The 53,405-nt window shown below is 73.2% G+C and carries 42 protein-coding genes and 3 pseudogenes (1 of these 45 only partly in view); 18 read left to right on the top strand and 27 right to left on the bottom strand.

Annotation, left to right across the window (positions count from 1 at the left end; translation table 11 throughout):
* Positions 1 to 669, bottom strand: a pseudogene (locus ABZX30_RS13065) (FUSC family protein); the annotation flags it as partial.
* A gap of 174 nt (positions 670 to 843) precedes the next feature.
* Here ABZX30_RS13065 and ABZX30_RS13060 point away from each other — a divergent pair.
* The 5 genes from ABZX30_RS13060 (at position 844) to ABZX30_RS13040 (ending at position 4,371) form a co-directional block, all read left to right on the top strand.
* The gene (locus ABZX30_RS13060) at positions 844 to 1,389 is read left to right on the top strand and encodes a DUF5134 domain-containing protein (RefSeq protein WP_355932535.1); all 546 of its coding nucleotides are present in this window, start codon (positions 844 to 846) and stop codon (positions 1,387 to 1,389) included.
* A gap of 117 nt (positions 1,390 to 1,506) precedes the next feature.
* Positions 1,507 to 2,442, top strand: a complete 936-nt coding sequence (locus tag ABZX30_RS13055; protein WP_355932533.1) for a M56 family metallopeptidase — start codon at positions 1,507 to 1,509, stop codon at positions 2,440 to 2,442.
* Positions 2,443 to 2,494: 52 nt separating this feature from the next.
* Positions 2,495 to 3,184, top strand: coding sequence for a phosphatase PAP2 family protein (locus ABZX30_RS13050; RefSeq protein WP_355932531.1), 690 nt, complete (start codon positions 2,495 to 2,497; stop codon positions 3,182 to 3,184).
* A gap of 108 nt (positions 3,185 to 3,292) precedes the next feature.
* Positions 3,293 to 3,628 (top strand): twin-arginine translocation signal domain-containing protein, encoded by a 336-nt coding sequence (locus ABZX30_RS13045; protein WP_355932528.1) that lies wholly within the window; start codon positions 3,293 to 3,295, stop codon positions 3,626 to 3,628.
* A gap of 53 nt (positions 3,629 to 3,681) precedes the next feature.
* Positions 3,682 to 4,371, top strand: a complete 690-nt coding sequence (locus ABZX30_RS13040) for an HAD-IA family hydrolase (RefSeq protein WP_355932525.1) — start codon at positions 3,682 to 3,684, stop codon at positions 4,369 to 4,371.
* A 21-nt stretch (positions 4,372 to 4,392) separates the two neighbouring features.
* Here the strand turns inward: ABZX30_RS13040 and ABZX30_RS13035 are convergent, their stop codons facing one another.
* Positions 4,393 to 4,641 (bottom strand): DUF2630 family protein, encoded by a 249-nt coding sequence (locus tag ABZX30_RS13035; RefSeq protein WP_355932541.1) that lies wholly within the window; start codon positions 4,639 to 4,641, stop codon positions 4,393 to 4,395.
* 259 nt (positions 4,642 to 4,900) lie between these two features.
* On the opposite strand from ABZX30_RS13035, the gene ABZX30_RS13030 reads away from it, so the two are divergent.
* Together ABZX30_RS13030 and ABZX30_RS13025 are read left to right on the top strand one after the other, a co-directional pair.
* The gene (locus ABZX30_RS13030) at positions 4,901 to 5,581 is read left to right on the top strand and encodes a helix-turn-helix domain-containing protein (protein ID WP_355932523.1); all 681 of its coding nucleotides are present in this window, start codon (positions 4,901 to 4,903) and stop codon (positions 5,579 to 5,581) included.
* Between the two features lie 105 nt (positions 5,582 to 5,686).
* Complete coding sequence (locus tag ABZX30_RS13025; RefSeq protein WP_355932520.1) at positions 5,687 to 7,033, top strand: FAD-dependent oxidoreductase; 1,347 nt, start codon at positions 5,687 to 5,689, stop codon at positions 7,031 to 7,033.
* A 232-nt stretch (positions 7,034 to 7,265) separates the two neighbouring features.
* Here ABZX30_RS13025 and ABZX30_RS13020 read toward each other — a convergent pair whose 3' ends face one another.
* Complete coding sequence (locus ABZX30_RS13020; protein WP_355932517.1) at positions 7,266 to 8,570, bottom strand: PHB depolymerase family esterase; 1,305 nt, start codon at positions 8,568 to 8,570, stop codon at positions 7,266 to 7,268.
* Between the two features lie 409 nt (positions 8,571 to 8,979).
* On the opposite strand from ABZX30_RS13020, the gene ABZX30_RS13015 reads away from it, so the two are divergent.
* Both ABZX30_RS13015 and ABZX30_RS13010 read left to right on the top strand, forming a co-directional pair.
* Positions 8,980 to 9,936, top strand: coding sequence for a pectate lyase (locus ABZX30_RS13015; protein ID WP_355932515.1), 957 nt, complete (start codon positions 8,980 to 8,982; stop codon positions 9,934 to 9,936).
* A gap of 34 nt (positions 9,937 to 9,970) precedes the next feature.
* Entirely contained in the window at positions 9,971 to 10,777 is an 807-nt protein-coding gene (locus ABZX30_RS13010; protein WP_355932512.1) for a pectate lyase, read from the top strand.
* 83 nt (positions 10,778 to 10,860) lie between these two features.
* Here the strand turns inward: ABZX30_RS13010 and ABZX30_RS13005 are convergent.
* Positions 10,861 to 11,037 (bottom strand): annotated as a pseudogene (locus ABZX30_RS13005) (PaaX family transcriptional regulator C-terminal domain-containing protein); the annotation flags it as partial.
* A 486-nt stretch (positions 11,038 to 11,523) separates the two neighbouring features.
* On the opposite strand from ABZX30_RS13005, the gene ABZX30_RS13000 reads away from it, so the two are divergent.
* Positions 11,524 to 13,503 (top strand): HEAT repeat domain-containing protein, encoded by a 1,980-nt coding sequence (locus ABZX30_RS13000; RefSeq protein WP_355932509.1) that lies wholly within the window; start codon positions 11,524 to 11,526, stop codon positions 13,501 to 13,503.
* Positions 13,504 to 13,558: 55 nt separating this feature from the next.
* On the opposite strand, the gene ABZX30_RS12995 is transcribed toward ABZX30_RS13000, so the two are convergent.
* The gene (locus ABZX30_RS12995; RefSeq protein ID WP_355932506.1) at positions 13,559 to 14,134 is read right to left on the bottom strand and encodes a hypothetical protein; all 576 of its coding nucleotides are present in this window, start codon (positions 14,132 to 14,134) and stop codon (positions 13,559 to 13,561) included.
* Between the two features lie 284 nt (positions 14,135 to 14,418).
* Here ABZX30_RS12995 and ABZX30_RS12990 point away from each other — a divergent pair, with 284 nt between their 5' ends.
* The 4 genes from ABZX30_RS12990 (at position 14,419) to ABZX30_RS12975 (ending at position 18,340) form a co-directional block, all read left to right on the top strand.
* A complete protein-coding gene (locus ABZX30_RS12990; protein ID WP_355932504.1) occupies positions 14,419 to 15,504 on the top strand; it encodes a sialidase family protein in 1,086 nt (361 codons plus the stop codon).
* A gap of 95 nt (positions 15,505 to 15,599) precedes the next feature.
* Positions 15,600 to 16,277: a uracil-DNA glycosylase gene (locus ABZX30_RS12985; RefSeq protein ID WP_355932501.1), complete on the top strand. Its 678-nt coding sequence runs from the start codon at positions 15,600 to 15,602 to the stop codon at positions 16,275 to 16,277.
* Positions 16,274 to 17,263 carry a BadF/BadG/BcrA/BcrD ATPase family protein gene (locus tag ABZX30_RS12980; protein WP_355932499.1) on the top strand — a complete coding sequence of 330 codons (990 nt, stop codon included), beginning with the start codon at positions 16,274 to 16,276 and terminating at the stop codon, positions 17,261 to 17,263. The genes ABZX30_RS12985 and ABZX30_RS12980 overlap by 4 nt, the downstream gene beginning before the upstream one ends.
* Before the next feature lie 153 nt (positions 17,264 to 17,416).
* Positions 17,417 to 18,340, top strand: a complete 924-nt coding sequence (locus ABZX30_RS12975) for a hypothetical protein (RefSeq protein WP_355932498.1) — start codon at positions 17,417 to 17,419, stop codon at positions 18,338 to 18,340.
* Between the two features lie 93 nt (positions 18,341 to 18,433).
* Here ABZX30_RS12975 and ABZX30_RS12970 read toward each other — a convergent pair whose 3' ends face one another.
* Positions 18,434 to 19,468, bottom strand: a complete 1,035-nt coding sequence (locus ABZX30_RS12970; protein WP_355932495.1) for a lactonase family protein — start codon at positions 19,466 to 19,468, stop codon at positions 18,434 to 18,436.
* Positions 19,469 to 19,708: 240 nt separating this feature from the next.
* On the opposite strand from ABZX30_RS12970, the pseudogene ABZX30_RS12965 reads away from it, so the two are divergent.
* Positions 19,709 to 19,972, top strand: a pseudogene (locus ABZX30_RS12965) (Lrp/AsnC ligand binding domain-containing protein); the annotation flags it as partial.
* 95 nt (positions 19,973 to 20,067) lie between these two features.
* The gene (locus ABZX30_RS12960) at positions 20,068 to 21,489 is read left to right on the top strand and encodes an MFS transporter (RefSeq protein ID WP_355932493.1); all 1,422 of its coding nucleotides are present in this window, start codon (positions 20,068 to 20,070) and stop codon (positions 21,487 to 21,489) included.
* Positions 21,490 to 21,545: 56 nt separating this feature from the next.
* On the opposite strand, the gene ABZX30_RS12955 is transcribed toward ABZX30_RS12960, so the two are convergent.
* Positions 21,546 to 22,328, bottom strand: a complete 783-nt coding sequence (locus ABZX30_RS12955) for a LysR family substrate-binding domain-containing protein (protein WP_355932492.1) — start codon at positions 22,326 to 22,328, stop codon at positions 21,546 to 21,548.
* A gap of 59 nt (positions 22,329 to 22,387) precedes the next feature.
* Here ABZX30_RS12955 and ABZX30_RS12950 point away from each other — a divergent pair, with 59 nt between their 5' ends.
* Complete coding sequence (locus tag ABZX30_RS12950) at positions 22,388 to 22,783, top strand: DUF5997 family protein (RefSeq protein ID WP_355932489.1); 396 nt, start codon at positions 22,388 to 22,390, stop codon at positions 22,781 to 22,783.
* Positions 22,784 to 22,824: 41 nt separating this feature from the next.
* Here the strand turns inward: ABZX30_RS12950 and ABZX30_RS12945 are convergent, their stop codons facing one another.
* From ABZX30_RS12945 to ABZX30_RS12850, 20 genes are all read right to left on the bottom strand, one after another.
* On the bottom strand, positions 22,825 to 23,697 hold the full coding sequence (locus ABZX30_RS12945; RefSeq protein ID WP_355932486.1) for a peptidoglycan-binding protein: 873 nt from the start codon (positions 23,695 to 23,697) through the stop codon (positions 22,825 to 22,827).
* A complete protein-coding gene (locus ABZX30_RS12940; RefSeq protein WP_355932484.1) occupies positions 23,697 to 25,244 on the bottom strand; it encodes a DUF6519 domain-containing protein in 1,548 nt (515 codons plus the stop codon). The genes ABZX30_RS12945 and ABZX30_RS12940 overlap by 1 nt, the downstream gene beginning before the upstream one ends.
* Before the next feature lie 65 nt (positions 25,245 to 25,309).
* A complete protein-coding gene (locus ABZX30_RS12935) occupies positions 25,310 to 27,478 on the bottom strand; it encodes a hypothetical protein (protein ID WP_355932481.1) in 2,169 nt (722 codons plus the stop codon).
* Positions 27,478 to 31,245 (bottom strand): putative baseplate assembly protein, encoded by a 3,768-nt coding sequence (locus ABZX30_RS12930; protein ID WP_355932478.1) that lies wholly within the window; start codon positions 31,243 to 31,245, stop codon positions 27,478 to 27,480. Before ABZX30_RS12930 ends, ABZX30_RS12935 begins: the two co-directional genes overlap by 1 nt.
* Positions 31,242 to 34,346 (bottom strand): putative baseplate assembly protein, encoded by a 3,105-nt coding sequence (locus tag ABZX30_RS12925; RefSeq protein WP_355932476.1) that lies wholly within the window; start codon positions 34,344 to 34,346, stop codon positions 31,242 to 31,244. The genes ABZX30_RS12930 and ABZX30_RS12925 overlap by 4 nt, the downstream gene beginning before the upstream one ends.
* The gene (locus ABZX30_RS12920; protein WP_355932473.1) at positions 34,343 to 34,726 is read right to left on the bottom strand and encodes a GPW/gp25 family protein; all 384 of its coding nucleotides are present in this window, start codon (positions 34,724 to 34,726) and stop codon (positions 34,343 to 34,345) included. The genes ABZX30_RS12925 and ABZX30_RS12920 overlap by 4 nt, the downstream gene beginning before the upstream one ends.
* The gene (locus tag ABZX30_RS12915) at positions 34,723 to 35,058 is read right to left on the bottom strand and encodes a hypothetical protein (protein ID WP_355932470.1); all 336 of its coding nucleotides are present in this window, start codon (positions 35,056 to 35,058) and stop codon (positions 34,723 to 34,725) included. Before ABZX30_RS12915 ends, ABZX30_RS12920 begins: the two co-directional genes overlap by 4 nt.
* Before the next feature lie 56 nt (positions 35,059 to 35,114).
* Positions 35,115 to 35,651 (bottom strand): phage baseplate assembly protein V, encoded by a 537-nt coding sequence (locus ABZX30_RS12910; RefSeq protein ID WP_355932468.1) that lies wholly within the window; start codon positions 35,649 to 35,651, stop codon positions 35,115 to 35,117.
* A gap of 39 nt (positions 35,652 to 35,690) precedes the next feature.
* Positions 35,691 to 36,830: a hypothetical protein gene (locus tag ABZX30_RS12905; RefSeq protein ID WP_355932465.1), complete on the bottom strand. Its 1,140-nt coding sequence runs from the start codon at positions 36,828 to 36,830 to the stop codon at positions 35,691 to 35,693.
* Positions 36,823 to 37,188 (bottom strand): hypothetical protein, encoded by a 366-nt coding sequence (locus ABZX30_RS12900; protein ID WP_355932462.1) that lies wholly within the window; start codon positions 37,186 to 37,188, stop codon positions 36,823 to 36,825. Before ABZX30_RS12900 ends, ABZX30_RS12905 begins: the two co-directional genes overlap by 8 nt.
* Before the next feature lie 10 nt (positions 37,189 to 37,198).
* Entirely contained in the window at positions 37,199 to 37,885 is a 687-nt protein-coding gene (locus ABZX30_RS12895) for a hypothetical protein (RefSeq protein ID WP_355932460.1), read from the bottom strand.
* Entirely contained in the window at positions 37,882 to 38,478 is a 597-nt protein-coding gene (locus ABZX30_RS12890) for a hypothetical protein (RefSeq protein ID WP_355932458.1), read from the bottom strand. The genes ABZX30_RS12895 and ABZX30_RS12890 overlap by 4 nt, the downstream gene beginning before the upstream one ends.
* A gap of 48 nt (positions 38,479 to 38,526) precedes the next feature.
* Positions 38,527 to 45,075: a DUF4157 domain-containing protein gene (locus tag ABZX30_RS12885; RefSeq protein ID WP_355932456.1), complete on the bottom strand. Its 6,549-nt coding sequence runs from the start codon at positions 45,073 to 45,075 to the stop codon at positions 38,527 to 38,529.
* Positions 45,072 to 45,395: a hypothetical protein gene (locus ABZX30_RS12880; RefSeq protein ID WP_355932453.1), complete on the bottom strand. Its 324-nt coding sequence runs from the start codon at positions 45,393 to 45,395 to the stop codon at positions 45,072 to 45,074. The genes ABZX30_RS12885 and ABZX30_RS12880 overlap by 4 nt, the downstream gene beginning before the upstream one ends.
* Complete coding sequence (locus ABZX30_RS12875) at positions 45,386 to 47,371, bottom strand: ATP-binding protein (RefSeq protein WP_355932450.1); 1,986 nt, start codon at positions 47,369 to 47,371, stop codon at positions 45,386 to 45,388. The genes ABZX30_RS12880 and ABZX30_RS12875 overlap by 10 nt, the downstream gene beginning before the upstream one ends.
* A 42-nt stretch (positions 47,372 to 47,413) precedes the next feature.
* Positions 47,414 to 48,427 (bottom strand): DUF4255 domain-containing protein, encoded by a 1,014-nt coding sequence (locus ABZX30_RS12870; RefSeq protein ID WP_355932447.1) that lies wholly within the window; start codon positions 48,425 to 48,427, stop codon positions 47,414 to 47,416.
* Positions 48,428 to 48,494: 67 nt separating this feature from the next.
* The gene (locus ABZX30_RS12865) at positions 48,495 to 49,250 is read right to left on the bottom strand and encodes a hypothetical protein (RefSeq protein ID WP_355932446.1); all 756 of its coding nucleotides are present in this window, start codon (positions 49,248 to 49,250) and stop codon (positions 48,495 to 48,497) included.
* Complete coding sequence (locus ABZX30_RS12860) at positions 49,243 to 49,977, bottom strand: hypothetical protein (protein ID WP_355932444.1); 735 nt, start codon at positions 49,975 to 49,977, stop codon at positions 49,243 to 49,245. The genes ABZX30_RS12865 and ABZX30_RS12860 overlap by 8 nt, the downstream gene beginning before the upstream one ends.
* Before the next feature lie 35 nt (positions 49,978 to 50,012).
* Complete coding sequence (locus tag ABZX30_RS12855) at positions 50,013 to 50,537, bottom strand: phage tail protein (RefSeq protein WP_004003113.1); 525 nt, start codon at positions 50,535 to 50,537, stop codon at positions 50,013 to 50,015.
* 33 nt (positions 50,538 to 50,570) lie between these two features.
* A complete protein-coding gene (locus ABZX30_RS12850; protein WP_355932442.1) occupies positions 50,571 to 52,436 on the bottom strand; it encodes a phage tail sheath subtilisin-like domain-containing protein in 1,866 nt (621 codons plus the stop codon).
* Positions 52,437 to 53,040: 604 nt separating this feature from the next.
* Here ABZX30_RS12850 and ABZX30_RS12845 point away from each other — a divergent pair.
* Positions 53,041 to 53,405, top strand: partial view of a DUF4132 domain-containing protein gene (locus tag ABZX30_RS12845; protein ID WP_355932439.1) — the 5' portion only. It continues 490 nt past the right edge of the window; only the first 365 of its 855 coding nucleotides appear in the window; it begins with the start codon at positions 53,041 to 53,043; its stop codon lies off the right edge, out of view.

Below are 53,405 nucleotides of genomic sequence, written 5' to 3'. Positions count from 1 at the left end.
GGTGGAGAGCAGCGACTGCCAGGCGGCGTGCACGGCGGCGGCAGCGGTGGCACGGGCGCGGGCGTGGCCGTCACCGGTGCCGCGGGTGGCGGCGTACGCGGCGGCGGCGTTCAGGGCCCGGGCGGTGGCGCGGCGTTCGGGGCCGTGCGGGCGCAGCAGGCCGGGCGCCATGCCGACCAGCCAGGCCCAGGCGCCGGCTCCCCCGGCCAGGGCCAGGTGGCCCGGGACCTGGCCGGGGGTCTGCGGCGCGAACAGCGACGCGGAGCTGATGAAGGTCAGCACCACGTTCCCGGGCGGGCCGACCCGGGTGGCGTCGCACACCGCCTTCTGCGCGGCGGCCAGGAGGGCGCCGACGGCGACCAGGACGACGGCGTCGGCGGTGAGCGAAGCCGTGAGCAGGGCGACGGCGAGCCCGGCGACCATGCCGAGCACCACCCACGCCAGGGTGCGGGCCCGGGCGGCGTACGGGCGGTGGTGGCCGTAGAGCGCGCACAGCGACCCGGCCATCGTGTACATCGCGAGGTCCAGACGGCCGAGCGCGAGCAGGGTCAGGTTGGGCGGGGCGACCGCGGCGACCACGCTCAGCGCGGGCTTGAACCAGATGTCGGACGGCCGGCCGAGGCGCAGAACGCCGACGAGGGGGAGACGGTGAGGGGTCGCACTGCTCATACCGACAAATTTAGCATATATTTTACTCGTAAACCATATGGCCGGAGAACCCTCGCGGGATCTCTCACCTGCGGTGCACCGCCGAATGCTCCCGTGCACCCCCGTGCGCTCGCGTGCGCGCCGCACGGACCGGGCATCGCATCCCTCGACCCACCGTGGAGCGGGGAGGTGCGCGTGCACGGACCGACTTCGCCCGGCTGGCTGCTGGTCGCGCTGTGTGCCGGGACCGGGGCCTACTGCCTGCTGCGGATGCGCAGCGGCGTCGAGGAGCAGCGGCGCGCCGCGGGCGGCGAGGCGCTCATGGGCTTCGGCATGGCGGCGATGGCCGTGCCCGGCGCGGTGTTCAGCCCACCGCCGTGGATCTGGCCGCTCTACGCGGCCGTGTTCGGCGCGGCGGCGCTGCGCGCCCTGTGGGCCGCGCGCGCCGACCCGCACCATCTGCACCACCTGGTGGGCAGCGCGGCCATGGTCTACATGGCGGTCGTGATGGCCGCCTCCCCCGGATCGCACCACGCCCACGGCGGCGCCGGTGTCCCCCCGCTGACGGCCGTGCTGCTCCTGTACTTCGCCGGGTACGTGCTTCTCTCCGGCGCCCGGCTGGTCCCCGCCGCCGTCGCGGCCGGTCCGGGCGCCGTCCGGTGGGGTGACCGGCCGGAGCTGGCGCGGGCGTGCCGGCTGTCGATGGGGATCGGCATGGTGGCCATGCTGCTGGCGCTCTGAGGTGCCGGCCGGTGAGGCGGGGCGGTACCCGGCACGCGCCGGGCGCAAGCGTTGACTGCGTCACTTTGCCACCGCGGACCGTACCCCGCGGCAGTCCCCGCTCATAGGGTGCTGCCCATGATGGTCCCCGCGGCACTGCTGCTGCTCGGCGCCCTGACCGCCGTCGCCGCTCCCCGGCTGCTCGCCCGGGCGGACTGGCCGGACCGTGAACCGGTGGTGGCCCTGTGGGCCTGGCAGTGCGTCGTCGCGGCCGTCCTGCTGTGCTGCGCGCTGTCGATGACCCTGAGCGCGGCGGCCGCCTGGCAGGCGGTGCGCGGGCACGTGTTCGGCCCGGCACCGCGGGCGGTCGTGGACGCGTACGCCCTGGGCGCGGCCGGGCCCTGGGCGGCGACGACCGCGGTGGCGCTGGCCTGCGGCGGGCTGTGGAGCGCGGCGATGCTTGTCCTCGAGGTGGCCCGGGCCCGCTCGCGACGGCGCCGGCGCCGGGCCGAACTGTTGGTGCGGGCGCCCCTGTTGCCCGGGGAGGACTCCGCGGGCGGCCGTCTGGTCGTGCTGGAGGGCGAGCGGCCGGACGCCTGGTGGCTGCCCGGCGCCACGCCTCGACTCGTCATCACCACCGCCGCGTTGAGCCGTCTGAAGGGACGGCGACTGGACGCGGTCCTCGCCCATGAGCAGGGACACGCGCAGGCGCGCCACGACTGGTTGCTGCACTGCTCGGCCGCGCTGGCCGGTGGCTTTCCGCAGGTGCCGGTGTTCGCCGCGTTCCGCGACGAGATGCACCGGCTGGTCGAACTGGCCGCCGACGACATGGCCTCCCGCCGCTTCGGCCGGCTGACGACCGCCCTGGCGCTGGTGGAGCTCAACGAGGACCGCGGCGTCTTCGGCCCCGGCCCCGCCCCGCACGCCCACGTCCCCCAGCGCGTGCACCGGCTGCTCACTCCCCCGGACCGCCTCACGGCGATGCGCCGTCTGAGGCTGACCGCCGCGGCGGCGGTGGTGCCGGTGGTCCCGGTGCTGGTGGCGCTGGTGCCGGGGCTGCGGGCCCTCGGCTAGGGTCCGGGCCCGGGACTGGCCTCCCGCCCCGCGCCTCGGCGAGGATCGCAGCATGCGCCACCTGCCCGTCGACTCGTCACCCCGCCCGAAGCAGTACCGCGCGGCAGCCGTCGCCGCCGCGCTCCTCGCGCTGTGTTCCGCACTGCTACTGACGCTGGTCGCGACCGGATGGCACCCGCTGATCACCGTGGACGGGGACGTCTCCCGCACGACCCACCGCTGGGCGGTCGAGGAGCACGGCCTGACGCACGCCTTCCGCGTCCTCACCGACTGGGTCTGGGACCCGCTGACGATGCGACTGCTGTGCGCGGCGGTCGCGGTGTGGCTGGTGTGGCGCCGGTCGGCGTGGGGGACGGCCGTGTGGCTGGCGGTGACCTGCGCGGTGGCCGCGGTCGTGCAGCAGACGCTGAAGGCGGCCGTCGACCGACCCCGCCCGGTCTGGCGGGACCCGGTCGACTCCGCGCACTACGCGGCCTTTCCGTCGGGGCACGTCATGACCGCCACCGTGGTCTGCGGCCTCCTGCTGTGGCTGCTCCGCCGCTGGGGAGCCGGACGCGCCCTGCGGGGTACGGCCCTGGCGGTGGCCGCCGTGTCGGTGCCGGGCGTCGGCCTGACCAGGGTGTGGCTGGGCGTGCACTGGCCGTCCGACGTGCTCGGGGGATGGCTGCTCGGGGGTCTGGTGGTCGCGGTGGCGGTCGTGGCGTACGAGTCGCCGTGGGGCGCCCGGGCGCGACCTCACTGACGGACGGTCCCGTTCAGCCTCGCCTCGACATCGAACATGCTTACGCTCAGGCGGCGCCCTCGACAGACGCCCGCAGCGCCACCGGAGGCAGGGGGGATCGTGTCCAGCGTGTCGAGACGATCACTGCTCGGATATTCGGGGACCGCCGCGGCGAGCGCGGCGGTCGGCGGCGCGGCGTCCGCACCGCCGGCCCAGGCTCAGGTGGCGCGGACGGAGACGGCGTCGACGGACTTCTCCCCGGGGACGCTCTTCTCCGGCGAGTCCACCATCGGCGACGTCGACGCGTACCTGACCATCAAGTTCAGGGTCCAGGTGACCGACGCCCCCGCGTCCCACTCCATCGACCCGCTGGAGATCGCCGGCCTGCTCAACGACTTCATCACCGAGCGTGGCCGGCCCGCCGTCACGTTCTCCGGCACCCCGCCGCCCGCCCCGCTGAACTGACCCGTGCCGGCGGCGGCCCCGCGCCGGACGGCACGCCCGGTACAGTCCAGCGCATGGCTGCCGTCCTCTTCGACTTCTCCGGGACCCTGTTCCGCGTCGAGTCCACCGAGTCCTGGCTGCGTGCCGTGCTCGCCGAGTCGGCGCTGGAGCTGTCCGAGGGGGAACTGACCGCGGCCGCACGCGCGCTGGAGGCCGCCGGGGCGCTGCCCGGCGGGGCGGCGCCGGCCGAGCTGCCCGCGGAGCTGGCGGAGGTGTGGGCGGTCCGGGACCAGAGCGCCGCGCTGCACCGGGCCGCGTACACCGGTCTGTCCCGCCGGGTTCCGCTGCCCGATCCGGGGCTGCACGAGGCACTGTACGACCGGCACATGTCCCCGCGGGCGTGGTCGCCGTACCCCGACGCCGCCGAGGTGCTCAGCACCCTGAGCGAGCGCGGGATCGGGGTCGGCGTGGTCAGCAACATCGGCTGGGACCTGCGCCCGGTCTTCCGCGAGCACGGGCTCGACACGTACGTGGACGCGTACGTGCTGTCGTACGAACACGGCGTCCAGAAGCCGGATCCCCGGCTGTTCGCCACGGCCTGCGCGGCGCTCGGTGTCGAGCCCCGGGACGCGCTGATGGTCGGCGACAGCCGGTCGGCGGACGGTGGCGCGGCGGCGCTGGGGTGCCGGGTGCACTTCGTGGACCACCTGCCGGTGTCCGAGCGGCCGGAGGCGCTGCTGCCGGTGCTGGACCTGGTGGGCTGAGCCCGGCGGAGGCCCTCGGGTTCAGCCCAGGTATCCCTCGACCTGCGACTCGGAGCGGACCCGGACGTCGTCGGGGTTCTCCCCGAACTCGGCCTTGGCACGGCGCCGGCGCAGCAGGTCGCAGCACTGGTCGCGCTCGCGTTCCAGGCCGGCGAGCCGTTGTTGTCCGGTGGCGTCGTCGATCTCTCCGGCCGCGAGCGCCGCCCGCAGCCTGTGCTCGTCCTCGACCATCTCCGTGATCCTGGCCAGAATCTGCCGGTCCCGTTCCAGGTTCCCCGCGCTCCTCCGCTCGGCTCCGTGTCCCACTGGTAGAACACGACGATCCTCGTGGGACGGAAGAGGCGAACAGGCGAAGGAGCACGCGGCCGCGCGTGCCGGGACGGCCGCGGTGACTGCCGGAGCCGTCCGTCTGAGACGATCCCCCGTGTCGCCCCAGACGGACGGCAGCACCGAGCAGGCACCGGACGAAGCGGTGCCTGATGCGTCGATTATAGTTGGCTGGCAGCCAGTCAACTACAGGAGTTCCAGCATGTCCCCGCGCAGCGCCTCGGTCAATGAAGAGTTGCGGCGGCGTTCCCGGGAGCGGCTCCTGCAGGCCGCGGTGGAGCTGGTCGGCGAGCACGGGTACGAGGCCACGACCCTGGGGGACATCGCGGACCGGGCCGGCTCGGCGCGTGGTCTGGTGTCGTACTACTTCCCGGGCAAACGCCAGCTCGTACAGTCCGCCGTGCACCGGCTGATGCACCGCACGCTGGAGGAGGCGCTGGAGCGCGAGCCGCGCACCGACGACGGGCGGGAGCGGCTGGCGCGGGCCATCGACGCGATCCTGGGCCTGGCCCGGGACCGGCCCGTGCTCATGCGCCAGCACATGGCCGGGCTCCTTGAGGGCGAGGGTTTCGTCCAGTGCCCGGAGCAGCGCCGCCTGTCCGAGCTGCTCGGCGACACGGTCGCCCGGTACGGCTCGCGAGACGTCCGGGCCGACTATCCGCTGCTGCGCGCGGTGCTGATGGGGGCGGTGTACGCGGCGCTGGTACCGGGCGCGCCGATGCCGGTCCCGGAGCTGCGGGCGGAGCTGTTCCAGCGCTACGGCCTCGACTGGGAGCTGGGCGTCCCGCCCGGGGCGGGAGCGGCGGAGGGCCAGTGCGAGAAGGACTTGTCGCGGTTCTTCGCCGCCGAGGAGCGGCCGGAGGACCGGCGGCGCACCCGGTAGGGCCGTGGAGCCGGTCGGCGGAGTGAGGCCACCGGTCACCGGTCACCGGCACATCACCCCACCGGCCCCTGTCAGCGAAAGCCGCCGCGGTGCGATCCTGGAACCATGCGTGTCGCCGTCGTCGGCTCGGGGCCGAGCGGGTGTTACACCGCCCAGAGCCTGGTCCAGCTGGATTCCGGGGTGTTCGTCGACGTACTGGACCGACTGCCGTGTCCGTACGGTCTGGTGCGTTACGGCGTGGCCCCGGACCACGAGAAGATCAAATCGCTGCAGGGCAGTCTGCGCGCGGTGCTGGAGCACGAGCGGGTGCGGTTCCTCGGGGGCGTGCGGGTCGGCGGCCCCGGCGGGCTGCCGGTGGAGCGGCTGAGGGAGCTGTACCACGCGGTCGTCTACTGCGTGGGCGCCGCGAGCGACCGTCACCTCGGTGTTCCGGGCGAGGATCTGCCGGGCAGCTGGTCGGCGACCGAGTTCGTGTCCTGGTACAGCGCGCATCCCGACGCGGTCGAGGCCGGTTTCCTGGCCGGTGCGCGGTCGGCCGTGGTCATCGGCGTCGGCAATGTCGCCGTGGACGTCACCCGGATGCTGGCCCGCGGCGCGGCGGAGCTGAGCTCGACGGACATGCCGCAGGCGGCGCTCACCACGCTGGCGGCGAGCGGGGTGCGGGAGGTCCGGATGGTGGGCCGGCGCGGCCCCTCCCAGGCCCGTTTCACCACCAAGGAGCTGCGCGAACTGGGTGGCCTGCCCGACACCGAGGTCACCGTGGACCCGGACGAACTGGCACTCGACCCGGCGTACGCCGACCCGTCCGGGCTGCCCGCGCCGCAGCGGCGCAACGTGGAGGTGCTGCGCGACTGGGCGGCACGGCCGCCCGTGGACGCCTCGCACCGCATCCGGCTGCACTTCTATCTGCGCCCCGTCGAACTGCTCGCCGACGGCGGGCGGGTGGGCGCGGTGCGCTTCGAACGGACCGTGCCGGACGGGCAGGGCGGCGTCACGGGCACCGGCCGGTTCGAGGACGTGGAGGCGCAGTTGGTGCTGCGCTCGGTCGGCTATCGCGGAGTGCCGCTGGAGGGGCTGCCGTTCGACGCGGCAAGCGGCACGGTACCCAACGTCGAGGGCCGGGTGGTGCGCGGCTCCGCGGTGTCGGCGGGCGAGTACGTGGCCGGCTGGATCAAGCGCGGCCCGACCGGCGTCATCGGCACCAACCGCCCGTGCGCCAAGCAGACGGCGGTCTCCCTGCTCGCGGACGCCCCCGCTCTCGCCCGCGGGTCCGTCCCGGACGACCCCGTCGCGGCGCTGCGGGCCGCCGGGATCGAGCCGGTGCCGTGGGCGGGGTGGCAGGCGATCGAGCGGGCCGAGGCGGAGCTCGGGGCCTCGCTCGGGCGGAGCGTGGTCAAACTGGCCGACTGGGACGCCCTGCTGGCGGCGGCGCGCCGGACGGCGGCCTCCTAGGGCCTGTCTGGCCCGCGAAGCGACGTGGAGGTCCTGGCACCGGGAGCCACCGCAGCGCGGCGGTCCTGGGCGGTGAGCGCCGACGCCGTCACAACGAGGGCGAGTACGAGGACGCAGGCGCTGATCAGGCCGGCGAGCGGGATCCGTCCGGGCGGCTTCACGTGGCCCTTCCCGACCGGGGGGCTGGGGGCGGATACGCGCCGCGCTCCCGGGCGGCGCGCACCCGGGTTCGTCAACCGGCCGTGCAGGCGGTTCCGTTGAGGGTGAAGGTGGCGGGGGCGGCGCTGTCGCCGGTGTGTGTGGCCTGATAGCCGACGCTGACGGTCGCGTTCGGCGCGATGGTGCCGTTGTAGGAGACGTTGGTGGCCGTCACCGCGCCTGAGGACGGGCTGTAGTCGGCGTTCCAGCCGTTGGTGATGGTCTGGCCGGAGGGCAGGGTGAAGCCGAGTTTCCAGCCGTTGACCGCGCTCGTCCCGGTGTTGGTGATGGTGACGGAGGCGGTCAGGCCGGTGCTCCACGCGTCGGTGGCGGCCGTCACCTTGCAGGCCCCGGCGGGCGGTGGGGGCACGGTGCCGCCGCTGTCGAGGCCGAAGAAGTGGAGCGCGCGGGCCGCCATGCCGTAGGTGTAGAGGTTGTGGCCGACGCCCTGGAGGCTGATGGCCTCGACGGGGGCCTGGTCACCGGTGGAGCCGTAGCGGGTGCGGGTCCAGCCGGACTGGGGCGAGTCGGTGGCGGCCGGGGTCTGGCTCACGCCGAGGACGTCGGTCCACTCCTTGATCTCCTCCCCGAAGTTGGGGTAGCGCAGGACGTCGTCCTCGGTGCCGTGCCACAACTGCATCCGTGGCCGGGGACCGCTGTAGCCGGGGTAGGCGCCGCGGACGATGTCGCCCCACTCCTCAGGGGTGTGGGTGAGAGCACCGGAGGAACAGGTGCTGTTCCACTCGGATCCGTCGGTGGTGGCGAAGCAGCCGAAGGGCACCCCGGAGAACGCGGCGCCCGCGGCGAACACGTCCGGGTAGTCGCCGAGCAGGACGTTCGTCATCATCGCGCCGGAGGAGATGCCGGTGACGAACACCTTGCCGGTGTCGGCCGAATAGGTGCGGACCGCCCAGTCCACCATCGAACTGATGCCGACCGGGTCGCTGCCGCCGCCGTGGCGCAGTGCCTGCGGGGAGGAGACGTCGAAGCACGTGCCGGCCCGGGTCACCGACGGGTACACGACGACGAACCCGTACTGGTCGGCCAGCTGGGCCCACTCGGTGCCGGAGTACATGTCCGGGGCGGAGCCGCCGCACCAGTGGACGGCGACCACGACCGCCGGGTGCGCGGTGACGCCGCTCGGCACGTACATGTACATCTGGAGGTTGCTGGGGTTGTCGCCGAAGCCGGTGACCTCGGTGAGCGTCGCCGTGGGCAGGGCGGCGGGGGCATCGGTGCGGGCGGCGGCCGACGGGGCGAGGAACACCGCCGCGAGCAGCGGGAGCAGCGCCGCGAGGAGCACGGTCAGGGTGCGGCGCAAGGGCACCGTGGGGGGCATGTCCTCGTCCCTTCCTGGTTCAGCGGGAGTCAGCGGGAGGAGTGGGGCCGGAGCCGGTGGCCAGGGCCTCGAGGCCAGGCTCGGCCGGTAACGCGCGCGTGCGCGGGGTCGTCATGGATTCGCCCCTCTCGAAAGGGAAGCATCCGGGGCATGGTGGCATGGACGCGTTGCCCATGGAAGCGCTCCCACACTCACGTCACCGAGTGACTCAAAGACGCCATGCAATGTTCTGCGCAAAGCGTTGACTAGAAAGCGCTTACATTCTACGGTCCGTTCAACAGCGTGACCAAGGGGCCTGACATTAGCCCTAAAAGGCCACCTGTTGCCCCATCGCGTTCCACATGGTGCACGTCGTTCATATACATGGCTACGTGCATGCCCTATACCCCCCTCGAAGGGACGCACCCGCATGCAGAAGCAAAGGGTCACCAGGACAGCGCTCGGCGCCGTCGCGCTCGCGGCGGCGAGCACGCTCCTCCTGCCCCAGTCGGCCGGGGCGGCGGACACCTCACCGGTCGGGTTCGGCGCCGGCACGACCGGCGGCGGCAGCGCCACGGCGGTGACCGTCTCCACGCTCTCCGCCTTCCAGACCGCCGTCACCGGCAGCACGGCCAAGGTGGTGAAGGTGAACGGCTCGATCGCGCTGAGCGGTCAGGTCGACATCGGCGCCAACACCACGGTGCTGGGCGTCGGTTCCTCCTCCGGCTTCACCGGCGGCGGACTGCGGCTGAAGAACGTCTCCAACGTCGTCATCCGCAACCTGAACATCAGCAAGGCCGTGGGGACGGACGCGATCACCGTCCAGAAGTCGACCAAGGTGTGGATCGACCACAACACCCTGTCGTCGGACCGCGACCACGGCAAGGACTACTACGACGGCCTGGTCGACATCACCCACGCGTCCGACTACGTCACCGTGTCCTGGAACACCTTCAAGGACCACTACAAGGGCTCGCTCGTCGGCCACAGCGACAGCAACGCGAGCGAGGACACCGGACACCTCCGGGTCACCTACCACCACAACTGGTTCAACAACGTCAACTCCCGCATCCCCAGCCTGCGTTTCGGCACCGGGCACTTCTACGACAACTACGTCGTCGGCGCGGAGACCGCCGTGCACTCCCGCATGGGGGCGCAGATGCTGGTCGAGAACAACGTCTTCCGGAACACCCAGGTCGCCGTCACCACCAACCGGGACAGCGACGTGGACGGCTACGCCAACCTCAGCGGCAACGATCTCGGCGGAGCCACGACCGAGATATCCCAGGTCGGCACGTTCACCAAGCCGCCCTACAGCTACACCGCCGAGCCCGCCTCGAGCGTGGTCGCCTCGGTGACCGCGGGCGCGGGCACCGGAAAGATCTGACCCCCCACCCACCACCGACAGAAGGAATCGGGACATGACTTCTGTGACACGACCGCGCGCCGCACGGCGCGCACTGACCGGCGGCCTGGCCGCGGTCGGCCTCTCGGTTGCCATGATCATGACAGATGGCGCGCTGTCGCCGGCCAGCGCCGCCACCTGGCCCAGCGCCAACGGCAGCCAGGCCGTCACGGCGACCATCTCGGTCTCCGGGACCAAGGACTACGGGATGAAGCGCCTGTACGGCAGCGGCGACCTGGGCACCGACGGACAGAGCGAGGACCAGGGCCCGATCCTCGAGCTGGCCGCCGGCGCCGTCGTCAAGAACGTCATCATCGGCTCCCCCGCCGCGGACGGCATCCACTGCCTGGGCAGCTGCACGCTGCAGAACGTGTGGTGGGAGGACGTCGGCGAGGACGCGGCGACGTTCCTCGGCTCCTCCTCGTCCAACGTGTACACCGTCTCCGGCGGTGGCGCGAAGGAGGCCAGCGACAAGGTGTTCCAGTTCAACGGAGCCGGAACGCTCAACGTCTCGAACTTCGCCGTGCAGAACTTCGGCAAGCTGGTCCGCTCCTGCGGCAACTGCAGTAAGCAGTACAAGCGGACCATCAACCTCAACACGATCGAGGCGACCTACAAGGGCAGCGCGCTCGTCGGGATCAACACCAACTACGGCGACAGCGCGACGCTGAAGAATATCACGATCGTCGACGACAGCAGCAAGAAGATCGTGCCCTGCCAGAAGTACATCGGCAACAACACGGGCGCGGAGCCGACCAAGAACGGCACTGATGCCGACGGGACGTACTGCAAGTACTCGTCCTCCGACATCACCTACAAGTAGCGCCCCAGCAGGGCGCCGCTGCCCCACGACGGCGGTCGTACGAGGCGCACCTGACGGCGCCTCGTACGACCGCCCACCATTGTCTACGCCGCACCGCCGAACATGACGTATGTCGACTCCCGCCGACAGCGGGTGCAAGCGGCGCGCAGGGCCGGTCCCGGCCAGTCGGCGGGCAAGAGTTCGGCGGGCAGTACGGGATCGGCCAGCAGGTGGCGCACGACGGCCGCGAGGCTGACGGTGAAGCGGTCGACGGGGCCTCGGCGGGTCTCCGCCTTCACGCCCGCCGACAGCCCGGCCCCTGCCCCCCTGCCCCCCCTGCGGGGCAGCGCCCCCACACCCCGCCCGTGCTCCGACCCCTGCATCGCCGCAGGGCTCGGCCCCCGCACCTCGCCCGTGCCCCGCACCGCGCACCCCGCACCCCGCACCCCGCACCCCGCACCCCCAGGGCAGCGCCTCTGTATCCCGCCTGTCCCCACACCCTGCCGGACCAGCGAGGCTTCGCCCTTGCACCGCCGGCAGTCCGGCCCCTGCGCCCCCGGTGGGGCTCCGCCCTCCACCGCAGAGCTGCCCCCGTGTCCGGAAGCCGTTCCCGCGGGCATGCGCGCGCGGGTCGGCGGGAATTGATCCCTCCGGGCCGTCTCCGGTCCCAGCCGGCGGATCGCACACAGTCGCCGCGCGATTCCGCTTCGTTGTCAGTGCCGTGGTGCAGACTCGCGATCAGGTGGCCATCGCCTGGGGAGGACAACGTGTTCACGGGGATCGACGACGTCGAGTGGGCCTCGCTGCGGCATGCCTACGGCAGCGCCGAGGACGTGCCCGGACTGCTGCGGGGGCTGGCGTCCGCGGACCGGACCGAGCGGGAGGGCGCGCTGGACGGGATGTACGGCTCGGTGCACCACCAGGGGAACGTGTACGACTCGACGGTCGCCTGCGTCCCGTTCCTGTTCGCCCTCGCGGCCCGCGCGGAGGGGCCTGACCGCGGCGGGATAGTCGAGTTGCTGGTGAGCATCGGCACGGAGGGCGAGGGCGCGGCGGTGCGCTCGGGCGCGGAGGCGTTCGCCGGTCTGGCCGCTGATCCGGATCCCTGCGTGCGGCGGGCGGCGTCCGTGGCGCTGGTGCGGTTCCTCGACGATCCGGCGCGTGTGCTGGGCCTGTTGCGGGACCGGATCACGGTCGAGCGGGACGACCGGGTCCTGCTGGCCCTCACCGAGGGTCTGGGCCTCTTCGTACGGCGGTACCCGGCGCACGCCGCCGCGGCGGTGGACCTCCTGGCCGCACGGAGCGCGCCGCCGCACGCGCCCGGGCTGCGGCTCGCGGCCCTCGGCCAGCTCGCGCTCGGGGCGCCCGACCGGCTCCCTGCCGATCTGGTGCCGACGGCGGTCCGGCTGCTCCGGGACAGGTCCGCGCAGCGCTCCGGCGGGCGGCCGGAGGAGTCGGACCGGCCTGGTACGGACACCCTGGTCGGCCGGATCCGGCGGCTGCGGCCCTCCGATGAGGAGGGCGCGTACCTGTTGCGCACTCTGCACGCCGCCCTGGGCGACCGGGTCGCGGACCGGATCGCGCTGCTCACCGGGCAGTTGACCAGCCCGGCCGCGGTGGACCGCCGCAACGCGGTGTGGATGGCGGCCGGGCTGCTGCGCGAGTGGCGCGCCGACTACACCGGGCTGGTCACGCTGCTCGGCACCCAGCTTGCCCAGGATCAGGGTCCGTTACGGGACGCGGCGGTGTCGGTGCTGGGCGAGCTGTTCGGCCTGGCCGCCCCCGCCGCCGGCCACCTGCACACCCTGGTGACGGAACGGCCCGACCTGTGGGTGCGCCGGTGGGAACGCGGGGTGCCCGCGCTGGGCGGTCCGCTCAAGGCCCTCGCCCGCAGCGGGGACGCCAGAGCGGTGCCCGCCCTCGCCCAACTGCTGGCCGGCCCGGTTCCGCCGGACGACCTGGGGGACGCGGTCGTGCACCTGGGCTCTGCCGCGGCCCCGCTCGCCCCGGCGCTGCGGCGCCGGCTCGGGCAGATACCCCTCGACTCGACCCAGGCGGCCGACCGCGCCGTGCACCTGCTGTCGGCGCTCACGGCCCTGGCCGACGCGGCGGCCCTGCCGGAGGTGCTGCGCCTGCTGAGCGCCGCGACAGGCGCTCCCGAACCCCACAGCACCGCCGTCGGGTGCGCGATCCGCGCACTGGACGCCTTCGGGCCCGCCGCGCGGGCGGCGGCGCCGGTCCTGCGGGGGCTCCTCGACACCGAGTACGCGGCGGCGGCCGCGGGGGCACTGTGGTCGACGGGCGAGGACGTGTCCGGCGTACTTCCCGTGCTGCTGCGGGAGTTGGCGCACGAACAGTCCGGCCGCCGCCGTTCGGCCGCCGGGGAGCTGGCCCGGCTGGGGCCCGCTGCCCGCCCCGCGCTCCACGCGCTGCGCCGTATGAGCGGGGCGAGCGGGGTGCGGGAACGGGTCTCGGCCGCGGCGGCGCTGTGGCGGATCGGCCAGGATCCGGAACCCGTCCTGCCGGTGTTCCGCGCGGCCTGGGCCGGGCACCCCCACACCCGCGGCACGATCGTCGCCTGCCTCGTCCGCATGGGACCGGCGGGCGACCCGCTGCGGGACCTCCTGCGAGCCGAGGTGACCCGCCCACGGCGCCACACGGCACGGGCGGGCGGGCACGGGAGCCACGGCATACAGCAGGACGAGGAACTGCTCCGGGGGTGCCGGAGGGTGCTGTCGGGCGGCTGAGTGGCCGCAGGGCCGGCTCCCGGTGGGCGCGGCCCCGGTTCCGCGGCCGGTCGTGTCAGCCGGTCATCCGCCCCCACTGCGGACCCAGTCGGGCCCATTCCGCGTCCCAGTCGTCCATGCGGCGGCGTTCCAGCCGGCCGCGCAGGGCCAGGCCGGAGACGAAGGGGACGGCGGCGGCGCTGACGCCCACGAGGGTGCCGATCAGGCCGGCCCGCAGGTGGGCCTGGGAGACCGAGGCGGGACGGGTGACCAGGTGGCCCTGCGGGTCGGTCCACACGGTGACCGGGCTGCCCGCCGGGCTGCCGGGCTCGACGCGGGCCTGGCCGGTGTGCGGGGAGCCGTCCGCCGCGGTCCAGCGGACCTTGGTCCACACCCGCTCGCCGGAGTGCGCCGTCCCGGGTGCCTTCTCGGCGACCAGGGCCACGGCAGGCCGCCACTCGAGGCGTTCCCGGGCCAGTCCGTGCTCGACGGAACCGGCGGCCGCGAGCCCCGACAGGACCCCGGTCAGGACGGTGAGCAGCCAGACCCCGAGCACCAGCCAGGCCTCCAACTTGTCGGCACGGCGTCTGAGCGGGTTGCGCCGCCAGCGCCACAGCCAGACCTTCGGACCACGGAACGCCTTCAAAGGCATCCTCCTCACGAGCGCACGGACAGACCGGCCGCCTTCCCGGCCGCCTTCCCATACGGGGGACGTCCCCGTCCTGCTCAGGGCGAGCCCCCGACTCGACGGTCGCACGAGAGCGCCGGTCCGCGCAGGCGTCTGACGGGAAGACGCCCCACCGATCTCGGCCACAGGCCGACACAGCCCGCCTGACCTGCGCCGACACCGCTCGCGGGGGTGACTGTCAGTGCCGGGGTGCAGACTGTCCGATGTCTGAAAAGTCACGCGACAAAGACGTCCCGGAGGTGATCGGCATGACCGAGGTACTGCTCGCCGTGGGCACCCGAAAGGGTCTGTTCATCGGGCGGCGGCGAGGTGGCGCCTGGGAGTTCGACGAGAGTCCGTACTTCAACGCCCAGGCGGTCTACTCGGTCGCCCTGGACACCCGCGGCGGCACGCCGCGTCTGCTGGTCGGGGGCGACAGCGCGCACTGGGGCCCGTCGGTGTTCCACTCCGACGACCTGGGCCGCACCTGGACCGAACCGGCCCGGCCCGCGGTGAAGTTCCCCAAGGACACCGGCTCCTCCCTGGAGCGGGTGTGGCAGCTGCACCCGGCCGCCGCGGAGCCGGACGTGGTCTACGCGGGCACGGAACCGGCCGCGCTGTACCGTTCGGAGGACCGCGGGGAGAGCTTCGAGCTGGTGCGCCCGCTGTGGGAGCATCCCACCCGCTCGCGGTGGGTGCCGGGCGGCGGCGGTGAGGGCCTGCACACCGTGGTGACCGACCAGCGCGACCCGCGGGCGGTGACCGTCGCGGTCTCGACGGCCGGGGTGTTCCGCACCACGGACGGCGGCGCGAGCTGGACCCCGTCCAACTCCGGTGTGTCCGCGGTGTTCCTGCCGGATCCCGACCCGGAGTTCGGCCAGTGCGTGCACAAGATCGCGCAGGATGCGGTGAACCCCGACCGGCTCTACCTCCAGAACCACTGGGGGGTGTACCGCAGCGACGACACGGGCGCGCACTGGACGGACATCGGCGCGGGCCTGCCGTCCACCTTCGGCTTCGCGGTGGCCGCCCACCCGCGCCGGGGCGACACGGCGTACGTCTTCCCGATCAACGCCGACGCGGACCGGGTGCCCGCCGACCGTCGCTGCCGCGTCTTCCGCACCGGGGACGCGGGCGGGACCTGGGAGCCCCTGACCGCCGGACTGCCCCAGGAGGACCACTACGGGACGGTGTTGCGCGACGCGCTCTGCACGGACGACGCGGACCCGGCGGGCGTCTACTTCGGCAATCGCAACGGTGAGGTGTACGCCTCGGGCGACGACGGCGACAGCTGGCAGCTGCTCGCCTCCCATCTGCCGGACGTGCTGTGCGTACGGGCGGCGGTCGTGGACTGAGGTTCCGGTCATCCGTGTCGACGGTTCGGTCGTCCTCGGTCGGCCCGCGGCCGAGGCTTGATCAACGCACCGCGGGCGGCAGTAGGGTGACGCCCGTGGCACCACGACCCTTGCATGAAATCGTCGAACCGGGCTGGGCGAAGGCCCTGGAACCCGTGGCCGGACGGATCGCCGCGATGGGCGACTTCCTGCGCGCCGAGATCGCGGCGGGACGCACCTACCTCCCGGCCGGACCGAACGTCCTGCGCGCCTTCCAGCAGCCCTTCGACGACGTCCGCGTCCTGATCGTCGGCCAGGACCCGTATCCCACACCGGGACACGCGGTCGGGCTGTCGTTCTCGGTCGCGCCGGACGTCAGGCCCCTGCCGCCCAGTCTGATCAACATCTTCCGCGAGCTGGGTGCCGACCTGGGGCTGCCCCAGCCGTCGACCGGCGACCTCACCCCGTGGGCGCAGCAGGGCGTGCTGCTGCTCAACAGGGCGCTCACCACGGCCCCGCGCAGCCCCGGCGCGCACCGCGGCAAGGGCTGGGAGGAGGTCACCGAGCAGGCGATCCGCGCGCTGGCCGCGCGCGGCAAGCCGCTGGTGTCCGTCCTGTGGGGCCGCGACGCCCGCAACCTCCGCCCGCTGCTCGGCGATCTGCCGTCGGTGGAGTCCGCGCACCCGTCCCCGATGTCGGCCGACCGCGGCTTCTTCGGCTCCCGCCCCTTCAGCCGGGCCAACGACCTGCTGATCCGGCAGGGTGGACAGCCGGTGGACTGGCGCCTGCCATGACCGCCGGCGCGGGGGCCGGACCCGGCTTCCTGGCCGTCGACTCGGGGGGCTCCGGCCTTCGGGTCGCCGTCGGGGCGGCCGGGCGCGGTCCGTCCGCGCGGAGGGAGTCGCGGGAACCGGTCCGCACGGCTGCGCGGGGGATCGACCCCGCACATCTGATGGAACAACTCGTGCCCATGGTGCGGGCGTCGGTGGCGGAGGCCGGGGTCGGCGGACTGGAGGCGGCCGTGGTCGGTGCCGCCGGGTTCGCGTCCCTGGGCGGGGCGCTGCGTGCCGAGCTGCCGGGCGCCCTGGCCCGGGAGTTCGGTGTGCGGGCGGTCGCGCTCGCCGCCGACGCCGTCACCGCGTACGCGGGTGCGCTGGGGCCACGGGCCGGGGCCGTGGTCGCCGCCGGTACGGGACTGATCGCGGTCGGCACCGATCTGACGAACTGGCGGCGGGCGGACGGCTGGGGCCATCTGCTGGGCGACTGCGGCGGCGGTGCCTGGATCGGGCGGGCCGGACTGGAGGCGGCGCTGCGCGCCCATGACGGACGCGACGGCGGCTCCGCCCCGCTGCTGGCGTGCGCCGAGGAGCGGTTCGGGCCGGTTCCGGGGCTGCCCGGACTGCTCTACCCGCGCGCGGACCGCCCCGCCGTCCTCGCCTCCTTCGCGCCCCAGGTGGCCGCCAGTGCCGCGAGCGATCCCGTCGCGGCCGGCATCCTGCGCGCGGCGGCCCGGCACATGGCCGAATCCGCCGCCGCGGTCTGCCCGCCCGCAGGGGAGCCCCAAGTGGCCGTCACCGGCGGGCTGGTCGAGCTGGGCGCGCCGCTTCTCGTACCGCTGGCGGAGGAGTTGGCGCGGCGGCTGCCGCACGCCCGGCATGTCCCGCCCGAGGGGGATCCGCTGCACGGCGCGGTGCGGCTGGCGGCCGAGCTGACGGGCGGGCGGCTCACCCTTCCGGGTGCGGAGACGATGTTGTACGTGGTGACCACAAAACGGGATTGATCCCGTAGGTGAAGGAAGTGTCCAGGAAGTGCCCGAAACATGAAGGGATCACTTCTCATCCGTCCATAACTCATCAGACAAAACCGGACGGATACCGCTCACCTGGACCCTCCCCGAACAGAGAAGCCCAGGAAACCAGTAACATGCGGCGCCATGAGCTCCCCCACTGGGCCCGCGTCCGGCCTGCCAGTACGAATGCCGCGACCCCGCCAGCCCGGGCGGCACCGCCGACCCGAACCGCTGGTGGCTCCCGAGGGCGCGCCCGCGCTCGTCCTCGCGGTGCCCGGCACGCCCAGCGCCGCCACGCGCAGCCTCGCCGAGGAGGTCGTGAGCATCGCCCGCTCCGAGCTGCCCGGCCTGGACGCCCGGATCGGCTACCTGGACGGGGACGACGCGGAGTTCCCGGCCCTGAAGTCCGTCCTCGTCCACGCCGCCGACGAGCGCACGGCCCGCTACGAGCAGGCCCGCGCGGCCGGCTTGGACGTCAAGGAGCCCGACGGCCCGGTGGCCGTCGTCGTTCCGCTGCTGGCCGGCCCGGACAGCGCGCTGCTGCGCCGGGTCCGGCAGGCGCTCATGGACAGCCGGGTCGCCGCCGAGCTGACCGACGTCCTCGGCCCGCACCCGCTGCTCGCCGAGGCGCTGCACGTGCGCCTGTCCGAGGCGGGCCTGGCCCGCGCCGACCGGGCCCGGCTGTTCACCGTGGCGACCGCCGCGGACGGCATCATCCTGGCCTCCGTCGGCGGCGACGAGGCCGTGCAGGCGGCCGGGATCACCGGCATGCTGCTCGCCGCGCGCCTCGCCGTGCCGGTGATGGCCGCGGCCCTGGACCAGGAGGGCTCGATCGCGTCCGTCGCCGACCAGCTGCGCGCCTCGGGCTCGCAGCAGCTGGCGCTCGCGCCGTATCTGATCGGCCCCGAGATCGACGCCGGCCTGCTGGAGGCGGCCGCCACGGAGGCGGAGTGCGCCATCGCGGAGCCGCTCGGCCCCTACCCGGCGATCGGCAAGCTGGCCCTGGCCAAGTACACGACGGCACTCGGGATCGCCCCGCAGCAGGCGCAGGGTACGCCGGTCCGCTGAGGCGGCGGCCTCCGCCACGCGAGCACGGCTACGGCCGAGGGCCCAGCGCCTCCCGGAGGTGCGGGCCCTCGGCCGTACCCGTGCGGGAACGCTTCAGCCGAGGACCACGCAGGAGGCCGCGGGCACCTCGACCGCGCCCTCGTAGCGCGGCATCCCGGTCGCCGGGTCGACCGTGAACCAGGTGACGTCCCCGGAGCGTTCGTTGGCCGCGTAGAGGACGCCCCGGGACTCGGCGAGCGCGCGCGGCCAGTGGCCGCCGCACGGGACGGTGCCGATCAGCCGGAGGGCCTCGCCCTCGACGGCGAACGCGGTCAGCACGTCCTCGCCGCGCGTGGCCGTCCACACGTGGCGGCCGTCGGGCGAGGCGACGATGCCGGAGGGATAGGCGTCCCCGGCCGGGGCGCCCGGCAGGACGGGGGTCTCGGCCAACGGCTGCAGGGAGCCGCTGTCACCCTCCCAGCGGCAGACGGTGACGGTCGGGGTGAGTTCGTTGACGACGTAGGCGTACCGGCCGTCGGGGTGGAAGGCCAGGTGGCGGGGGCCGGAGCCGGGGCGCAGCGCGAACTCGCGGTGCACCGCCGGGATGCCCCGGCGAAGCGTGCAGACCCGGACCGAGTCCGTGCCGAGGTCGACGCTGACGGCCCAGCGGCCGCCGGGGGCGGGCTGCACCTGGTGGACGTGCGGTCCCCGCTGACGCTTGTGGTGGGGACCGGAACCGGTGTGCTGGAGGTGACCGGAGGGCGCGGCCCCGAGGGTGCCGTCGGCGCGCAGAGGGACGGCGGTGACGCTGCCCGATCCGTAGTTGGCGGTCAGGACGTGCCCGTCGTGGACGCTGAGGTGCGTGGGCCCGCTGCCGCCGACCGGTACCGGGTGGCCCACGGGTTCGGGCCGCTCACCGCGCACCCGGTAGGCGGCCACCGCGCCCTCGGCGGTCTCGCTGACCGCGTAGAGCGTCTCCCCGCCCGGCGAGAGGGCCAGGTACGACGGGTCGGGGACGCCGCCGACGCTGCCGAGCAGGCTCAGCGCACCGCTCTCCGGGTGCACCGCCGCGGTCACGATTCCCGGCCCGCCCGCCGCCGTGAACGACCCGATGAACGCCCTCCGCCGCCGCGTGCCGCCCTCTGCCACCGCTGCCCCTTCCTCACCGCGCCCGTGCATGCCCGCTCGGCCCGACGGTAGCAGTCGGGCCCACGCGGTCTAGACCAAGAGGAAGACCGTGGCGCGGCGCCCGCGGCGGGCCCGGCGCGTCCACCGCCGCACCGGGCATCGGAGCCGCCCTCAGGCCCGCGCCGGCCCTGCCGCCGGAGGGGTCCGCAGGGGCTCGGCCAGGGCGGACAGGGCGCGCTCCAGGCCGTGGAGGTGGGCCAGGAGGTCACCCAGGGCCACCTGGACGACGTGGGGGCCGCCCTGGCCGCCGTGCCGGAGATCGTGGAGACGTTCTCGATCACGGGTGGCGGGGATCCGCTGACCCGGGTCGTGGCGCGGGACAACGAGCACCTGGAGGACGTGATCCAGAAGCTGATCAGTCTGCCCGGCGTGGTGCGCACCCGTACGGAGGTGGCCCTGCGCGAGCGCGTCCCGCACCGGCTGCTGCCGCTGGTGGAGTCGGTCGGCAGGGCGGCTCGCGCGTAGCGCGGCGCGGTGTTCGGGCCCTGACCCACGTTCGCGCCCCCCTGACCGGCCGCGCTCCCCGTGCGGGGGGCGGCCGGCCGTGCCAGCGTGGCCCCATGACCACAGTCCAGGCACGGTCGTCCGAGCCGAGCGTCGATGACCGGCGCTGGCTCGCGCTCGCGGTGTGCCTCACCGCCGGGTTCATGACCCTCCTGGACACGTCGATCGTGAACGTGGCCCTTCCGTCGATGCAGCAGGGGCTGGGGGCCGACCAGGCCGACCTGTCGTGGGTGGCCTCCGGGTACGCCCTGACGTACGGGCTGATGCTGGTGCCGGCGGGCCGGCTCGGTGATCTGCGGGGCCGCAGGGAGACCTTCCTCGTCGGGGTGGCGCTGTTCACCCTGGCCTCCGCGGCGTGCGGGATGTCCTCGGCCGCCGGGTGGCTGGTGGTGTTCCGGCTGCTCCAGGGCATGGCCGGGGGCATGATCGCGCCGCAGAGCTCGGGGCTGATCCAGCAGATGTTCCAGGGGGTCGAGCGGGCCCGGGCGTTCGCCATGTTCGGCAGTGTCGTCGCCGTCTCCACCGCGGTCGGTCCGCTGACCGGCGGCCTGCTGATCCAGGCGTCCGGCGGCGACGACGCCTGGCGCTGGGTGTTCTACGTCAATCTGCCGATCGGCATCGCGGTGTTCGCCGCGGCGCTGCGGCTGCTGCCCCGGACCCCGCCGAGGGTGGGCCCGCAGGAGGGGTTCGACGTGCCCGGCGTGCTGCTGCTGGGTTCCGGCGCCTTCACGCTGATGCTGCCCCTGGTGCAGGAGCAGCAGTGGCCGGGACGGCGCAAGTGGGCGCTGGTTCCCGTGGCCGTGCTCCTGCTGGTGGCGTTCTGGACGTGGGAACGGCGGCAGGGGCGGCTCGGTCGGGCGCCGCTGGTGGATCTGAGGCTGTTCACCCGGCGGTCGTTCTCACTGGGCGCGCTGCTGAGTCTCGTGTACTTCGCGGGCTTCACCTCCGTCTTCTTCGTCTACACGCTGTTCCTGCAGAACAGCATGGGCTACAGCGCGCTGGCCGCCGGGGTGGCCGCGACGCCGTTCGCGGTCGGCTCGGCGGCCGCCGCCCTGGCCGGAGGGCGGCTGGTCGTCCGTCACGGCCGCATACTGGTGGTCCAGGGGCTGTGCGCCGTGGCGCTGGGGCTGCTCGGGGCCGTCGCGGCCGTGGAGTACGCCCCCGACCGGGCCGTGGCGTGGGCCGCCGCACTGCCCCTGCTCGTCGCCGGGATCGGCTCGGGGCTGACCGTCTCCCCCAACACCACGCTCACCCTCGGCCGGGTCCCGGTCCGTCGCGCCGGGGCCGCCGGGGGTGTGCTGCAGACGGGCCAGCGGATCGGCTCCGCGGCCGGCATCGCCGCCGTGGGTTCCGTGTACTTCGCCCGTCTCGCGGGCCACGGGCAGGTCACCGGGGCGCTGGAGCTGGGCCTGGCCACCGCTCTGGGGTTCGTGCTGCTCGCTCTCGGGCTGGCCGTGGCGGACCTGCGGGAAGCGTGAACCGCCCGCGGGCCGGTGAGCCGGTCACCCGGGTGGCCGCCCGCGGGTCCCTCCGGTCACGAGCGCCGTCGGGGCTTTCCCCGCTTCGGGGACTTCGCGCCGCCGGCGCGGCTCCCCGGATTGCGGCCGGTCGTCCTGCCGGCGGCGGCCGTCCTGCCGGCGGCGGGCTTCTTGCGGGCGGCCGCCGTGTCCGGGCGCTTGCCCGCGGGCGGGGCATCGGGCTGGGCGGTGCGGCCGCGCGTGCTGTTGACGGTGCGGCCGCGGACGATGCCGATGAAGTCCTCGACCAGGTCGGTGGTGGCCTCCTCCGGCCAGGACAGGGCCACGCTCGACCGTGGTGCGTCCACGACCGGCCGGTAGGTGAGGTCACGGCGGTGGTGCAGACGGGCCAGCGACTGGGGGACGACGAGGAGTCCGACGCCGGCGGCGACGAGTTCGACGGCGTCCGCGGTCGTCGCGGGGCGCTCGAAGGCCGGCTCCCCGGGCGGGGCGTCCCAGTCGAACACGTCGTCGAGGGGGTGGAAGAGCACCTCGTCGGCGAGGTCCGCCAGGGACACCTCCTCGGCGGCCGTGATCAGGTGGTCCTTGGGGACCACGACCACGGTGGTCTCGGTGTAGAGAGGGATCGCGCTGAAGAACGTACGGTCCACCGGCAGCCGTACGAACGCCGCGTCCGCCTCGCCCGCGCGCAGCGCGTCGGACGCCTCCGCGGCCGTCGTCTGGCGGAGGTCGAGCGGCATGCCGGGCAGGCGCTCGTTCCAGATCCGCACCCACTTGGCGGGGGTCACTCCGGGGACGTACGCGAGCCGGAACGACGGTGATTCCTGCGAGCCTGTCACGTCCGCAAGGTTACCGGCCGTGGTCGGGCGTCCCCCACCCGGCCGATACCCTTGACGTCATGAAGTCGCAGCAGACCACCCAGACGATGAAGCCCGCCACGGCGGCGAAGAAGCTGGGTGTGTACCTCCCCGCCACCCCCGCCGAGTTCCAGGAGGGTGTGGTCACGCGCGCCGAGCTGAACGAACTCCAGGCCGATCCGCCCGAGTGGCTGCGGGAGCTGCGGCGCACCGGCCCGCACCCCCGTCCGGTGGTCGCGGCGAAGCTGGGCGTGTCCATCGCGGGGCTCGCGCGCGGCGGGGTGACCGAGGCGCTCACCACCGAGCAGATCGAGGCGCTGAATCAGACCCGCCCACAGTGGCTGGAGAAGGAGCGCGCCACCCAGGCGGAGGTCCGCAAGGAGGCCGTGCGGATCAAGCAGAAGAAGGCCGAGCAGGCCGAGCGCCCACGCCCCTGAGACCGGGCGCCCGGGTTCTGCCTCACCCACGCGGGGCGGTACTAGGACGGCACCTTCAGCTTGTCCCAGCTGACCCTGCCGGGGGTCCCGTCCGCGTCCTTGCCCGTGAAGCCCAGCTTGCGCTGCCAGGCCGCGTAGGACTTCCGGTCGGCCTCGGTCCACTGCGGACCGGGGCCGTTCTCGTAGTGTCCGCAGCCCTCGGCGACGAGGCGGCGGCCCATGGCCGTGATCAGGGAAGACCTCTGCCCGGTGTGGAAGAAGCCGCTGCCCGGGAACGGGGCGTACGCCGGTTTCGGCGCGGGCTTCGGCGTGCCACCGCCCTTTCCGGCGAGCCGCTCGGCGATCCGCTTGCGCATCCCGTCCATGGTGAAGCCGCGCGGGTCCTGCTTGCCCGGCTGCCACTCCTTGTGCCCGATGACGGACCGTTCGCTCCAGCCGTGGTGGCGGCAGATCGCGGCGGCGACCTTCTCGATGGCCTCCTTCTGCGCCTCGGGCCAGGGGTCCTTGCCGTCCCCGAGGTTGACGCACTCGAAGCCGTAGAAGTGGCGGTTGCCGTCGGTGTCGGCCTGGTTGTCGTGCGGCAGTTTCGTCTCGCTGACGACGGCGCGCAGCACGTCGCCGTCGCCGAGGCCGGCGTGGTTGGCCCGGCCGTTGCCGACCAGGTGGACGTGGCCCTGCTTGTCGATGACCCCGTGGCACAGCGGGCCGGGCAGGCCGGAGTAGCCGTTGTAGCAGATGTCGACCGAGGCGTTCGTGCCGGAGGTGACGGTGTGGTGGATCATGACGCCGTTCACCGGGCCCCAGGGGCCCTTGGTGTTGCGGTTGTGCGTGCGCCAGTTGCGCACCTCGTGGACCGTGAGACCCTCGGCGCGCAGGACCTCCAGCAGCTTGGACGCGCCCATCGGCTGTGCCATCACTCGTCTCCTTCCGCCGCGGCCTCCGCCTCGGCCGTGGTCTGAGAGCGTCCGCCGGAGGGGTCGGCCTCGGCCGACTCCTCTTCCCGGGCGGACCGTGCCTCGGCGACGAGGGCCGCCTCGTCCGCCGCCGGGACGGCGCCGGCCAGCGGAGCGAACGCGAACCGCAGGTCGACGGTGCCGCCCTCACCCTTGACCAGGGCCAACGGCGCGAAGTGCCGGGCGATCCCGGCGGGTGCCCGCAGCAGGGGGCGGCGCGCCGGGTCGGCGGGCCACTCGACGCTGCCGGTGACGGTACGGGCGGGGACGATCCAGTGGTCGCCGGTGCGATAGGTGCCGCCCTCGGCGAAGTACACCTCGACGCCGTCCTCGAGGGCCAGCCACTCCCCCTCGGTGACGGGCACCGCGCCGCCCTCGAGCGCCGTCCGCCGGCCCTTGCGCCGGGGGCCCTCGTGGTGGTCCCAGCGGCGCAGGAACGGGTGCAGGTGCGGGAGCCGTCCGACGCGTGGGTCCGGTTCGGCGGACAGCCGGGCCCGGCGGCCCGGCAGGTCCAGTTCCTCGACCCGCAGCAGGGGCAGCGCCTCGAGGCGGGAGGCCTGGGCGGTGTCGGTGAACTCCACCAGGTCGCCGACGTCCAGGTCGAGCTTGTCGTCGAACCCGAGGGTCGCCAACCGCACCCAGGTGCCGTCGAGTCCGTCCACCGGAAAGACCACCGAACCGTTCTCCCGGGACCACTTGAAGGTGGCGTCGCCCGCCTCGCCGCCGGCGTGCACCTCCACCCGGTACAGCTGGTTCTCGGGGCCGCGGTAGCGGGCGTCGGGCCGGACCAGGCACGGGTCGTCGTCGGCGTGGTCGGGCCGTTCGGCGCGCGCCGCGAGCCGGGCCGAGGGGGCGGACTGACGGCGGGCCCAGGCGTCGAAGGCCTCGCGGACGGTGTCCACGGCCGGATCGGTGTCCGTCACGCCCAGCTCGGTGAGGGAGAGCGGCAGCACCTGCCAGACGACCTTGGCCCGGACCGAGGTGTCGGGCAGCGCCGCGCCGAGGGCGACCTCGCGCAGTGCCGGGTCCTCGGCGGCGCAGACGGCCCGCTCCCACACCCTGAGGTAGACCACGAACGGTGACGCGGCGGGCGAGGGCAGCCGGTCGTCCGGCTGTTCGGGGTCGCGGAAGGCGTCGGGCTGGTCCCAGTAGGTCCAGTACTCGGGCGGCGTCGGCGGCTGCTCCGCGCCGTCCTCGCGCGGTACGGGCGTGCCGGACACCGGACGGTCGGCGTCGCACAGGATGCCGTCGACGTAGTAGCGCCCGCCGCGGATGTGCAGGGTGTCGATGTCGTGCTTGCCGCCGACGTACTCGATGTGGAAGCCGGTGGCGTCGCGCGGCCCGCCGTGCTGCCCGATCAGGTCGGCGGCGAGGGTGCGGGCCCGGTGGAGCTGGATCGCGGTCTGCTCGTTGAGGTCGGCGTCGAGCTGGACGCGGCCCTGCTGGGCGATGACCGCGGAATAGTGCCGCTCCGGGCGGAAGGTGGCGCGGGAGAGGTCAGCGTGCATGAAGGAGGTCCCCCTGGTGTCGGGCAGTTCGGGTGGGGCGGGCTGAGGGCGGCCGGCGGCGGGGCTCAGGTCACGAAGAAGATCCCGGCGTCCGTGCCCGCGGGCGTGTACTCGGCGAGCCGGGCGCGCAGTCCGTCCTCGCGCTGCGGCCGGTACAGGTCGTGGAAGGCGCCCATCTCGGCGCCGTCGTCCGCGCCGCGACGGATCTCCTCGGGGCACCGGTTGGCCAACTGCGCGTACCAGGGCGTCCCGTACCGCTCGGAGGAGAACAACGGCCGCACGCCGCGGTCGAGATCCGGTTGGCAGCGGTAGCGCCGGGGCGTGCGGGAGCCGGGCGGTACGTACGAGTACCGCAGGCAGCCGACTCCGCGCCGGGCGACGTGCAGCCGGCCGGTGAGGACCGAGTTCTCGGCGATCTCCACGGCGTGTGTGCGGATCTCACCGATCACGGTGGTCCGGTGCAGGTGCAGCACGGCGTGGGCGTGCCGGCGGTCGGGGGCGGAGAGCGCCTCGCGGTCGTCGCCGGTGGCGTCCAGGACGCTGTCGCGGAGGTGGATGCCGAGGGGGTCCTCGCTCACCTCGTCGCCGATGACCTCGATGGTGCCGAGGATGCTGTGCTCGGCCTGGAGGCAGGCGGTGGTGCGCTCCAGGACGATGCTGGGCTCGTCGGGCGAGCGGGGCTCGCACTCGGGTTCCAGGGACCAGCCGGGCACCAGCGTGCTGTGCCGGACGACGACGGCGCCGACCGGCCCGGTGACGTTGATGCCGCGCCCGGCGACCAGCAGCCCGTCGAGGGCGATCCGGGGCCGCTCGTGCGGGGCGCAGTCGTCGGCCACCGCGCGGATGTTGAGGGCGTCGGGCCGGTTGCTGTACCAGTCGAGCAGGCGGACGACCGGCCGGGTGCCCTCGGCCGCCCGCAGTTCGAGGCGGTCGCCGGGGTCCAGGTCGAAGTCCAGCTGCTCCTGGTAGGCGCCGCTGTGGGTGATCTCGACGACGCCGTCGGGCCCGGTGCGGTCGGCCCGGCGGTCGTGCCGCCAGGCCCGGTAGGCGTCCATGATCCGCTGGTACGGCTGTCCGGGACCCACCCGGTAGAAGGCGGCCTCGGGACGGGGTTCGCGGTCCGGCCGCTGGTACTCGCCGCCGCCCAGGTCGGCGCCGGAGGCGTAGTGGTAGTCCACCCAGACCCCCTGCCGGGGCGCGGACCGCGAGCCGAACGCGATCCGGCCCAGTTCCGGGTCGACGGCGACCTGCCCCCGCTTCGGCCGGTAGCGCCAGTCGGACAGGTCGGCGACCACGATGTCGGCGGGCGGTACGGGTTTGTCCTCGCCGTCGCGCCGGATGACGAGGCTCTTGCCGGGGCCGTAGTAGTCGGCGAGCCGGTCGTGCAGCAGTCGGCGGGTGACGAAGCCCGGGACGTTGTCGACGGCGGCGATGTGTGCCGGGGACGGCTCCGGGACCGGCCTGGTGGCCAGGGGGGTGTCGTTGCCGAGGATGGAGAAGGTGTACAGGTTGCGGGCCCGGTCGACGCAGTAGGCCGGGGACGAGGTCAGCGGGTACGCCCTCAGCCGCCAGACGAACAGGGCGACCCCGGCGGGTGTCCAGCCTCCCTGCCGGCGCGCCGAGTTCGCCCGGCGGACGTCCACGGTCCGGGCGGTCGACCCGAACGGGCCGTCGGCCAGCGCGAGTTCGGAGCCGTCACGGAGGTCGGCCAGCCGCCCTCGGGTTCCCCGGTGGGCGGCTGTGGCGCCGTAGAGCCGTACCGGCTGGGTGTGCGCCACGTGCCGGGACAGTTCGACGGCGCGGGCCGGCCAGCCGGCCACCTGCTCGGAGAGTTCCTCCAGCAGGTGCAGGGTGCCCTTGCGGCGGCGGTGGGCGACGGTGGCGGCCACGTCGGCGCGGGGGGCGATCGCCTCGGCGAGGGCGGCCCGGCCGCCGCCGTGCAGGCCGGTGGTGAGGACCCGCTCGTACCCGGGCAGGGTGCGGTAGCCCACCAGGTCTCCGAGGTAGGGCAGCACCCAGGGGGCGGCGGTCTCCACGAAGAGGTCCTCGTAGCCCTGCGCCACGCCGTCGCGGACGCGGTCCAATTGCTCGGCGATCACCGCGAGCAGGGCGCGCAGCGGTTCGCCCTCCTCGGCGTCGCGCAGCCGGTGCCAGCGGGGCAGCAGCTCGGCGAGCCCGTCGGGTTCCCGCGGGACCACCGGGGCCGGAGTCTCCAACTCCACGTCCGGGGACATCACTTGACCTCCGTGAGAATCAGGGTGTCCGCGGCCCGGGCCGACAGCAGCGCGAGCTGGGCCGGGCGGATGCCGCGGAAGACGCACACCGACCGGCCCCTGGGCAGGCGCCGGGTGTTGGTGATGTCGGGGTTGAGGCGCAGGAGTTCGGCCGGCGGGATGCCGTACCGGGCGCAGACCGACGTCAGGGTCTCGCCGTTCGGGGCGCGGACGGTGTGGGTGCGCTCCTCGTACGCCGCCGGGTGGGCCGGCACGGACGCCCTCGGTGCGCCGGGGCCGGTGAGCAGCGCGGTGAGCTGCTCGGGGGTGGCGGAGGCGGGCACGCCGGTGAGGACGTCGACGTCCACGTAGTCGACGCCGGGCACGGAGTGGGCCGTGGCCAGGATCTCGGAGAGGCGGGCGGGCTGCGCCAGTTCCCGTCCCTCGTAGCCGAGCCGACCCAGCAGGGCCTGGCGGAGCCGGGGTTCGACCGTCTCCCAGGAGTGGTCCGGGGCCGTCCTCACCCTGGCCGCGATCAGCAGCAGGACCGCTTCGCGCGGGTCGACACGGACCGGGAGACCGGGGTCGCCGTACTCGGCGAGGGCGGCGCGCAGGGAACGCAGCACGTCCGAGTCCTTGCCGAGCGGCACGTCGTCGGTGCCGGCGACGGTCACGTGCAGCACGCGCCGCCGCCCGTCGAAGAGTTCGCGCGCGGCGGCCCGGCCGATGCCGGCCCGGGAGCGGGCGAAGTCCTCGTAGTCGGCCGCCGAGACCAGCCGGTCCAGGGCGGACACGGCGAGCGGGACGGTGCGGCGGGTGAGGCCGGGGCCGTCCGCGTCGGCGCCGCCGGTGGCGGGGCGGGGGTTGGTCACGGCGGTGACGCCGAGGGGGCGGGTGAGGGGCTGGGTGATCCGGTCGGCGGGTACGTCGGCGGCCCGGCCGGTGCCGAAGCGGTAGCGGGCGCGGACGTTGTCGTGGCCGCCGGGCAGCCGGGCGCCGTGCACGCCGTCGCCGAAGGTCACGGTGGTACGGCCGTTCGCGGCGGTGCCGGTGATGTACACCCGCTCGGTCGGGCCGCGTCCGGCGAGGCTGTCGACCTCGTGCCACAGCACGCCGTCGACCCGGATCTCCAGCACGGGGGTGGCGCCGAGGGGGGTGTCGTCGGCGAGCCAGGTCAGCGGGGACTGCCAGAGCGCGAACGTCTGGTTGACGCGGTCGGAGTCGCCGCTGCCGATGGCCTCCTCGCGGCTCTCGCCGTGGGTGGCCTCGACGACGTTGCCGAGGACGCGGACGCTCGCCCGGCGGTAGCGGTGGACGAGGTCGGTGGTGAGGGTCAGCCGGGTGTGCACGTGGTCGCCGGGCCGTCGCGGGTCGACGGCCGGGTCGGCGGCGGCGATCGTGACCACCTCGGTGGCCGTGACGCCGGCCGCGCCCGGAACGTCGGCGCGCTCGCCGGTGACGATCAGGGTGCGGCCGGGCCGCAGTCCGTCGTACAGCTCGGCGAGTTCGATCTCGTTGCCGTGCACGTCCTCGCCGAGCGGCTCGTCGGCCGGGCGCAGCGGCTCCCCCGCCGCGTGCACGGTGGTGTCCCGGATGTGCGAGAGCAGCACGTCGAACTCGTCCAGCCAGGGGTCGGCGAGGGTGAGTTCGGTGCCGCGTCCGGTGATGCCGTAGGTGGAGTAGGCCGCCGTCCGCGCGGCCGTCACGCGTGTGGTGACGAAGGCGAGCGCTCGGTCGCCGGGGACGCCGCCCTGGGCGCCCTTCGCGGGGCGCCGGACCGCCACCCAGCTGCCGACCGTGATGCCGTCGTGCACGGAGTCCAGCTGCAGGATGTGGCGGTTGACGGGTTCCGGCCTGCTGGCGACGACGATCTCGACGTCCGGTTCGGTACTGCCGACGGTGTACCGCAGGCTGATCTCGTACTCGCCGTGGGTGAGATGGTCGGGGACACCCGGACGCAGGACGACGGTGGTGGGCTCGCCGTTGCCGTTGCCGATGCCGACGTGGACCAGGCCGTCGTCGTCCGGGGCCGACACGATCAGAACGCGGTCGGGCAGTCCCTCGTACAGTCGCGCCGACACCGACGGCGCGCCTTCGGTGAAGTGGCGGGTGAGCCAGTTCGCGTCGCGTTCCCGGTCGGCGGACGACGGGTTCTTCAGGTCGACCTTGCCCGGTCCGAGACGGAAGGTGACCGGCTGGGCGACCGGCAGGTTCTCGGCCCGCTGGTCGGAGCTGCTGCCCTCGACGTACTGGAACTCCGCCCGGACCGGGACCTTGCTCGCGGTGTCGAACACCACGCGCATGCTCGTCAGTACCGCCCCGGTCAGCGGCCAGTCGGCGGTGCGGATCACCCGCCCCCGTTCGTCCTGGACCGGCTTGAGCGGGGCGGTGGCGCCGAACGGGGCCGCGGTGACGCGCATCGCGAGCAGCTCGCGCAGGAGTTGCGGGGTGCCGACGGCGGTCGCGGTGCGCCAGGCCGGGTAGAGGCCGCCGAGGGAGGGATCGAGGGCGGTCAGGAGGCGGGCGGTGTCGGTGCCGGGCCGGGGCGCGCGGGCGTCTCCTCCTCGGCCTCGCGCGGTGGCTGGGCCGCGCAGGGCGGGCAGGACGCGGTCCAGGGCCTCCAGGGCGGCGGTACGGGAGTCGGGGGCGCCGGCCTTGGCCACCGGTTCCGTGGGAGCGGACTGGGCGGGTGCCAGGTCCAGGGCGCGCTCGGCGAGTTCCGTGAGGACCGCCGCCAGTTGCTCGAACCAGGCGGCCACGTTCTCGTACGGCTCGGCCAGCGCCTGTGCCTCGCCGAGGCGGGCGACGGGCTCGGCGAGGCGGGCCGCGAGCCGCTCGGGGGAGGTGATCTCGTCGAGGTCGGCCCGCAGCGGGGCGAGGACCTGGTCGTCGAAGTCCTCGATCAGGCGGCTGACCGGGCGCGGGTTGGGGACCTCGGGCGTCGGGGGCTCGTCGCCGGGCTCGCCGGGTGCGGCCGGCTCGGCGGTCCAGCGCCGTACCTCGTCGACGAGTTCCTTCAGCGTGGGCGGGGCCGAGCCGGGCAGGGAGAGCGCCGTGATCTCGTCGTCGCGGTCGATCCGCACCCCGGCGACCGGGAGCAGCAGCCGCTGCCCGCCCGCCTGTTCCCCGAAGACGAAGAGCAACCGGTCGCCCGTGGCGAGCGAGTTCGCCGTGCCCTCGACGAAGAGCTCGGAACGGCGTTCCAGGTCCTCGGGGGTGAGCAGGGAGGGCCGGCAGCGCCGTACCGTGAGCTCGTTGAAGTCCCAGCGCGCCGTGAGGTCCCGGCTGGTCTCGAAGGTCAGGGACTCCTCGTCGGCGGAGGCGGGCACGCTGTGGCTGCGGGCCCCGCGCGGGACCAGTACGGGCAGGTGCTCGGCACGCGGGTCGCGTTCGAGGGTGTAGGCGAGGTGGGTGCCGGCCGCGACGCCGGGACGCGGGCGGTGGCCGACGAGCCGCCCGAGCAGCACCAGCGAGCGGTGGTCGTGCGCCGTGCGCAGGTAGGCCTCGTCGGCGATCCGTTCGGAGTGGAAAGTGAGCAGGTCACCGAGGACGGCGGCGGCGTCGAGCAGGCCGATCGCCGGGTCGTCGGGGGTGCGCACGGTCAGCCGGTTCAGGGCCGGGTACGCGGGTGAGGCGAGCCGGTCGAGGAGGGCGGCGAGGAAGGAACCGTAATCGCCGACGCGGTAGTCCAGCGCGGTGCGGCCGGGCGGGTTGTGGAGCTCAGCGGGGGCGAGCCGCTCGTCGTGTCCGCCCCGGCAGGCGCCGCCGCAGGTGCAGCGGGCGGTCATCGGGCACCTCCCATGGATACCGCCAGCCGTCCGTTCTCCGGCCGGTCCGGGTCGTTGTCGCAGGTGGCGATCTCCAGCGGGCCGAGCCGCAGCACGCCGTCCTCCCTCTCTCCGCGGTCCTCCTCGAACAGCCGCCGCAGCCGGGTGACGTGCACGCTCTCCACCCCGGGGACGGCCGCCGCGGCGGCGACCAGCCGGCTGAGCCGGACCGGTTCGCCGAAGGTCAGCGCGTCGGGGTGGAAGAAACCCAGCCGCCCTCCCGGCAGGCGGCCGCTGCCCAGGACGCGGTACAGCTCGGCCAGGATCCGCCCGTGCTGGTGGCCGGGCCGGGCGCACACGGTGAGCGCGATGTCGAGCGGAACCAGCCGGGCCGGCCCCACCACGAGGTCGTGGCCGATCCGCCGGTAGGTCTCCAGCGCCTGGCCGACCGAGGCGAGCAGTTCCCCGGTGGGGGCGCCGGTGCCGAGTGCGTCCACCGCGATGTGCGCCTCCTGGACGCTGCCGGTCCAGCGGAGGTCGGCGGCGGCCCGCTGCACCCCCGGCAGGGCGGAGGCGAGGGCGGCGTAGTCGTCGGCGGTGACCGCGCGCAGCCGGGTGCGGCGCAGGTCGAGGGGGGCCAGCTGCCGTACCTGGTCGACCGGTTCGGGCTCGGTGCCGCCTAGGGCGGGCAGCGGGTTGCGGACCGTGGCCACGGGCGTCTCGCACCCGCCCTGGACGACCAGGTGGTTGATGGCCTCCGCGCCGACGTTGCCCGCGGTGCCGCCGCCGAGCCGGAGTCGCGCGGCCGGCCGGGAACCCGGGGCGGGCCGTGCTCCGTGGCGTCCGTCGCCGAAGCGCAGGGCGAGGCGGCCGTCGTCCTGGAGCTCACCGACGAAGTGACGGTCCCGGGGGCCGCTGCCGAGCAGGTCGCGGCGCGGCTCCCAGACCGTGTCACCGTCGTGGAGGCGCACGGCGGGCAGGGCGTGGCGCGGATCCTGGGCGAGGGCGGCGGTCGCGGACCCGCGCAGCACCGGCTCCTCGGGGTGCAGCCCGGACGCGTACGCCGGACCCCAGCTGTGCGCGATCTCCCAGGCGATGTGCCCGTCGAGGACCGTGCCCGCCCGGGCCCGGGCCGCCAGCACGTCGATCCGGCGCAGTTTGGCGTCGAGCAACCGGTCGCTGCGGTACAGGAGTTCGCGCAGGGCGCGGACCGGGTGGCGGCGCATCTCCAGGCGCTCCAGCACCTTCAGGCCGTAGATCGCGGCGAGTTCGTCGATCTCCTGCTCGCCCAGTCCGTCGCGGTCGCGGGCGCTGCGCCAGAGTTCGACGAGTCGTTGCCGGACCCGTCCCGGGATGGCGGCGATCCGCTCGGCCTGCCCGGTGGCGACGCCGGCCGGGTCGGGGAAGGGGACGGCCTGGGTGACGGGCGTACGCCCGAGGACCGGCCGGAAGCGGGGCGCGATGCCCGGGTAGACGGACTGTGCGAGCAGCGTCCGGAGCGCGGCGGCCTGGGCGTACGCGGTGCCGGGCACGACATGCTCGTGCCGCTGCCCGGCCCGTTCCAGGCCGATGCCCGCGCGTGTGACGGCCGGCTCCCCCACGACGTCGAACAGTTCGCGCACGTCGTCGGGACGGAGCACGTCACCGCTCTCCGTGCGGTCCGTCAGGGAGTTGATCAGCCGGGCGGGTGCGTTGCCCTCGGTGCGGTCGGGGCACCCGAAGCCGGGCGGGTCGCAGGGGGCCACCACGGCCGGTACGGGCGGCACGGGCACCGTCTCGCGGAGACCGGAGCGGCCGTGGTCGACCAGCACGACGTTGCCGCGGGCCAGGGTGACGTCCTCGACGGGCAGGCAGTCGCGTCCGCCGCGCGTGGTCAGGCACAGCGGGAAGCGCAGGGCGTCCTCGGCGGCCCAGGTGACCTCCAGTACGGGCTGGTCCTCGATGCGGTCCAGGCCGGGTGTGACGGAGGTCAGGCGCACGGCCTGCCGGTGCGCCGGGTCGGCGTCGCCGGGCGTGCCGGTGCGCGGACCCCTGACTTCCTCGAGGACGAGCAGGTCGCCCGGCCGGAGACCCAGCCGGCGTTCCCGGCAGGTCTCCCGGTCCGTCCACTCGTCGCGCAGGGTGGCGGAGGTGGCGCCCTTCGGCAGCGCGCACACCTCGCCGCCCCAGGTCCACAGCCGGATCGCGTTGTGCGCAACCCGGAGCTCCAACGGGTCGGCGGCGACGACCGGTTCGAAGACCTCCACCGAGCCGCGCTCGTCGAGATCGCCGAGGTCGTCCTCGTCGATGACGGTGCCCGGCGCCGGCCGGTCGTGCGGGTCGAGGCTCCGCACGTCGACGGAGGCGAAGCGGTAGGTGCCCGGCGCGAGGGTGTGGTCGCCCGCGGTCTCGACGGTGACGTACGCGCGGGCGTTGCAGCCGTCGTGCATCGCGTAGTCGATGAGCCGGACGTGACGGCGTACGGAGACACGGCGGCGCGCGGTGTCGAGGTAGGCCTCGGTGGCGACCGCGTCCTGCTGGTAGCTGATCTGGTCGCCGGTGTACGCGAGCAGTTCGACGAGCGTGGTGCCCAGGTCGGCCGGGTTGCGTTCGGCCCAGTCGGGGGTGGTGAGCGCGAGCCGGTCCAGGAGGAGCTTGCGGATGGTGTCGTAGTCGCGGGCCGTGTAGTCGATGACGGGCGCGGCGGGGAAGGCCGTCTCCTCGTCGGGTTCCTCCGCGCAGTCGAAGGGGGTGGGGCAGTCGGGCCGGAAGGCGAACTCCGCGCTGTGGTAGCGCTGGTCGAAGCCACGGTACGGCTCGGTGCCCGGCCGCCCGTACGGGTCGGTCTCCACGAGGGCGAGCCGGTAGCGGGAGGTGTCGCCGGCCTTGTCGAGGGTGACGAGGAGCCGGTCGTCGAGCTCCGGGTCCTCCTCGCGCTCGACGCCGATGTCGACGGCGGTGATGCCGGTGATGCGGCGGCCGCCGTCGACGCGTACGTTCTCGGGCCCGAGGCCGTGCGGGGCCTTGCCGAGGAAGGTCACGGTGAGCAGCAGCCCGTCATCGCTCACCTCGACGGCATCGACCCCGTTGAGCTGCGCGGACCGTACCCTGGCCCGGCGGGACGCCGTGGTACGGGCCGTCATGCGGGCCTCCCCGTGAACTCCTCGTCGTGCCGGACGCCGGTGGCGCGGACGACGTACGACAACTCCACCCGTACGGCGTCTTCGTCGCCGTACACGTCCAGGGCCAGCACGTCGATGAGATCGCCCAGCCAGCGCTGCAGCGAGGCCTGGACGGTCAGTTCGAGGGTGCTGGCCAGCTCGGGGCTGTGGGGTGCGAAGACGAGGTCGAGCAGGCCGCAGCCGAAGTCGGGGCGCATCACGCGCTCCCCGGGGCTGGTGAACAGCAACTGCTCGATCAGGTGGTGGACATGGGCGTCCGGGCGGGCGTGGGCGGTGCGGCCCCGGCGGTCGGGACGGAAGGGGAAGGCGATGTCGGTACGGGGGCGGGTGCGGGAGCTCATCGGACGGTGACCTTTCGCTGCGCGGCCTGGATCACAGGCGGTCCCTGCGGGACGAAGGCCGCGGTGACGCACTGGGCGGCGGAGCTGTCGAGCAGCACGGGCGCGCCGTCGACGGTGACGCCGGTGCCGTCCGCGGTCCAGCGGACCGAGACGCAGGGCGAGGGCAACCCGTCGACGGTGTGCGGACAGCCGGTCACGAGATAAGCGTGGGCTGTCGTGGCGACGGCGCGGCCCCCGGTCCGTACGCCCCCGGAGGGTGTGGTGGCGGGCGTGACACGGCCGCCGTGCGGGCAGCCGATCACGGCACCGGCGTCGAGCAGAGTCCCGGACAACTTCCTTCGTCCCCCGTCCTTCGAAATGGCCTTCGAGATGGCTTTCGAGATGGTTTTCATCGCTTCGAGTGCACGGTCAACTGGCCCTGGTTCACGGTCACCTGGTCGCCACGCAGCACGATCTCGGCGCCGGCGCCGGTGGCGATGACCACGGCTTCCTTGGTGACGCGGATGTAGGCGCCGCCCTGGGCCTGGAGCAGGATCCCCTGCTCGGCGCCGGGGGTGTCGTTGAGCACGATCTTGTGTTCGCGCCGGGTCTGTACGACGACCGGCTTGTCCGGCGAGCCCGCCTTCAGTTCGCGTTGCGCGTCGGGCGGCAGTTCCTCGGCGGCGCCGTACCAGCACCCGGTCCACACGGGGAAGCTGGGATCCCCCTGCTCGAACTCCACCCACACCCCGGCGCCGGGCGGCGGCACCACGAACTGCCCGGACTGCGGCCCGGTGAACGGCAGGCAGGGCAGCGCCCAGGTGGACGGCTCGTCGCCGAGGACGTCCGGGACCTCGACGGTGATCCGGCCGATGCACAGCGGGTCGTCGTTGCTCACGACCCGGCCGCGGAACTTGCCGAGGTACCGGTTGCTGGGTGCCGCCATGCTGAACTGCTCCTGAATGCTCGGTTGTTGCTGCGGGTCTCATGGCCGGACGTAGTCGCTGCGCGCCTCCAGCCCCTCCCTGGAGAGGGTGAAGTTCTGCTGGAACGAGCCCGGACGCAGGTTGTGCGTGACGGACTTGACGTAGTAGTCGCCGTCGTACGCCCGTCCGGAGCCGCGCACGCCGACGAGCTGACGGGGCTGGAGGATGTAGCCGTGCCGGTTGACGTCCAGGGACCCGGAGCCGGAGACGGCATCGGCGGAGATGGCTGCGCGAGCGAGCAGCTCGGCCTCGGCTTCCTGCCGTTGCTGCTTGGCGGTGCCGGACAGTGTCCTGCGCTTGAGGGCCGGCGTGGGGCGCCTGCCCAGGGGTGGGCGCAGGGGGCTGATCGAGGGCTGGGGCAGCAGCGTGGACTGCCGGGTGTCGGGGTTCTGCCAGCGCGCCTGCGGCTCCTCGCGGGCCGTGCCGTCGTAGGCGAACGTCAGCTGGTCGACGGTGGAGTTGGCGTCCATGTTGACGTTGAGGGCGTGCTGGCGGATGCCGAGGCGGACTTCGGGGCCCCAACGCGCCGCGGAATGACCCGGGTTGGGCCCGGGCTCCAGGTAGAAGGTGTAGCCGTTGGCCCGCGCGAGCTCGGTGACGTACTGCAGGTCGGTACCGGTCTGGTAGTGCACGCGCAGGTTCTGGTGGGGCGGCTGGGCGATCTTCTCCCGGTAGACGTCGGGCCGGATGCCGTAGTCGGAGTAGCGGCGCAGGATGGCGAGGACACGCTCGGACGGCGGCAGGTTGGGGTAGGGAGCGGTGCGCTCCTCCAGGTCCATCAGCAGGGTCAGGTCCTCACCGGTGACGGTGAGGGTGGAGTGACCGGGCCGGTTGCTGGCACCGGCCTCCTGACGCACGACCAGCCCGTCGAAGAGCACGTCGGAGGTGCCCCGGACACTGACGGTGACGATGAGCCGGGTCTTGGGGTCGAAGAACCCCTCGGGCAGCAGGCGCTGGTTGATGATCCCGTTCTTGGTGAGGTCGAAGGCCAGCTGGAAGCCGCTGCGTTCACCCGCCGTGGCGGTGATCTGGGCGGACAGCAGCGCCTCGGCGACCTCGACGGGTACGGGGCGGGCGAGCTTGGGCCCCATGAGGAGCGTGACGTGAACGGGGCCCTGCCCCACGGGGGTCTCAGACACGCCGGTCTCCGCGCGGGAACCCGCCGGCGAGCGGAATGCCGATGACCCGCCCCGCCTCGTCCGTCAGCTCCCGCGGATCGAGCACCGGGTTGGCGTCGGCGATCCGCCACCACTGCCCGGGGTCGCCGAGGAAGCGCTGGCCCAGCAGGTCGGGGCGCTCGCCGGCGCCGACGGTGTGCGGCGTGGTGTTCTCCTCGTCGAGCGGGGGCAGCAACCGGCGTTTGGTGTAACGGACTTCGGTGCCGTCGGGACGGCGGTGAATCCCGATCTCGGCGTCGTGGTAGCGGCTGGTGCGCGGGTAGGGGTGCGCGCCGGGCAGGGAGTCGAGGGCGCTCTCGTAGGGTTCGATGTCGGCCATGGCGTGCTGCTCAGCCCCTTCCGGTGAGTACGTCCGCGCCGCCCAGCCCGAGAACCCCGAGCCCGCCGCCCCGCGCGGCGGCCGCCAGCCGCTCCTTCTGCGCGAGGTGCGCCATGTAGAGGTCGGCCCCGCGATGGCCCGCCGGCAGATCACTGACGGTGAGGATCTTCATGCCGATGCTGAGGGAGGCGCGGATCGGGTTGAGGTTGACGTCGAACGCGGACTCGTTGACGGAGAGTTCGGTGAGCCTGACGGGCATGACCCGCTTGCTCCCCCACGTGAACAAGGTCAGCGGCATCTCGATCGGGCTGATCTCGATGGTCCCCTTCTGCGTCAGCTTGCTCGCGGCGCGGAGCTGGGCGGTGGTGGGCTGCACCAGCATCTCCAGGGTGGCGAGCTGGGGGTGGATGCCGTCGGGCGCCGCGATCTCGAACTGGTCGGTGGCGTCGATCTCCGCGGTGAACTTCCAGGTCTCCTGGGCGGGGCCCTTGAGGCGGAGGGCCTCGTTCCGGTCACCGCTGCCGGTGCCGCCGCCGGAGGCGTCACCGCTGTCGCCGGCTGTCTGGGGGGCGACGCTGCGTTCGAGGGTGTCCGGGTTGAACTGGAGGACGATGATGCGTTGGGGGGTGCCGCGGTCGGGGTCGACTACAACCAGGCCTGAGCGGATGGGTTTGGGGATGTCGGGGTAGCGGGTCATTCTTCGGGAACCCCTACTCGATTGAAACTCGCCAGGATCCGGGCGGCGTTGTCCCGTACTCGCTCGGCCGAGTCGTTCCCGGCCACTTCTCTCAGCACTGGCCTGAACTGGGCCCACGCCGGGTAGGCAACGGCTGATACAGCAATGTCGCGAACCATGAAATCCGGATGTCGCATGGCGTCCGTGATCCGTGCGAAGAACTCCTGCGCGAACTCGACAGGAGCGCCGAGCGCGGCTCTCAGCACCGCGGCAGCGTATTCGCGAGGGCTGTCGCTGCCGTCGACGGCGGCCAGGAGTTCCGTCACGGTCCAGACGTCGAAATCCGCTTCCAGTGCCTCCTGTACGCCCTCGGGGAGCTCAACTCCCTTGCCGATCAGGCCGATACAGCCAGCACCGGAGGCATTCTCCACCGTGTAGTAGAAGTAGATTCCGTCAGCGGCCCGCCACATCAACTCCTCGGCCACGCCTTCCAGCGGATCGGCCTCTCGGTAGCTGACAAGCTCCCATCCGCGGCTGTCCGCGTAGACGACCGCCGACTCCCGTACCGGCATGCCCTTGAGGACCAGCCTGCGCGACCTGATTGTTCCTGGCATTTCGTGTCCTGGGTTCGATGTTTCGGATCAGGGTTCGCCGATCCGTCCTTACGGTACGTTCAATTGGACATTGTAGAGCTCGTACATCCGCTTCCTTATCTGGTCGAAAAGCTGACGCTCCTTCTCTTCCTTCGACGAGGTGTCATCCACTTTGATATCCATTCTCTTGACCCAGGCCTGAATCACCTGGATCTCACGCTCCGCAAGCTTCATGGCGGCCTTGTTCTCGGTGCGGTCGAGGGTGCCGCCGAGCAGATGTCTCTGGAGATAGTCCGCTTCATGCTGAACGGTGGGGCGGTTTCGGTTCCGCTTGCTCTGGAGGTACTTGGGCGACTGCTTCGACATGGGCAGCATCTTCAGCGCACGCTTCCATGTCATCTTGCCCTCGGCGGCCATTTCGATGGCCATGGCATGAGTGACGATCGAGGCCGGGTTGCGCATCCCTTCCTGCATCACCATCCATTGGGTGCTCTCGGCCACGAACCTGTCCATGCGTAGCTCACCGCTGTTGCGCGATACGTTTCCGATAAAGTCGCGCGACGCTTCCGCGATTTTCCTGCGATCGCTACTGCTGAATTTGTTCATCCAGTTCGTGAGGAGTTCGTAGGACGGTTCCCTGAGCTCGCCAGTGAAGGGATTGGTCACCTTCACCATGAAGTTCCTCGGGTTGAACGTGAAACTCATCCGACGCCTGGTGGTGATCGGTTCCGCGGCATCACCCCGGAGATACGTGATCTGGTCCCGGTCATGCACCTTGCGCAGTTCCGGAGAGTTCTGCTGGAGATCTGCGGATACATGGCCGAGGCCGAGCCCGGTGGGAGGAACCTCGGTCTGCGTCTCTATCGCCGGCAGGAGACCGGCCGGTGTCTGCGTAGGATCTTTGGTCTGCGTCTGTTCTGTGGTGGCCCGGCCCGCGTACTGGGGACGGCCGATTCCCTGGATCGCGATCTTTTCGCCCAACTCCCGAATGAAGAACAGAAGGCGGTCACGGTCGACGGTGAGGCCCTTTCCGACCTCGGCGTCAGGATTCAGCGACGCAAGAATCCTGAAGGTGTCGTCTCCCAGAAGGTTCAGTCCGGTGAGCCGGTACCACAGACGAAGCCCCGCGAGCGAGCCTTTCAGGACAAGTCCCTCGACTCCGTGATTCAGAAGTGCGGAGAGCTGCGGACGGATGCGCGCCGAGATCCGCCGCAGCCGCGCCTCCTTCGACTCCTTCGACTTCTCGTCCTTCTTCCGCTGCTCCTGCTTGCGCCGCTTCTCTTCCTGCTGCCGCCGCTTATGGTCGCGGAACTGGTCCTTCTTCCGCTTGAAGTAGCCGCGAAGCTTCGCCGCGCCGTTCTTCAGCGCCTTGCCGAGCTTCGCCTTCTTCAGCTTCCGGCCGAGCGTCTTGGCCGCGTTGCCGACTTTCTTCAGGGCGGACTTGACCGCACCCTTGGCCTTCGCCAGCGCCCTGCCGACGGGGGACTTGGGCTTCTTGGGCTTGGTCGGCTTCGGGCCCTCGATCTCCTTCTGCTTCTTCTTGGGGGCGCTCTCGGAGGTCTTGTCCCTGGCGGGCTCCCGCTCCTTGTCCGGTGTCCTGTCCTTCGACGGTTCCCGCTCCTTCTCGGGCGCCCTCTCATTCGGCTTGGTCTCCGCCGCATCCGGCTTCTTCGCCGGCCCCTTCGGTGTCGCGTGGTCCTTCGGCTTCACAGGGGACTTCGGCTCCGGTGAAGGCCTGCCCTTCGGCTTCGGCTCGGTGCCCGGCCTGGACAGGGCCTGCCTGGCCTTCCGCATGGCCCCCCGCGCCGAGTTGACCGCAGCCCCTGCCGCCTTCTTCGCCCCGCCCCCGACCTTCTTCAGCCCGTCCAAAATCTTCTGGGCCATGCCCTTGAGCCGCTTGCCAACGCCCTTGGTCGCCGAAGACAGGCGCTGGAGCAGGAAGTTGGTGATGAAGTCGAGCAGGGCCACCACACCCGCGGCCACAGCCTCTGCGAACAGGCAGGCCGCCGGGCCCGCCTTGACCGCCTTCAGATACGCCCAGAACTTCCCGAACGCCGACAGGATCGAGCTGACCGTCGACCAGGCCGCCATCAGGCCCTGGATGATCGTCAGGATCGCCCCGGCCGCCGGGACGATCATCGAGACGACCTTCTCGATGACCAGCGACGCGATCATCATCGGGAGCGAGGCGACGATCGCGTCCCACGCCATCTTGCCGATCTGCTTGATCGACACGCAGCCCTTGACCAGGACGTCGATGACGGTCTTGCCGAGGCCGAGGACGCCCTCGACCTTGGTGTCGAACCACTGCTTGACCGCCACCTTGATGGCGCCCCAGAGGTGGTCGGTGACGCCCGTCTTGGCGGCGCTGCCCGCCTTGGAGATCCAGCCGCCGGGGTCCGGCGCGATGTCGGCCACCAGGGCGGCGAACTTCCCCAGCGCTTCGATCGCCGCCTGGGCGAACTTGATCGCGCCGACGATGACGTTCTGGTAGGCCTTGATGACCGCCTTGACGCCGGCTTCCAGGACGTCGAGGAGTTTGTTCAGGCCGGCCGCCAGGGCGTCCAGCAGCGTGTTGACCGCGTTCTTCAAACCGTCCGCCAGGCGGTTCACCGTCGCGATCGCCGCGTCCCGCAGGCCCTCGATCGCCTTGCGGAAGCGGTCGCGCAGTTCTGGGAAGGCGGCGAGAAGCGTGTCGCCGATGGCGATCAGGACGTCGGCCAGCGCGTTGATCGCCTTGACGGCCAGGTCCCGGACGAAGTCGATGGCCTGGTTGGCCCACTCCTTGAACTGGTCGATGATGCCGTTGACCGCTTTGCGGGCGGCGTCGAAGACCGCGGTGACCGCCGCGAGCAGGCCCTTGAAGAAGTCGGCGACCTTGTCGGCGATCCAGCCGAGCAGGCCTCCGGAGGGCTTCTTCTCCTCCTTCTTCTTCCTGGCCTCCTTCTCGGCGTTCTCGCGCTCGGTGTCGATCTGCGCGTTGTCCTTGTCCTTGCGCGCGCCGATCTCCTTGTCCTTGTCGTCGCGCGACTTGACGATCTCCTTGTTCTTCTTCTCGTGCTCGTCGCCGGACTGCTTGTCCGCGTCCTCGATCCTCTTGTCCTGCTCGGCCCGCCAGTCCTCGCGCTGCTTGTGCGTCTCCTGGGCGACCCGGCCCCGCTCGGCGGTCTGCTGCGCGGTGTTGCGCTCGACCTCGCGGTCGATCTCGGCCTGCTTGTCCCGCTTGGCCTGCTGCTCGCTCTGCTGGTGTTCCTTGTCCTTGGCTGCGAGGTCGCCCTGCGCCTTGCCCGCGCCGGCGGTGATCTCGGCGCCCTTCTCCTGCTTGGCGACGGCGCCGACGCCGGCCTTCGGCGCGGGTGTGGCCTCCAGGGCACCTGCCTTGCCGCCGCCCGAACCGCCGGAGGCCTTGCCGCGGAGCTGTTCCCGGGGGGCGTTCGGGAAGATCTGGTCCTCGCCGAGCGGCTTGGCCGCGTCCTCGCGGCCGGTCGTCTGCAGGTCGGACTGCTTGTCCTTGAGCGCCTTCGCCTGGTCGTCGGTGCGGGTCGGGTCACTGGCGCCCTCCAGGCGGATCTTGGGTGCCGGGCCGACCGTCTTGTTCTCGAGTGCGGGGTCGGTGGTCGGGATCGCGTCGGCCGCCGCCTCCACGTTCTTCGCCTCGGCCTCGCTGAGCCCCTTGTCGGGCACGGCCGGAGGCGGCGGCGGGGGCACGTCCGAGGCGGGCTGCTTCCCGTCGGCCTTCTCGCCGCCCTTGGCCTTCTGCTTCTCGCCCTGGTCCTCGGGGCCGATCCGCTCCACCTTGCCGGTGACCTGAGCGGCCTCGGGCGCGGCCTCGGGTGGCGCGGAACGCGTCTGCGGCGCCCCCGAAGGACGTTCCCGCGTCGGCGGCGCCGCGTCGAGCCGCTTCTGCTCCTCGCCGATCTTCTTGTCCGCGGCCTTGTCGACCCCCGGCATGGCGGCGGCCGCCTGATCTGGCGACAGCTTGCTGACGGTCTGCACGGCGGCCTTGGGGTCCTGCCCCGAGACGTCCGGCGGTTCCTGCTGCTTCTCCTCGGGCGCGGCTTCGCCGCCGCCCCCGCCGCAACCGCCCTGACCGCCCTCGTCCTTCTCGGGCGCGGGCGCGGGCGGCGCGCAGCCGCCGCCGTCCTTCTCCAGGGAGGCCTCGGGACGGGGCGAGTCCGTCGCCGCGGTCTGGCCGGGCCCGTCGCTCTGCTCGGCGGCCGGGCTGACCGCCGCCTGCGCGACGGACGGCGCCGCACCGGGGCCGGCGGCGACCGCGGGGCCCGTCTTCTCGGAGGCACCGACCGGTCCGCGCGGCGCGGCACCCGGCCCGGTCTCCTTGGGCTCCCGGCTCTTGGCCTGCGGCGCCTCACGCTCGGACCGGGGCAGTTCGGCGCCGCGGCGGGCGGCGGGTGAGGGATCGCGGTCCTCGACCGGAGTCTTGGGAGTCTGCGCACCGGCGGGCCTGGACACGGCAGCCGCCACCGGGCTCACCACGGAGGGCACCGGGCCCGCAGCGGACGAGCCCACAGCCGCCGGGGAGGCGGCAGCCGTACGTGACTCCGCAGCCGTACGGTCCTGCTGTTCCCTCTGCTCCTCCTGCGCGTCCTTGGCGTCCGGCTTCTCGTCCTCGTCGGCCTCCGGCCCCTCGGCGGACTCCGGCTCCTTGTTCTGCTCCTTCTCCTGCTGCTGCTCCGCGTCGGGCTTGTCGGCCTCGGGCTCGGGCCGTTCCTTGTCCTGGGTCGCGGGATCCTCGCCGACCTCCTGGTCGAGCGGTTTCCCCGTTTCCTGGAGATCCTTGGTGCCACGGTCCTGTGCCTGCGCGGCAGGCCCGTTCTCGGGCTGCGGGGCCTCGCCCTCGACGGGCCCCTCGTCCTGGCCGGGGGCCTTCTGCTCGGGTCCGGCGTCGTCCTCGTCCTGCTCCCCCTGGCGCTTCTCCCGCTCCTGCTCGGTCTTCTCGGCCTTCGTCGGCGGCGGAGTGGGGCAGGAGGGCAGCGACGGCTCAGCGGCGCCCGGTGCGAGCTTGTCCGCGGTCGGTACGGAGGACAGGTCGAGGTCGGCCTCGGGCAGGTAGTCCTCGGGCTTGAGCGCGGGCTCGTCCTTCTGGCCCGGCGTACGGGCGCTCTCGTCCTCGCCGCCGGCGATCTCCCGGTCGGCACCCGCCTCGAGGCCGAGCGGCCGTTCCTCCTCGCGCGGCTCGGCCTCGGCGCCCCCGTCCTCGTCCTTCTCGTTCAGGCCGTGCTCGGACAGCGCGGAGTCGGGCTGCTCGGCGCGCTCGTCGACCTTCTCGGGGCGTACGGGTCCGGGCTGTGCCTTCTGCTTCGGGTCCGGCTCCTCGCGCTTGGAACCGGCGGCGGGCTGCGTCTCGTCGTCGCGCCGCTTGCGCTTGTCGGCACCCGGCACGGTGGCCTGCTGCGGGTCGGCCTCCTCGCGTTCGCGCTGTTCCTTGCGTTCCTCCTTGGCCTGTTCGGTGCCCTCCTGCTGTCCCTGGGAGCGCTCGTCGGCGGCCTCGTCGGTGCGCTCGCGGTCGGCGGAGGCCTGCTCGTCGGTCTGCTGCTGCTCCTCCTCGGCCTGCTGCCGGGAGGCGTTGCGCCTGTCCTCCTGCTCCGTGCGCTGCGCGGCGTCCTGCTCCTCGGTGGCCGCGTCCGCGCGGGCCCGGCTGCGGTCGCTGCTGCTCTTCTGGTCGCGTGCCTTGGCGGCCCGCAGTTCCTCACCGGTGTCGGCGGCACGCCGGTCGGCGGAGCCGCGATCGGACTCCTGCTTCTTCTGCCACTGGATACGCTCGACACCGAGCTCTTCGAAGAGGTCGACCTCCGGCAACGGCGCCTCGGTGGGCTGGAGTTCCACGGGACCGGGGCGGGCCTCGTCGGCGATCTCCAGGAGCCGGTCGTACTCGGGCGTCAACAGCCGGTTCTCCAGCCGCTCGACGACCGCGTCCTCCAATTCCTCAGACATCCGGGCCAGTTGGAGCCGTACGCGGCCGGAGGCGTCGGTCGGGTCGCCGCGCAGGGAGCGCAGCACATTGCCCGCGAGCCGGTCCACAAGGGTGGCCGGGTCGACGGCCTCGGCGCGCATCCGGTCGGCGTCGACGGTGGCGTAGCGCAGCCAGCCGGGCGTGGCCTGCCCCTCCTCGACCTGCGGGACGGCCTCCGTGGTGTCCGGCCGGACGACCGCCTGGGCGGCCTCCTCCGCCTCCCGCTCGATGGCCTGTTGCGGCAGGCTCACCCCTCCGAGCTCGCGGCCGGCCCGCAGCGTGCCGAGGCCGTGCGGGTTCTGCACCGTGTGCAGGAGCTCGTGGGCGAGCAGGCGCCTGCCCTCGTCGGTGCCGGGGCGGAGGGTGCCCTCGCGGAAGAGGATGTCCTGGCCGACGGCGACGGCGTCCGCGCCGAGGAGGCCGGCCAGTTGGCCGGCGTCGCGGCCGGTGTGCAGGCGGACGCGGCTCAGGTCGTGGCCGAGCTGCTCCTCCAGCTCCCGTCGTACGCCCGGGTCGAGTGGCTGGCCGGCGCCGCTGACGATGTTCTTCGGCTCGGGCGTGCGGGACTTGGCGGCCCGCTCCCTGCGCTTGCGGCGGCGTTGCTCGGCGGTCTGCTCCGAGCGGTCCGTCTGTGCCTGGGAGCTCATCGCGTCACCTCCCCCCGGCCGCTCAGGCCCTGGTGGACGGCGCGCGCCAGCTCCTGGCCGAGGCGACGGGCGGACAGTCCGGCCGGCAGTGGGGGCAGGCCGGACAGGGCGTCCACCCGTAGCGCGCCGTCCACCGCCAGGGGGACGCCGTGTTCGTGGAGCAGCCGGGTCAGTTCGCGCTCGAAGGCGGCCGAGACCCGGTCGGGGTCGGCGCGGAAGCCGTCCAGGACGAGTTCGCCGATGTCGGCCCGGATCACGCTCGGGCGCCCGCCGGGCCGTGCTCCCGGCCTGGCGTCGGGCCGTCCCCCGGTCACACCCATCCGCGCACCTCCGCCGGTGTCAGCGAGCGCTCCAGCTTCAGGTACTCCGTCCGGGCCGCCGCCAGCATGTGCCGCATCTGCAGGGCCTCGCCCTCCTCGGCCGCGAGGAAGGCGCCGGACAGGGCGATGTTGCGGATCGAGCCGCCCGCGACGGTGAGCTGGGCGAGGAGGGACGGGTCGAGGTCCTTCACCGGGGCCTGCGACGGCAGTACCCGGCGCCAGATCTCGGCGCGCTCGGGCTCGGCCGGGAAGGGGAAGTCGACGACGAAGCGGATGCGGCGCAGGAAGGCCGTGTCGAGGGCCTGCTTCATGTTGGTGGTGAGGACGGCGAGCCCTCGGTAGGCCTCCATCCGCATCAGCAGGTAGCTGACCTCCAGGTTGGCGTACCGGTCGTGGCTGTCCTTGACCTCGCTGCGCTTGCCGAACAGCGCGTCGGCCTCGTCGAACAGGAGCAGCGCGCCGCCGCGTTCGGCGGCGTCGAAGACCCGGCGGAGGTTCTTCTCGGTCTCGCCGATGTACTTGCTGACCACCTGCGAGAGGTCGATGACGAACAGGTCGAGTCCGAGTTCGCGGGCCATCACCTCGGCGGCCAGTGTCTTGCCCGTACCCGAGCCGCCCGCGAACAGGGCGGTGACGCCGAGACCCCGGCGGAGCGTGGCGGCGAAGCCCCATTCCTGGTGGACGGTGGCCCGCTGCCGGACGTGCGCGACGATCTCCCGCAGCACATTCGTCTGCCGCTCGTGCAGCACGAGGTCGTCCCAGCCGGCCTGCGGCTCGATGCGCCGGCCCAGTTCGTCCATGCCGACGCGGGCTTCGGCGAGTCCGGCCCGCCAGGCGAGCCGGCGGGCGTCCGGTTCGTCCTCGTGCGGGAGTTCACGTCGTACGGTGTCCGCCGCGGCGCGTACGACGTGCGGCGGGAGTTGGAACTGCGCGATCAGTGAACGCAGTTCGCGGTCCTCGAAGTTCGTCACGTCCTCGAAGGCGCCTGCCCAGAGGGCGAGCTGCTCATCGTCGTCCAGGTACGGCACGGTCACCCGGGGACCGTGCGGCCGGTCCGTCCGCAGCGGGTCCTCGCTCGACACGACGACGGGTACGGCGGCTGTGGCGAGGAACGCCTCGGTCGCGGCCCGCTGGTCGCGGTCCAGCTCCCCCACCTCCACCAGCAGCGCGGAGGGCAGCAGGATCGCCTCCCGCTGCCACAGGCGGGCCAGCCGGTCACGCTCCACCGGGTCGCCCGGGATGTCCTCCGCGTTCATCGCGTACAGGCCCAGTCCGGAGCGCGCGGCGCCCGCGGCGGCTATGTCGGCGCGGCTGCGCAGGTCGCCGCCGGTGACCTCGACGAGGAGCGGCGCGTCGGGGCTCGCGGTGCCCGTCCAGCCGTCCGCGACCCGGCTCGCGGCCAGGTCGTATGACGGCGGCAGAGCGTCCGGCACCGGGGTGCGGCGCAGCTGGCCGTGCAGGCGGGTGTCCAGGTAGGGGGAGCCGAGCAGGAAGTGCAGGACGCGTTCGTCGAGCCGGAGGCGGGAGGTCGTGAGGCGGGACTCGTCGTCCAGCTCGGTGATCCGCCACCGTCGTAGCGGTGCCACCGGGGTGAGGGCGCTCCAGTGCGGGGCGTCCAGCGCGGCCAGGGCGAGGGAGAAGGTGGGGTGGGCGCGCTGTGGATCGCCCGAAGCCGCGGCGCAGCGGGTGGCCGTGGTCGGCTCCAGTTCCTGGGCGGCGGTGAGGAGGACGACGTCACGCTCGAAGGCGGTGAGGCCGAAGCAGGTGACGAGGGCGTCGAGGGGGGCGGTGTCGGGGCCGGCGGGGACCGGTAGCGGTGTGGTGTCTGGGGTGGGCCGAGGGGCGTCCGGCACCTCCTCCGGCTGCGTGGCGTGTCGCGCGTGCGCGTCGACGCGGGCGAGGACGCGCTGGATCTCGGCGCTCAGCGACGGCGCACCGGTGCGTGCGTCGGCCGTGCCCGGCTCGTGCGGTGCCATGTCCTCGTCCTCACCTGCCCCCGTCGGTCCCACGTCCCCGCCTCAGCTCTCCGCGTTCGCGCTGCCGCTCGTGCCCGGATCGGTCCCCTTGTCCTGCGTGCCTTCGGTGGTGTCGCGGGAGGGGGTGGAGCGTGAAGTGCGCGCTCGCTGCACAGCCTTGGCGGTTTTGGTGGTCTGGGCGGCCTTGGTGGTCTGGGCGGCCTTCGTGGCCTGAGCGGCCTTCGTGGCCTGAGCGGCCTTCGTGGCCTGCGCCGCCTTCGACGGCGTCCGGGCCCGGGCCGGCGTCCTGGCCCGAGTCTTCTTGGCCGGTGACTCGGCCGCCGCCCTCGCCGGAGCCCCCTCCGGCAACTTCGCCGTGGCCTCGGCCGGGGCCGGAGCCGGGGCCGACGCACCGGACCCGCTGCCGGGCGCCTGCGGGCGTGGTCCCGGCGGCACCGGTGCCCCCGGCGCCCCGAACGGCAGTACCCGTACCTCCGGCCGCTGTACCGGCTTCACCGGCGCCGGTGTCTCGCGGCCGTCGACGAGGACGAGGGCGGCCTGGTAGACGACCGACAGGGAGTACGGCGTCTGGTAGAGCATCCCCCACAGCTTGGACGTCTCGTCGATGTCCATCACCGTCGGGGTGAACCGCACCCGCTGTACCGCCTCGGCGAGGTTGCTGCCCGCCAGGTAGGGCCGCTCCCCGGCGAGTTCGATGATGTCCTTCGGCAGGACGGGGATCTCGTGCAGCGTGCGCACCACCGAGCCGATGAGCCGCTGGCCGACCAGCTCGTTGTCCTCGCCGTACGCGCTGATCAGGTAGTGCAGGTCCAGGGCGGCGGCGGGGCGGCGCACCAGTCGGCCGTCGGGCGCCCGGGTCGGCAGGTCGGTGTTGCGCTGCGAGGTGTCGGGCGTGACCTGGTAGAGGAACACGGAGATCGTGGGCTCGGCCGGCGGGTCGGCCGGGGGTTTGCGCGGCTCGACCTTGACGGCCATGTCGATCTCCGGCCCCAGGTTGGCCTCGATCAGCAGGGCGAGGGCCTGGGTGACGTGGGCGATGGCGAGTGCGTTGCTCATGGCGTCGGTTCCTCGGCCCTTTCCTCGTGGTGCCCGGTGGTGCTCGTCCGCCTCGTCGTCGGGTGTCTCACTCGCGCCCCCGTGCCAGGTATTCCGCGAGGCTCAGGACGGCCTCCGGGCGCACCGCGCCGCGCGGCCGGGGCCGGTCGCCACCGCTCCCGGGCGGACCGCCCGCCGTCACCTCGAGGCGCCCGATCTGCACCTGCACCACCTGCTCGGCCCCGCGGCCCGGCCGCCGGGCCGCGGCCTGCCGTACCGCCTCCCGGGCGGTCGCCGTGGTGCCGGCGCCGGTCAGCAGCGGTGTGGCCACGGCGACCGGGCCTACGGTGCCCGTGCCGGAGGGGACGGGCACGGGCACCGCGTCCGGGGAGGTGCCGCCGTCCGCGCGTGCCCGCCCCGTGGTGCGGCGGGCGGTGTCGGGGTCGGGGCGCGGTCCGGGCGCGACCGGCGCGGCGGGCCGCAGCAGCGGCGTCTCCCGGTCAGTCGGCGTCGGTGGACGGGGGGCCGGATCGTGCGGTGTCCGGGGTTGTTCGATGCGTACGACCGTCCGCTCACGCTCGGTACGGTGCCCGGCCTCCCGGGCCACGGGGCGGCCCGGTTCCGGCAGGGATACGGCGGCCGGGGCGGCGGGCCACAGGGGCTCGGCTCCGTCCGGGCCGGGGCCGGTGGTCCGTACCGCCTCGATCCGTTCGAAGGGCCCGGCGAGTCGGGGACGTACCCGGACCACGCCGGGGCGCGGGGCGGCGGCCGGGGTGTGCCGGGCGAGCAGCCGGTCGAGGAAGTCGGGCTCTGACGGCCGCGTTCCCGGAGGCGAGTCAGACATCCGCACACAGCTCCAGGTAGTAGCGGCGGCGCAGCGGGCTGAGCGCCAGGATCTCCGGCTCGCTCCAGCCGTAGGCGGTGGCGAGCAGGTGGACGTCGAGGAGCACGTCCCGCGCCCAGGCGTCCAGTTCGGTCCAGAGGTAGGAGGCGATGTCGAGTTCGGCGCGGGTGGCGTCGCCGCACTCGGGGCAGGCGACGTTGAGGGTCACGTCGGCGCCGGGGTCGGCGGCCTCGGCGGCCTCGGCGATCCGGCGCTGCACGGCGGCGGGCAGCGCGTCCGCCGGGACGGGGGCTCCGTCGCGGACGGCCGTGACGACGCACCGGGCGAGCAGGGCCCGGCGCGGGTCCGCCGCCCGGGCCGCCGCCGCCAGGTCGGCGACGGCGGGCAGCCGGAATTCGACCTCCCAGCCGTCCTCCGCGATTCCGAGCAGCGGTTCGCCGGGGCCGGCCAGGGTACGGGCGAACTGCGCGGCGTCCAGGTCGAATTCCATGTCCTGGCCGCACCCGCCGCACTCCAGGCGGACCTGCATCCGCTCGCCGAACAGGGCTCGGCGCAGCGCGAACAGGTCGGCCTCCCGCGCGCCGACCGGCAGCCCGAGCAGTGTTCCGGGCTCATCGCCCAGGTCCGGGCGCGCGGCGCGGTGCAGCAGCAGGGCGCGCCCGGCCGGTTCCTGGGCGAGCCCGGCCTCCCAGGCGGCCAGCAGGTCGGCCGCCCCGGTGATGGTCATGTGCTACCCCCGGTTTCCGTAGAACTACCGCACGTTCAGGCCGGGTTGAGGAAGGACGGCTCCTCGGGTTCGGGCACCTCGTAGTCCCGCTCCCAGCCCTCGCACTCGAGCTTCAGGCTCTGGATGGCCACCGCGTTGGCGTTGGCGTCCAGTTCGCCGAGCACCTGGTACTCGCTGGGCCAGGTCCGGTAGAGCTTGTGCGAGACGGCGACCTGGCCGGCCTCGTTGAGGACCTGGATGACGATGTCCTTGCGGAAGTCGGCGAGGGAGACCTCGGAGCCGAGTCCGGCGCCGACCTGCCAGACCTTGTTCGCCCAGCGGTCGAACTCGGGGTCGTGGGTGACGCCGCGCTCCAGGGTGATGCCCTCGAACTCGGAGCGCCCGGGCGACTTGCGCGGGGACGAGGGGTCACCGCCGTGTCGGTGCTTGACGACCTCGGTGGTCCGCTTCAGCGGACTGATCTTGCTGATGCCGGCGACCGTACGGCCGTCCCACAGGACGAGGAACTTGAAGTTCTTGTAGGGGTCGAAACGATGGGCGTTGACGGTGAACTCAGCCATCGGAATCCTTCAGCTCTCCACGGTTGCCGGGTGCTAGAGCGCGAACTGGCCGGACGTCTGCTGGATCCTGACGATCACGAACTCTGCCGGGCGGACGGGCGCGATGCCGACCAGGACGTTGACCACGCCGTTCGCGACGTCCTCCTCGGTCGTGGTGTCGGCGTCGCACTTGACGAAGTAGGCCTCGCGCGGAGTGCCGCCCTTGAACGCGCCCTGCCGGAAGAGGGTGTGCAGGAACGAGGAGGCGCTGAGCCGGATCTGCTGCCAGAGGTTCTCGTCGTTGGGTTCGAACACCACCCACTGCAGGCCGCGTTGGAGGCTCTCCTCCACGTGGAGCGCGAGCCGTCGCACGGGGACGTACTTCCACTCGCTGTCGAGCGCGTCGGAGCCCTCCAGGGTGCGGGCGCCCCACACCAGCGGGCCGGTCAGTGGGAAGGTGCGCAGGCAGTTGACGCCGAGCGGGTTGAGCAGACCGGTCTCGCGGTCGGTCAGGCCGACGGTGAGCGAGTGCACGCCGGCGAGCCGCGCCTCGGTGCCGGCGGGTGCCTTCCACACGCCGCGCTCGGCGTCCGTGCGGGCGATGACGCCGGCGACGGCGCCGGACGGCGGGAAGGCGCGCAGCCGGCCGGTGAGCGGGTCGGTGAGCTGCAGGTGCGGGAAGTAGAGGGCCGCGTGGTTGCCGCGTACGGCGTCGAAGGCGGCGATCCCGGCACGGGCGGTGTCCACGCTGCCCCAGGTGCCGGGCGCGTCGACGAGCAGGAAGATCCTCTTCTCCTCGCACAGGCGCTGGGCCGCCGAGACGACGGTGAGCATGTCCTCGGTCTTCTCGTACGCGGCCAGTTCGGGAAGCGCCAGGAGGTTGACGTCGGCCACCGCGCGCAGGGCCTGGATGCCGCTCTTGTCGGCCTCGGAGCCGATCAGGTCCCGCGGTCCGGGCGCCTGGCCGTCCTCGCCGCCCTCGAGCGGGAACACGGGCGGGTTGACGGAAGCCTCCAGGCCCAGGTCGTTGGCGCACTCACCGACGAAGCGGACGACGTCCGCGGGATTCGTGGATCCCGCGACGACCTGGAGGCGGCGGCCGAAGGCGGTGACCTCGGCGCCCGCGAAGGCGTGCCGGCCCGGAGCGTCGGGCAGGGCGCGCAGCTTGCGCTCGAGCAGCAGGGCCAGCTCGGCCACGGAGGACGGGGCCTCGCCGTCGCGGTCGGGGTCGTAGAGCGTGAACTCGCGCTCCACGTCACCGATCTTGACGGTGAGGTCCACCGCGAGGTCGGGCAGTTCGTGCGCGAACGGCTTGGAGACCGTGCCGGACGGGTCGGGGCGTCCCTCGCCGAGCACCTCGACGCGGATGAGCCGGGAACCGGCGTTGATCACGGTCTGCGCGTAGCGGTCGCTGTCGGGGTCCATGGACAGGCCGGTGAAGCTCTCCCTGGCCTCGCCCCTGGCGTCGTACACGCGCAGGTCGAAGGTCTCTTCGGGGCAGGGCGTGTCGTGGTCCACGGCGAGGCGCAGCCCGTTGCCCCATACGCCGGGTTCCCTGGCGTGCACCTGGAGAACGTGGTTCTCGCTGCGGCCCTCGGTGGACTCCAGGGTGACGCCGGCGGCCTTGCCGATGCCGGCCCTGGTGACGCGGACGACCACGGCGACGGTGCCGCCGTTGCCGAAGAACTGGTGGACGGCGTAGCCGACGGCGCTGCGTGCGCTCAGGCCGCCGAAGCGGCGCTCGAACTCCGCGAAACTGGTGACGCGTACCGGTTCGTTCAGCGGGCCCCGGCGGGTGTGGCCGACGAACGCGGTCACCGATGTGGTCAGGGTCGAGATGGTGCGGGTGCTGCTGGGAAGTTCTTCGACGTAGACACCGGGATACGTCGGCTTGGCGGCGCTCGGGGCGCTCATCGGCATTCCCCCTCCTGTCCCTGTCTCGGGCACCGGGCGAAGGCACCAGGAAGCAGACAGCGGAGGAATATGTTCCGGTTCGGTGCGGCGGGCGGCCCCGGGCAGCGGACGGCGGCGGCCGAGCGCACCGCATCGGTTTCCCCCGTCAGCGCCCGGACACGGTGGTGCGGCCGGGTCAAGCAGCGTGCTTGTGACTCCTGATGCGCTGGTGCTCAATCCACCTTCCAGGGTTGCCGGTTGGGGGAACAAGGTGCCTTCTGGCCAGCAGGGGCGAAGGTTTCATGAAGGTCGGTTCGCGACATGCGCACACCGCGACCGCGTGCCGTCGGCAAGTGGTTCACAGCTTGCCCACAGGTGCCGCCGCCCGGAACAGGATCCGTGCCCCCCCACCCGCCACAACCGGTGCGACAGTACGACATGCGCCCCGGTGTCACCCCTCGCGCACACCTTGGGCCTCCTCGGGTCATACACAATCCGCCGTGGCCGGTTCCGCCGTGACCGCCCGGCGGCCGCCGTCCCCAGGGACTGGACGAAGTCGGCCCGGAGGGCGTTGTCAGTGCCCTGTCCTAGAGTTCCTGTCACTTGATCACTGCGGTGCGGGGAGGCACGTATGGGGTGGGTGCGGGCAGGCGACTACGAGGTCGCCCTGGAAGCCGGAAAGGTGGTGTGCCGCAACGCGTCCGGACGGCGGCTGAAGTCCGTCCCCGCCAAGCTCGCCGACGAACCGGCCGTCGTGGGGCTACGGCAGCTGGTCGAGTGGCTCGAGCGGCACGAGCGGCAGTGCCTGGCCGACGTCGAGCGGTGGATGGTCCGCTCCCTTCCCGTGCCCCTCGCCGTCATCGCCCGGGTGTGGCCCGACCCCGCCTGGCAGACCGCTCTGCGTGACCTCGTGGTCACCGGCGCCGACGGCGCGGTGGCGGGATTCCTGCGAGACGCCGATCCCGAGCGCGGCCTCGGCCTGGTCGACCTGGACGG

Origin of the sequence: Streptomyces sp. NPDC004542, from assembly GCF_040610035.1 — a bacterium.
Lineage (GTDB): Bacteria > Actinomycetota > Actinomycetes > Streptomycetales > Streptomycetaceae > Streptomyces.
Note: the sequence above shows the minus strand (reverse complement) of the source record. Positions and strands in the feature narration are given on the sequence as shown.

What these genes read in the sequence shown, in the direction of transcription:
- ABZX30_RS13055 (WP_355932533.1), top strand. Translation starts at nt 1,507, where the DNA reads ATGATGGTCCCCGCGGCACTGCTGCTGCTCGGCGCCCTGACCGCCGTC.
- ABZX30_RS13050 (WP_355932531.1), top strand. Translation starts at nt 2,495, where the DNA reads ATGCGCCACCTGCCCGTCGACTCGTCACCCCGCCCGAAGCAGTACCGC.
- ABZX30_RS13040 (WP_355932525.1), top strand. Translation starts at nt 3,682, where the DNA reads ATGGCTGCCGTCCTCTTCGACTTCTCCGGGACCCTGTTCCGCGTCGAG.
- ABZX30_RS13030 (WP_355932523.1), top strand. Translation starts at nt 4,901, where the DNA reads ATGTCCCCGCGCAGCGCCTCGGTCAATGAAGAGTTGCGGCGGCGTTCC.
- ABZX30_RS13025 (WP_355932520.1), top strand. Translation starts at nt 5,687, where the DNA reads ATGCGTGTCGCCGTCGTCGGCTCGGGGCCGAGCGGGTGTTACACCGCC.
- ABZX30_RS13020 (WP_355932517.1), bottom strand. Translation starts at nt 8,570, where the DNA reads ATGCCCCCCACGGTGCCCTTGCGCCGCACCCTGACCGTGCTCCTCGCG.
- ABZX30_RS13015 (WP_355932515.1), top strand. Translation starts at nt 8,980, where the DNA reads ATGCAGAAGCAAAGGGTCACCAGGACAGCGCTCGGCGCCGTCGCGCTC.
- ABZX30_RS13010 (WP_355932512.1), top strand. Translation starts at nt 9,971, where the DNA reads ATGACTTCTGTGACACGACCGCGCGCCGCACGGCGCGCACTGACCGGC.
- ABZX30_RS12995 (WP_355932506.1), bottom strand. Translation starts at nt 14,134, where the DNA reads ATGCCTTTGAAGGCGTTCCGTGGTCCGAAGGTCTGGCTGTGGCGCTGG.
- ABZX30_RS12990 (WP_355932504.1), top strand. Translation starts at nt 14,419, where the DNA reads ATGACCGAGGTACTGCTCGCCGTGGGCACCCGAAAGGGTCTGTTCATC.
- ABZX30_RS12980 (WP_355932499.1), top strand. Translation starts at nt 16,274, where the DNA reads ATGACCGCCGGCGCGGGGGCCGGACCCGGCTTCCTGGCCGTCGACTCG.
- ABZX30_RS12975 (WP_355932498.1), top strand. Translation starts at nt 17,417, where the DNA reads ATGAGCTCCCCCACTGGGCCCGCGTCCGGCCTGCCAGTACGAATGCCG.
- ABZX30_RS12960 (WP_355932493.1), top strand. Translation starts at nt 20,068, where the DNA reads ATGACCACAGTCCAGGCACGGTCGTCCGAGCCGAGCGTCGATGACCGG.
- ABZX30_RS12950 (WP_355932489.1), top strand. Translation starts at nt 22,388, where the DNA reads ATGAAGTCGCAGCAGACCACCCAGACGATGAAGCCCGCCACGGCGGCG.
- ABZX30_RS12945 (WP_355932486.1), bottom strand. Translation starts at nt 23,697, where the DNA reads ATGGCACAGCCGATGGGCGCGTCCAAGCTGCTGGAGGTCCTGCGCGCC.
- ABZX30_RS12940 (WP_355932484.1), bottom strand. Translation starts at nt 25,244, where the DNA reads ATGCACGCTGACCTCTCCCGCGCCACCTTCCGCCCGGAGCGGCACTAT.
- ABZX30_RS12935 (WP_355932481.1), bottom strand. Translation starts at nt 27,478, where the DNA reads ATGTCCCCGGACGTGGAGTTGGAGACTCCGGCCCCGGTGGTCCCGCGG.
- ABZX30_RS12930 (WP_355932478.1), bottom strand. Translation starts at nt 31,245, where the DNA reads ATGACCGCCCGCTGCACCTGCGGCGGCGCCTGCCGGGGCGGACACGAC.
- ABZX30_RS12925 (WP_355932476.1), bottom strand. Translation starts at nt 34,346, where the DNA reads ATGACGGCCCGTACCACGGCGTCCCGCCGGGCCAGGGTACGGTCCGCG.
- ABZX30_RS12920 (WP_355932473.1), bottom strand. Translation starts at nt 34,726, where the DNA reads ATGAGCTCCCGCACCCGCCCCCGTACCGACATCGCCTTCCCCTTCCGT.
- ABZX30_RS12910 (WP_355932468.1), bottom strand. Translation starts at nt 35,651, where the DNA reads ATGGCGGCACCCAGCAACCGGTACCTCGGCAAGTTCCGCGGCCGGGTC.
- ABZX30_RS12900 (WP_355932462.1), bottom strand. Translation starts at nt 37,188, where the DNA reads ATGGCCGACATCGAACCCTACGAGAGCGCCCTCGACTCCCTGCCCGGC.
- ABZX30_RS12895 (WP_355932460.1), bottom strand. Translation starts at nt 37,885, where the DNA reads ATGACCCGCTACCCCGACATCCCCAAACCCATCCGCTCAGGCCTGGTT.
- ABZX30_RS12890 (WP_355932458.1), bottom strand. Translation starts at nt 38,478, where the DNA reads ATGCCAGGAACAATCAGGTCGCGCAGGCTGGTCCTCAAGGGCATGCCG.
- ABZX30_RS12885 (WP_355932456.1), bottom strand. Translation starts at nt 45,075, where the DNA reads ATGAGCTCCCAGGCACAGACGGACCGCTCGGAGCAGACCGCCGAGCAA.
- ABZX30_RS12880 (WP_355932453.1), bottom strand. Translation starts at nt 45,395, where the DNA reads ATGGGTGTGACCGGGGGACGGCCCGACGCCAGGCCGGGAGCACGGCCC.
- ABZX30_RS12875 (WP_355932450.1), bottom strand. Translation starts at nt 47,371, where the DNA reads ATGGCACCGCACGAGCCGGGCACGGCCGACGCACGCACCGGTGCGCCG.
- ABZX30_RS12870 (WP_355932447.1), bottom strand. Translation starts at nt 48,427, where the DNA reads ATGAGCAACGCACTCGCCATCGCCCACGTCACCCAGGCCCTCGCCCTG.
- ABZX30_RS12865 (WP_355932446.1), bottom strand. Translation starts at nt 49,250, where the DNA reads ATGTCTGACTCGCCTCCGGGAACGCGGCCGTCAGAGCCCGACTTCCTC.
- ABZX30_RS12860 (WP_355932444.1), bottom strand. Translation starts at nt 49,977, where the DNA reads ATGACCATCACCGGGGCGGCCGACCTGCTGGCCGCCTGGGAGGCCGGG.
- ABZX30_RS12855 (WP_004003113.1), bottom strand. Translation starts at nt 50,537, where the DNA reads ATGGCTGAGTTCACCGTCAACGCCCATCGTTTCGACCCCTACAAGAAC.
- ABZX30_RS12850 (WP_355932442.1), bottom strand. Translation starts at nt 52,436, where the DNA reads ATGCCGATGAGCGCCCCGAGCGCCGCCAAGCCGACGTATCCCGGTGTC.